Genomic DNA, 52920 nt, shown 5'->3' on the forward strand with positions numbered 1-52920 from the left:
ACAAATACGGCCGATGGTGTTGTGAATGTTGTGCCGCAGCTCATCACCGGGATAAAAAATGTCTATTATATTAAAGGGCGTGCCGGTACAGGGAAATCTGTATTCATGAAAAAAGTTGCTGCTGCATGTGCAGACCACGGATTTGATGTGGAGCTGTACTACTGCAGTTTTGATCCGAATAGTGTCGACATGGTGCTGGTGCGTGATATGGATTTCTGTATTTTTGACAGCACGGATCCGCATGAGTTTTTTCCGCAAAAAGATAGTGATATCATTGTCGATTTATATGATGAATTCGTTGCTGCGGGAACGGACGAAAAATTTGCAGCGGAAATCAATGATGTGCATATGCGTTACAAGTCTTGTATGAAAAAGGGTATACACTATTTAAAAGAAGCTGGTAAAAAGCGGCAAATAATAGAGGACCGTTACATGGCCGGAATCACCGATGAAGCTGTTGCGCGATGCGTCCAGTCGATTCAGAACATATAGCGGAATTCAAAATAGCGGTGCTTTCGCTCTGCCAAAAAAAGATTGCAATTGCTGGAAATGAATGTTTGCTTCTTTTCCAAAATTAAAAAGTATGATATGATTCTTGAGACAATGCAACGCCTTTGTTGTCTTGTGCGATAATAAAATGAAGAACCCATTCCTTGCTATGGAAACATAGTAAGGAATTTCTATTTTTGCGAAATTTACATTTTATTATTAATTGTCTAAACATTGTCACGAAATAGACTTCATTTTATCAACTTAGAATTATAAGGAGTGTTACGATGTCAAAACAGAATAATAAAGACGAATTCAAGCCATATGTACCGGCTTCCCAGAATCCGCCTCAATTCACCTGGGTTGCGATGGTTATCGGTGCGGTGCTGGCGATTGTTTTCGGTGCAGCGAATGCTTATTTAGGACTTATTGTTGGTATGACAGTATCTGCATCAATCCCGGCTGCGGTTATTTCGATGGCTGTGCTTCGAATTATTATGAAACGGACATCCATTTTAGAAAATAATATTGTCCAGACGATTACTTCGACGGGTGAGTCGCTCGCTGCAGGTGTCATATTCACATTACCTGCATTGTTTATCTGGCAGTTGGAGCCAAGTTTGATAACGATTGCCATTATTGCATTGGCAGGGGGGATATTAGGTGTTGTTCTGATGATTCCGCTTCGTCGGGCATTGATTGTCAATGAACATGAAACATTGCCATACCCGGAAGGAACCGCATGTGCCGAGGTGCTACATGCCGGTGAAGAAGGGGGTAAGGGGGCCAAGTTGGTCATGGGCGGCCTTGGCATTGGTGCAGCATTTAAGCTGTTAACGGACGCCGTCAAGGCGTTCCCTTCATCTGTTGAGTGGGAGATTTATAAATTCAAAAATGCAGCAATTGGTATGGATACAATGCCTGCATTACTCGGTGTCGGTTATATAATCGGACCTCGCATTGCTGGAATTATGTTTGCCGGTGGTGTTCTTGGCTGGCTGGGAATTATCCCGTTGATCAGTTTTATTGGCGATTTAACAACCACACCAATATACCCGGGGGAAATTCCAATTTCGGAAATGGGCTTCCACCAAATCTGGGATAATTACCTGCGTTATATCGGGGCAGGTGCAGTTGCTTTTGGCGGTATTATGGGACTGATTAAAACATTGCCAACAATTGCAGCCTCATTTAGTGGATCAATAAAAGGTTTTTCAGCAGCTGGAGAAGCAGAAGACCTGCGCACAGACAAAGATATCCCAATGTCATTAATCGTTGGATTGACTGTTGTGTTCATGGCAATACTGTTGTTCTGGCCGACGATTAATGTTGGTGTTGTTGGCGCCATCTTATTATTTGTTTTTGGTTTCTTCTTTGTTACAGTATCTTCCCGCATTGTTGGTATTGTTGGTAGTTCATCTAACCCTGTTTCCGGTATGACAATCGGGGCACTTATTTTTATTTCACTTGTGCTATCCGGCATCGGACATACTGGACAAGCAGGTGCGACAACAGCGATTATCATCGGTTCGGTTGTATGTATTGCAGCGGCAATTGCCGGGGATACGTCACAGGATTTGAAAACGGGTTATATTGTCGGTGCGACACCGAAATGGCAGCAAATTGCCCAATTATATGGTGTGTTAATCACAAGTATTATTATCGGATTTGTTTTAATCCTGCTTGATAATGCTTATGGATTTGGCTCAGCTGAGCTTCCTGCACCACAAGCTGTTCTAATGTCTATGGTTGTTGATGGCATTATGAGTGGCGATTTGCCGTGGAGCTTAATCTTTATCGGAGCAACAGCGGCATTAACTGTTGAACTGTTTGGCATTGGGTCATTACCATTTGCAGTAGGACTGTACTTGCCAATTCATTTGACATCACCAATTATGCTTGGCGGAATTATTAATGGAGTCATTAAACGCCGCACGAAAAATAAAGAAGCATATAAAGAGAAGAATGAACGCGGTATTCTCCTGGCATCAGGTTATATTGCCGGCGAAGCACTGATGGGCGTGATTGTCGCATTAGCAGTTACAGCAGGTGTTGTATTCCCTGAAGAAACAATCCTCGGTCCAGTTGCATCCTTGATTGCGATTGGTATTGTAGCGTGGCTCTTGTTCCGCACGGCTAATAAAAAACCTGTTAAATAATAGACATACTTTTAAGAGCTGTCCTTTTATAAGGATGGCTCTTATTTTTTATCGTGAACACCGGAATAATTGATGTACATCAAGGCTGCATGAAAAAAATTGTTTCATAATAGCGACAAAGGGGAGGTGGAAAGAATGTATCTTTTCATGGAAGAATATATATTCATTTTTATTGGAGCAATTATAACAATCGGTTTAACCATTATGCTGAGGGCTTTTTGGGTCATGCTTCTTCAGATCGTCCTGATTAATCTGCCATTATTCGTCCAAAACAGTGAAGCCATGGTACTTGTCTTACTGATAGCCCAGATTGCTTTAAGCGGGGAGGTGCTTTATAAGTATCTTATGGCAATTGAGATGAACTACAACCTGGTTCTTGAGAAAATACACAAAAAAGACCCTGACCTCATCAAGGAAGAACATAGAGGGAGTCGATTTTCATTCTGGAAAACAAACTGATAGGCAAGAGCGTATGTTAGTAAAAAAGTCTGCCCGGCTAATGATTCGGACAGACTTTTCTTTTCTATTTAATTTCTTTCAAAATATCGGTCACCTTCTCGACGGTGTACGAGCTGCCGCCTTTATCTTGTGTCCCTTCAACCATCATGGCAATCAAAATATCCTGATCTTCTGATGGGTAGCCGACAAACCATCCATTTTCTTTGCCTTTTTCATCCTCAGCAGTCAGTTTAAGCTCGGCTGTGCCAGTTTTTCCGGAAATTGGAAAATCTGCATCCTTTGCCTTTGTTGCTGTTCCATTCGATGCTGCAACGACATCACGGAGTGCTTCCTGAATCAGTGCAGCCTGATCACTGGTTATCAGCTCTTCTTTCCAGACCTGCTCTTGTTTTGCATCCGCTAATAACGTTGGCTTGAGCATATTGCCCCCGTTTAATACCGGGGTATAGGTCAATGCCAAATGGAGGGAGCTGGTTTCGATTTCTCCCTGGCCATAGCTTGTATTGGCAAGCAGTACCTCGTCATTAATCGAGCCGCTCGACGATACTGAAGATGCTGTTATCGGATAGTCAAATGGCAACTCTTCGCCAAAGCCAAATTGCTGCAGGCCATTAACGAGTTTCTCACTGCCCATTTCGACTCCTTTTCTGGCAAAATAAATATTATCGGAGCGGATGAGTGCATCGGTTAGATCTACCGGACCGTTTGATTCACTCACACGGCGGACCTCATAATCGCCCCAGCCTTCACCGTTGCTCCACGTCAGGCCATTTATCTCCATGCCTTCACCGGGGACAATGCTTCCGTTATTCAGACCGATTGCTGCTGTTACCGGTTTGATGGCGGAACCGGGTGCAAACGTTGCAGAAAAGCGGTTCAATGTCGGCTTTTTCGGATCATTTTGCAGTTTGTCATAATCAGACTGGGAGATGCCATATAAAAACTTGTCGGGAGCAAATCCCGGGCTGCTGACCAACGCCAGAGTCTCACCGGTTTTCGGGTTGATTGCTGCGGCAGTGCCGGTATCATCACCATAAGATTCATAGATCGCTTCCTGGGTATCTGCATCGATGGTTGTCACGATGTTTTCGCCGTTTTCGGCCTCTTTTTCAGCAATAACAGTTTCTTCACCATTATCGCTGACGGCCGTTATTTTAGCGCCTTCCTCTCCCTTAAGTCTCTCCTCAAATAATGACTCGAGACCGCGTTGTCCGATCATATCATCCGCATCATATTTATCAGAGTCCAGTTTTTCCATATCCTCTGCGGTCACTTGACTGATATAACCGGTAAGGTGGGAGGCAGCTTTGCCAAGCGGATAAACCCGGCCGGCTACTTCGCGGGTGGAAACACCGTCAACCTCGAGTAACTGGCTAACCTTGCTATCTGCTGATGGCGGCAATTTTTTGAGCGGCACATGCATATTCGGTTTCACCCAATCCTGATTCAGGCTGTTGTCAATGGTTTCAACTGAAATCCCCAGTAAGTCAGCAATTTTTTGTTTAGCCTGTTTCGGATTATTGCCTAATTTCTCTGGTACGATGCCGATTTCGTTTACCGTGTCATTAAGCGCCAGCGGCATCCGGTTGCGGTCGAGTATCTCGCCGCGCTTCGGTTCGGTTGTTTCCAGGCTTATGTCAGCACCACCCTTGATCTTGGGGAAAATAAACCCGGGATCCCATTTGACAAACCAATTTTTTTCTGAATCCTCAGATCCTTCGCTTTCTTCTCTGATGAGTGTTGCTTCATAATCAAACGATATCGGCCCGGCTATAGATTCCATCTCAACGGTAAAAGGGAATTGTGCTGTTCCTTTGTCCATAGCGGTTTCCATCTGCTCTTCGGATAATTTTTCAAATGATACCTCCAAGCCGGATATGTTTAGATCGCTGTAAATGGATTTGTAGCGGTCAACAAACTCCTCAGTTGGATATGTTTCTTCAGATTTTGAAGTAATCATCTTATACATTTCGGAAAATTCCTGATTATTCCAATGATTGACATACTTATCAAAACGTTCCTGTGGCGTTGGTTCGTTATTTGAACACGCGGCTGTTAAAAGCAGCAGAAAAAAAGAAAATAAAATCGTTATCTTTTTCATGCAATCCCCTCTATCTCCCTTTAATATTACTCTTTATTTATTATATCACGTCACATGTACAAAAACATGCACATAACCGGGTCACTTATTAAATGATTCCAGGAAAGAAAAGAGGTAAAAGTCATCGGATTTAACTTTTACCTTGCTTCCATGTGGTTTTTCAGTTCAGTTTTGATACGGTTCAACTCGCTTTCGGAAACAATATAGTACCAAATATCACTAATGTATTGGCCGCTTCCGCTTATTTCCATAGAGTCAATTGTGCTCCGGGTTTTCCGGTAATCGGAAAACAGTGTTTTCATCTGTTCAAACGTAAGGTCGGTCTTTACATTGTCCCCAACGATATCGAGAATGTTTGTGACTTTCGTGATGCTTGAGAAACTGGCACCTTTGTCGATTGCCGCCTGAATAACCCTGCGCTGGCGTTCATTCCGGCCGAGATCTCCCCGGGGATCTTCCTTGCGCATGCGAATGTAGCTTAAGGCTTCGTCACCATTCAGAGTTATTTTGCCTGCCGGAAAGTCATAACCGCCTTGTGAAAAGGCACGATCATTTGTAACGGTTACGCCTCCCAGCGCATCAATCCCCTGCTGAAAACCTTTCATGTTGACCTTGACATAGAAATGAATGGGTACATCGAGCATTTGATTTACTGTATCAACGGACAATCCTACACTGCCAAACGCATAAGCATGGTTAATTTTATCCAGGCCTTCACCAGGTATGTTAACCCGTGTATCCCGCGGAATGCTGAGCATTTTCATAGAATTCGTATTTGGGTTCATTGAAGCCAGAATCATCGTATCGGAACGACCTTTGTCATTTTCGCGTTCATCGACACCAAGGAGTAAAATATTGATCGATTTATTTTCATTGAAAGTCGACTCAAGTTCCTTTTGCCGCTGAGGATCATCATCCCTCGGCAGCGGACTGTGCATCGTTTCAGCTGTGTCACTGACTTTATCGTATATGTACACCAGACCGATGCCGGTAATTAATAATAGTAGCAGTATAATGCCGCCGACCCAGTATGGCCATTTCCGGCGTTTCTTTCTCCGTGTATTTTCAACTCGTGAGTTCAAATGAATTCTCCTCCGTTCAGATTACTGACTGAATTTGCCCGGAATTAAAAGTCTATCCCATTATTAGACGAATGAACGTCACCTGAAGTTTCATTTTTCCCGCTGCGTTATTTCGTTAATTCTGACTATATGTCATCTCAGACTTCATTTCAAGTGGAAAACATGAGTCATGAGACCTAATTCAATAAATTATTTTAAAAAATTACTTGAAAATCATTTCCGTTTTGACAAAACTATACACCCTAAAAGCACTGAGTATGTAGTATAATGGTCTTATACAAAAAAGTGAAATCTAGGTATGGGCTTAAAGTATTATTTTCATAACCATAAAAATACGACTCATTAAAAATGTGCTCAATATAGAAAACTATAGATCTCTTTTTATATGATATAATTCATGATATAAGAGGTGTATGTGTTGATAGGTGAAACAATAAAGCAATTGCGCCAGGAAAAGAAGATGTCTATATCTGAACTTGCAGACAAAGCTGGGGTTGCAAAATCCTATTTAAGCTCCATTGAACGAAACCTTCAGACAAACCCGTCCATTCAATTCGTTGAGAAAATCAGTTCTGTTTTGGGTGTTCCGGCGAATTATTTTATCCGCGAAGATCAGCTCAATGAGTCATCAGAATCTTTAGATCGGGAATGGCTGCAGATTGTCCGGGAGGCGATGGATGCTGGCGTGTCAAAAGAGCAGTTTAAAGAATATATCGAGTTCTTTAAATGGCGGAATCAGCAATAACTGATTTTAGGCCCGTGAAGCTGAAGCTTGCGGTTTTTTACTGCCATTTCCGGGCTGAATTGATTCTTTTGATGAACTCGAACTGTTAGCGGTGTGAGGGGTTTTTATGAAAAGACATGTTTACTGGCTGCTGCCAATTTTATGGATGGGTGTTATTTTTTATTCGTCGGCACAGCCATATGAAAATCAGGATGTGAAACCTTTTTTGGAGAGAGCGTTTGATTTATCCTTTCTAACGCCTTACCTTGAATGGGTTTCATTTAAATACCATCAGTCAGAAGTGAGTGTGGCTGCACTAGGCATGGAAGGATTTATTGAATTTTTTATGCGAAAGGGTGCCCATCTCGGTGTTTTCTTTGTTCTGTTCTGTCTGTTTTTTGTTGCCTTAACGAGATCAAGCCATCTGAAATTTCGGGGAGCACTGGCTGTGTCGTTTTTACTGACAGTTGCATATGCTGCTATAGATGAGTTTCATCAAAGTTTCACGGCAAACCGCACACCTTATTTTGGCGATATTCTTTTAGATGGAGCCGGTGCCCTGATTGCGGCGATTCTATTATTTGTTCTTCAGCGTTATCGGACAAAAAACAGGAACTTATGACGAATCAGTATGAAGAAATTACCGAATACGACACATTTCGACAACATTAATCTGCAAAATGTGGTATGATTCTGTTAAACTAATAAAATATGTCAAAAATAGAATAGGTTAGAGGTCGAAAAAATTAAAATGAGAAATCTAAACGGTCATAACCAATCACTTGGCGTTTTTGACCACTATTTAAAAGGCGGTTTTTAAATGGCAGAACAAGAGCGATACAAGAACCTGATGGAAAAATTAATTAAAGAAACAGAGAATGCAAAGATTCAAACGGCGGAAGAGTTGATTCAAAAGCTGGTCAGTGAATTATCAGGCGAAAAATCTTATACACCAGATCATTAAATACAAGGACTGCATTTTCTGACGGAGGTGCAGTCTTTGTATTAAGGTACCGAACAGCTGGTTTTAGAATGGACAGTGCCGCAATCGATATGCTACATTAACTGAAGTAATGACAAAGGGATGAGCCGATTGGAAAGCAGTGTTTATATTAAAAATGCTTCCATTTACACCGATGAAGATGGTGTTGTGAATGGATCTTTATTAACAGAAGGTACAAAAATAAAAGCTGTACATACTAAAGAGATAGTACCGACTGAGGAAGCAGTCGTAATTGACGGTCAGGGATTAAATCTTATTCCAGGATTTATTGACGGTCATATACACGGAGCGGCTGGAGCGGATGTCATGGATGGTACTGAAAAGGCGCTGGATACCATGGCCGGAGCACTTCCTGCTGAAGGGACAACAAGCTTTCTGGCAACGACGATTACACAAGCTTCTGAAAGTATCGATAAGGCACTTGAAAATGTGGCTGATTACCAATTAAAACCAGGTAAAGCCGACGTGATCGGGGTCCATTTGGAAGGGCCGTTTATCGAACCAAGTAAAAAAGGCGCTCAGCCGCTGGAGCATATTCTGGAACCGGATATCGGCCGGTTTAAAAAATGGCAGCAGCTGTCAGGGGATTCGATCAAAACAATTACGATGGCGCCGGAGCATGATGAGACAGGAGAATTCATCGAATATTTGCATGACTCAGGTGTGAACGTGTCGGGAGGTCATACGGATGCGGGGTTTGAAGCCATTAAAAAAGCAATCCCGCACGGACTTCGGCAGCTGACACATCTTTGCAACGCGATGAATGGAATCCACCATCGTGATATTGGAGCTGTTGGAGCGGCATTTCAGTTGGAGGATCTAAGAGCAGAACTGATTGCTGATGGGATCCATGTGTCCCCGGAGATGCTTCAGCTGATTTTTTCCAACGTTGGGAGTGAACGGTTGATCCTGATAACCGATGCAATGCGGGCAAAATGTCTGCAGGCGGGCAACTATGAGCTTGGCGGGCAGCCTGTAACGGTCACGGAAGATCGTGCTTTATTGGGAAATGGCACATTGGCCGGCAGTATATTAAAAATGTCAGAAGGCGCCCGGCAGATGCTGCAGCTAAAGGATACATCGATTCATAATGTCGTGCAGATGACATCGGAAAACCCGGCAAAACAGCTTGGAGTTTTCGATCGGAAAGGCAGTATAAAGCCAGGTAAAGATGCGGACCTGCTGTTGGTTGATGATGCTTTGAATCTAAAATATACGATATGCCGCGGGGTGGTTGCATATCAGGGGAGATGAAGTAAATGGATATTATTCGTGTGAAGGATTATGATGAACTGAGTGAAAAAGCTTGCAAAATTCTGACTAATGAGATTAAAAAATCCGGCAGCTCAGTGTTTGGGCTGGCCACGGGGTCAACTCCGGAAGGTCTGTATCAGCAGCTCATTGAGGAATACAAGAAGGGCAATATTTCGTTCGCTGATGTCACTTCATTCAATCTTGATGAATATGTCGGTCTGGCAGCAGACGATCCGAACAGTTATCGGTATTATATGGACGAAAAATTATTTAGCCATATTGATTTGCCTGACGAGCAGGCTTTTTTGCCTAATGGAATTGCGGATGACCCTGATAAAGAATGCCATGATTATGAAGCCCTTATCAAGGATGCCGGCTATATTGATTTGCAAGTGCTGGGTCTTGGATTGAACGGACATATTGGTTTTAATGAACCCGGTACACCGGTTGACAGACGCACCCATGTTGTCGATTTGGATGAGTCCACACGGGAGGCCAATGCCCGCTTTTTCAATTCCCTGGATGATGTTCCGAAAAAAGCCTTGACAATGGGAATTGGCTCGATTATGGAAAGTAAGAAGATTGTACTGCTCGTCTCAGGTGAGAAAAAAGCCGATGCGGTGAAGCGGCTCGTAAATGGTGAAGTGTCCGAGGACTTTCCGGCATCAATTCTGCAAAAGCATAATAACGTCATACTGATTGCAGACGAAGAGGCACTGTCGAAACTTTGAGACAGTGCCTCTTCAAACTTCAGCCCGAGAGATCAAACTTCAGCCCGAGACTTCAAACTTCAGCCCAAACCCAAGTCCTCGTCCTGTTATACATCAATCTCCACATATGCAATTCCTTTATCCGCAAATACCGCCTTGCCGCTGGTTAGATTTACTACCCAGTCGCGGAAATCCGCCTCTTGTCCATCAGGCACATATACAATAAATTCCACTTTTTCAAGATAATTTATTGAATCCAGGATAAAGTCCGAATTGCGCAATTCATTTTCCAATTTTCCAAGCAATGAATAGTCGACAGTGACCGAAACGCCCTGCATCAGTCTTCGCTCGACCACACCTGCAGTTTGAATCGCCTGTGATGTGGTGCTGCTGTACGCACGGATTAAACCGCCGGCACCTAGTTTAATGCCGCCGAAGTAACGTGTCACGACAACAGCGGTATCTTTCAAATCCTGCTTTTTCAGCACGTTCAAAATCGGCACACCGGCAGTTCCGCTGGGCTCCCCGTCGTCATTGGCCTTCTGGGTCTGGTTATGTTCACCGACCATATAAGCGGAACAATTATGAGTGGCGTCATGATGCTTTTTTTTAATTTCCTGAACAAATGCTTGTGCTTCCACTTCCGTTTCGACACGTTTGACATATCCGATGAACCGTGACTTTTGTATGATTATTTGATCAAAATCTTCCTTTTTTACGGTATAATAGTTAGATAACATGTTTTTTTGCCTCCCGGAAGGTATTATACTAGATAATAGGGTATGGCGACATTGGAATTTTGCGGGTAAATATTCTATGAAAGTACGAAAAAAGCCCCTATAAACGACAATATGTTTCCGAATAATTATAACATAGGCTGGTGGGATAGATGGCACAAAAACTGGAAGAAAAAGCACTGGACCATGTGATTGATGATGTAATCGGAATGGTTCAGAACAGCAAGGATGAAATTTTTAGCATCAGTGAAGAAGCTCAGAAAGAGTATGAACAGCTAAATAAAGAATTGCAAGAAACGAAAGAGCAGGTAACCAAGCACATCAGCGATGGGGAGGAACTGGAACAGAAGGTACAGTTTTCCAGAGAGCGCTTATTTGAGGTCAGCCAAGACTTTGACCACCATTCGGAAAATGAAATCCGTGAAGTCTATGAAAATACACATGCCATGCAGACAAAACTTGCCATTTCCCGTCAGGAAGAAAGAGTTCTGCATGACAAACGGGATGATCTTGAACGCCGCTTGCTGTCGCTGGATGAGACAATTCAACGGTCGGAAGGGCTGGCCAGCAAAATTACAGTCGTTCTGACTTATTTAAATGATGATTTCAGACAGGTTAATGAAATGATAGAAGAGGCAAGAGAAAAACAGGAATTCGGCCTGAAAATTATTGAAGCACAAGAAGACGAACGCCGGAAAATATCACGGGAAATTCATGATGGCCCCGCTCAGATGCTGGCGAACATCCTGCTTCGTTCGGAACTGGTTGACCGGACATTCCGGGAAGGTTCAGCAGATGAAGCGCTTTGTGAAATCAGAAGTGTTCGGAAAATGATACGGTCGTCGCTGTATGAAGTGAGGCGTATCATATATGATCTCCGCCCGATGGCATTGGATGATCTTGGGCTGATACCCACTATGAAAAAATATGCTGCTACAGTTGCTGATTATAATGATATTGAAATCGATTTTACGACACCCGGTCTGGAAAAGCGTTTGGAGCAGAAATATGAAATTGCGTTTTTCCGTTTAATGCAGGAAGCCTTGCAAAATGCGATTAAACATGCAGAGGCTTCGTTAATTGATGTAAGACTGGAAATAAATCCGGCGATGATAGAAATGCAGGTCGAGGACAATGGTAAAGGGTTTGATCCTGCATTAAAACAGGATAAATCGTTCGGGCTGATCGGCATGCGGGAACGTGTTGAAATGTTGGACGGTTCCCTGTCAGTGGATTCAACGATAGGTGAAGGTACAAGCATAACAATACAAGTGCCCTATGTGGGATCGTAAAAAATATTGTGTTTTGTAAAATTTAAAGTATACTGAAATTAAGATGACATTTGAAATGTAATAGGGTAAGCTTTCATTAAATAGAGTAATAACTCGGGAGGAAGAGTTGATGAGTAAAAAACGAACAAAAATTGTATTAATAGACGATCATAAGCTATTCCGTGAAGGTGTCAAGCGCATTCTTGAATTCGAGCCTTCCTTTGAAGTTATTGCAGAGGGCGATGATGGCAATATTGCCTCCAAGCTGGTCAGGCAGCATAAACCGGATGTTGTTCTGATGGACATTAACATGCCAAAGTTAAATGGGGTACAGGCTACAACTGATCTTGTAAGAAAATTTCCGAATACTTATGTCATCATTCTCTCGATCCACGATGATGAAAGTTATGTAACACACGCTTTGAAAACCGGTGCACAGGGTTATTTATTAAAAGAAATGGATTCAGACGCGCTAATAGAAGCGATTAAAGTCGTTCGTGAAGGCGGTTCGTACCTTCATCCGAAAGTAACGCACAATCTAGTTCAGGAGTATCGCCGTCTGGCAGATGAGAGCATGTCAGCAACTGTGTCGGAGACTGGTGTGGAGTATCACAAACCTCTTCACCTGCTGACCCGCCGTGAATGTGAAGTGCTGCAGCTGCTGGCAGATGGAAAGAGCAACCGGGGTGTCGCCGAGAGATTATACATCAGTGAAAAAACTGTCAAAAATCACGTCAGCAACATTTTGCAAAAAATGAACGTCAATGACCGTACACAGGCGGTTGTTTCAGCTATCCGCAAAGGCTGGGTTGAGGTGCAAAGCTAGCCGCATCTATGACCCGGGATAGTTTAAGGCTCTGCAGTCTTTTAGCTGCAGAGTTTTTTAATGGTGCATTTTTGCCCCAGCTGGTGTAAAATGAGGGACAAAAGTACAAGTTATGAGGAGAAGGTACGCGATGAAAATTGCTGTAATGACGGATAGTACAGCCTATATCCCCGAAAACCTGATAGAACAGAACAATATCCATATTGTCCCGCTTAGTGTGGTATTCGGAAATGATTCCTACCGTGAGGGAATTGATATGACAACCGGGGAATTTTACCAAAAGGTGAAAGAAGTGGAGGATCTGCCAAAAACCTCACAGCCGTCAATCGGAATGATAACTGAAAAATTGGAAGAACTGGCAGGCTACTATGACGCGGTTGTCTCGATTCACCTGTCAAGCGGCATCAGTGGTACATATCAGGCGGTTGTCAGCGCGGCAGAAATGGTAGAAAATATTGACGTTTACCCTTATGATTCAGAGTTAAGCTGTATGGGACAGGGTTTTTATGTGCTTGAAGCGGCAGAATTGTCTGGAGCCGGGAAATCACCGGAAGCCATTATTGAACGGCTTGATTATATAAAGCAAAGTATCCGTGCTTACTTTATGGCTGACGATTTAAGTCATCTGCAACGCGGCGGACGGCTGACAGGTGCTCAGGCACTTGTTGGGAGCCTCCTGCAGGTTAAACCGGTGCTTCATTTTGTTGATAAAAAAATCGTTCCATTTGAAAAAATCCGTACCCGTAAAAAGGCATTGAATCGAATTATGCGCATGCTCGAAGAAGATGCGAGCAATGGACAAGAACTTAAGGTCGTTTTTATTCACGCTAATCATGAATCAGCTGCTGCCGACTTGAAAAATCAATTTGATGCTGAATACCCGGGTATGGATACGATGATTAGTTATTTTGGACCTGTCATTGGTACCCACCTGGGTGAAGGTGCACTTGGTGTTTGCTGGTATACAAAATAGAATAGTCACTCCGGAATCGGTTGTCATGCCGGTTCCTTTACCTCTAAATCTATCAGGAGCGTGAAGCCATGGATCCAACTGAACTCAGCCTGCGTTATGGAGGGAAGCTCCTGCTGCGGCATGAAATCCTCATTGACGACCCCTTATTTGAAGATCTTCTGAATATGAATTGTTTAACCTCCCGATCTTCCATCCGATCGAAATGGTCCCATTATCAATGCGAGCGCTGCGGAAATCAAAAACAATCCTTGTTTGGTCAGCTACCCTGTCATCATTGCGGCACATCACATGTTTACTGCCGCAAATGCATTGAAATGGGAAGAGTGATGGCGTGTTCGTTGTTATACGAATGGACCGGTCCTGAATATATCTGGCCAAGCCATAAAAACCCCTGTACATGGACTGGCGAATTGACGATCTCTCAGCAGAAAGCAGCAGATCGTATTGTCAGAACAGTCGTGAACCGTGAAGAGGAATTATTAACTTGGGCTGTGTGCGGTGCCGGTAAAACGGAAATGCTATTTCCGGGCATAGCCAAAGCTTTAGAACTGGGACACCGTGTTTGCATTGCAACACCCAGGACGGATGTAGTGCGTGAATTACTCCCTCGGCTGCGTGGAGCATTTTCAGATATATACATTCAGGGGTTGTATGGCGGCAGTCTTGAAAAAGATGGGACAGCCCAGTTAATCATCGCAACAACACATCAGCTGCTTCGTTTTAAACATGCTTTTGACGTGATTATTATTGATGAGGTCGATGCGTTTCCTTACACACATGATGCCTCACTTCCGTTTGCCGCAACCCGTGCCAAAAAGGAAGGCAGCACCACACTTTATTTAACCGCTACACCGAGACGTGATCAGCAGCTGCAGATGGCCCGAAAGAAACTCCCGCATGTATTCGTTCCAAGGCGCTTCCACGGACATCCGCTTCCCGTACCGATTTTTCGCATGTGCTATTCATTAAAGAAAGACCTACAGAAATGTGTCCCTCCCAATGCATTTTTCAAATGGTTTACTGACAGAAAATATCAAAGCCGGCAATTGCTAATTTTTGTTCCAACGATAAAACTTGCTGAATCGATAACACATAAACTGTCTGTTGAGCTTCCTGGCTATAAGATCATGGCTGTCCATGCATCGGATTATGAGAGGGAGGAAAAAGTTCAGCAATTCAGGGAAAAACAGTTTCAAATCTTGGTGACAACGACAATTTTGGAGCGTGGGGTTACCTTTCCGTCTGTGGATGTAGCCATCCTGGATGCGGGCCATAAGGTTTTTGACGAATCCGCCCTCGTGCAAATCGCCGGAAGGGCCGGCAGAAGTCCGGACGATCCGACAGGGGAAGTGGTGTTTTTTCATGATGGCAGGACTGAAGCAATGGTGCGGGCTGTAAGGGCCATCATAAAGATGAATAAACGAGGGGGTTTTCACTGACATGAATTGTTTATGGTGTGATTCTGATATGATTCCTGAGCTTAGCTGGAAGACGTTATTTTGGTTATCCAAACCGAAAAGTCTCTGCCCATCCTGTGCGGACCGGTTAACCATTATTCAGGGTAAGCGCTGCGGCAAGTGCAGCCGGTTAAGCAATGAGGAAATTTGCTCTGACTGCAGATGGCGGAAACTTCATGCCCCGCTGGAGGATCCTCTGATATGTAATTATTCTGTTTTTGCATATAATGAAACAATGCAGGAAATGGTTTCGAAGTGGAAATACCGCGGCGATTACTCTCTTGGGAAAGTGTTTAAAAGTGATTATCAAAATGCGTTTAAACAGCACTTTTCATTTCTGGCAAAAGAAACGCTTGCTGTTCCCATTCCGTTAAGTGATGAACGTATGACTGAGCGCGGCTTCAACCAAGCAAAGATGCTAGCTGATTTTTTGCCGTTGAAATCAGAAGATATATTGACACGCAGCCACAGTGAAAAACAGTCCAAGAAAAGCCGCCGGCAACGTATTACTTCTTCCAATCCATTTCACACAACTTACGCAATCAGCACCCCCGTTCTTCTAGTCGACGATATCTATACAACCGGCATGACACTCAGACATGCAGCCTTTGTTTTAAAAAAACATGAATGTCCGGCTGTGTATGCTCTGACGTTGATCCGCGGGTAAGCTGCTGGAGGAAGCCGGGAAAGATAAAAGTGGGGAGGAGGTGTGATTCTGTTCAACTGACATTCATCGGGAAAAAGCGAACCACTGAATAAAGTGTTCAGGAAAAAAAATCGACAGAAAATCAAGTGCCGCCCGGATTGATACAGAACGTTAAAAATTATCGAGAACCCTCTATCGAGCCACTGGCGCACATTTGCTGATTGAATGAAAAAATTGCATGGACATTTTATTAATTTATTGTTTGTTTTAGCAGGAAAAATAGACGGGAATGTAGTATAATAGATACATAAGATGAAAGGAGGACACTTTTTTATGAAGTACAACATTCGTGGTGAAAACATTGAGGTGACCGGAGCAATTCGGGATTATGTCGAAAAGAAAATCGGCAAACTAGCAAGATACTTTGATACACCGCCATCATCGGATGTAAATGTAAACTTGAGTGTCTATAACGATGAACAGCGAATTGAGGTTACGGTTCCAATGCCAAATCTTCTTCTCAGAGCTGAAGAGCAGCATATCGACTTATATGCAGCCATTGATCTTGTAGTGGATAAATTGGAACGTCAAATCCGCAAGTACAAAACTAAAGTGAATCGTAAATTTAGACAAGAAGGTTCTCCGAAACACATATTTGCCGAACTTGAAAAAGAAGCACAAATGGAAAATGAAAAAACGGATTCAGACGATGTGGAAATTGTCCGCAGAAAACAATTTGATTTAAAACCAATGGACTCAGAAGAAGCAGTCTTGCAAATGGATATGCTTGGACACGCTTTCTATGTGTTCACCAATGCTGTTTCCGGCAATACCAATGTAGTATATCGCCGCAAAGATGGAAGATACGGGCTGATTGAACCAAACAGTTAATCAAATTAAGTTCAGTGAAACGTCCTTCAGCGGAGCGTTTTCTCCTGAATGTTAAGCCAGGATAGAATCGTAAAAGGCGGTCCCATTAAATGTGGGATCGCCTTTTAAATTGACCAAATCAAAATGGATACATATTGGCTTGATAAATTAATAGTTACCGGCTGAATTATTGTCGATTTTTGACGAACGACAAGCCGAAATTTAATTTTGGTTTATAAAATAGCCGGATATTTCATCATCCAAATTGAAAACATGTCGAAAATTGTATTTTGAAACAATATCTATGTCGAATGCCGGACCAAAATTCAAAAATGGCAATTAGCTTTTTTATACGGCATCGTGCTATAACTGAATTATACAAGATGAAAGGAAGTGCTTATGTGAATGACATCAAGTATGATGAACTGGTCCGGAAAGTCCGGCAGCATGAAGAAACCATTGCCCAATTGGTTGAAATCATAGCTGTTACCAATCGCCGCCTTTCAGAATTGGATAGGAAGCAGGGAGAACAATCACATACTTATTCATTTACGTAAGCTCTCCTGTTCAGTATCCTCACGTTTGCCTCTTATTTGCCTCATGGAAAGAACAGTTCATCCCCGGACTGTTCTTTTGTTTTTAGTGTTGGTTCTTTTTACTAGAAGAAAAAGGAATAATACATTTGAAAACAGCCCTGGTTTCCATGAATAACAATCTTTCAAAAACGCCTGCAGCAATTCCTGGGGATGCAGTGATTGGTCTTTGTCCGGTCGCCTGAATAAGTTGTCATACAACTTGAGATACGTTATTATAAATAATGGACTATAATAAGTAAAGAAACTTTCCAAATAAATGTTATTGAGGCTTTGCCGTCGTGAATGACGGTAGGGTCCAGATTTGCTAAATACTATGAGGAGCGTTTTACATGGCAGGGTTACTGACAAAGATTTTTGGTGACGGCAACAAGAAACAGTTAAATAAAATACAGCGAAAAGTTGATCAGATTGAAGCTTTGGAATCGGAAATGGAACGGTTATCCGATAATAATCTCAGTGGTAAATCCGAGGAATTCAAGGAACGGTATGCAAATGGTGAGTCATTGGATGATATGCTTGTGGAAGCATATGCTGTTGTCCGTGAAGGATCCAAACGTATATTGGGGTTGCGGCCATTCCCTGTTCAGCTGTCGGGGGCAATTGCTCTTCACGAAGGCAATATCGCCGAAATGAAGACAGGGGAAGGTAAGACACTTGCATCCACAATGCCTGCGTACTTAAATGCTATTTCCGGAAAAGGTGTCCACATCATCACTGTTAACGATTATTTGGCTGAGCGTGATGCGGAGGACATGGGAGAGTTGTACAATTTCCTCGGTCTCACAGTCGGTTTGAACGGCAATGGCATGACAAAAGAGGAAAAACGGGAAGCGTACAACAGTGACATTACGTATGGTACGAATAATGAATTTGGCTTTGACTACCTGCGTGACAATATGGTGCTGTATAAAGAGCAGATGGTGCAGCGTCCGCTTCATTTTGCCATCATTGACGAGGTCGACTCGATTCTGATTGATGAGGCGCGGACGCCGCTGATCATTTCAGGCTCTGCGCAGAAATCAGCATCTATGTATCAACAGGCGAATGGATTTGTGCGCACTTTGAACCGGGAAACGGATTATACGTACGATGAAAAAACAAAAGGTGTTCAACTGACGGAAGAAGGGATTAATAAAGCTGAACGGTATTTCGATATTGAAAACCTGTTTGATTTGAACCATGTCACATTAACACACCATATTAACCAAGCACTGAAAGCACATGTGTCGATGCACCGTGATACAGATTATGTGGTTCAGGAAGGTGAAGTGATCATTGTCGACCAGTTCACAGGACGTCTGATGAAAGGGCGCCGCTACAGTGACGGTCTACATCAGGCAATCGAAGCCAAAGAAGGTCTGCAAATTCAAAATGAAAGCATGACACTTGCTTCGATTACATTCCAGAATTTCTTCCGTATGTACGAAAAACTTGCCGGCATGACAGGTACGGCGAAAACAGAAGAAGAAGAATTCCGTAATATTTACAATATGGATGTCATCTCCATTCCGACGAATGAGCCGATTATTCGCGATGACAAGTCAGATATGATCTATAAATCCGTCAAAGGGAAATTCCGTGCTGTCGCGGAGGATATTAAAGAGCGTCATCAGGCCGGACAGCCTGTGCTGGTCGGTACTGTTGCAGTTGAAACCTCTGAATTAATCTCCAAAATGCTGAAAAGTGCCGGTGTCCCACATAATGTGCTGAACGCAAAAAACCACTACCGTGAAGCTGAAATTATTGAAAATGCCGGACAGAAGGGTGCGGTTACGATTGCCACGAACATGGCCGGCCGCGGCACGGATATCAAACTCGGTGACGGTGTAACGGGACTGGGCGGTCTTGCTGTTATCGGGACCGAACGCCATGAGTCACGCCGGATTGATAACCAGCTGCGCGGCCGTTCAGGACGTCAGGGAGACCCTGGCATGTCACAATTTTATTTATCAATGGAAGATGAGCTGATGCGCCGCTTCGGTTCTGAAAATATGCGTTCAATGATGGACCGTCTTGGTATGGACGACTCCCAGCCAATTGAGAGCAAAATGGTATCACGTGCTGTGGAATCAGCACAGAAACGGGTGGAAGGCAATAACTTTGACGCACGTAAGACTGTCCTGTCATATGATGACGTACTGCGTCAGCAACGCGAAATCATTTACAAACAGCGTTTTGACGTGATTGAAGCGACCGAAGATTTACGGGAGATTGTCGAGGGAATGATCAAATCGACACTGGAACGTGTTGTCGGGGCGAATACACAGGATGAACTCGATGAGAATTGGGAACTCGACTCGATCATCGAATATGTTCATGGCAATCTGCTGAGTCCTGAAGATATTTCAGTGGATGATATTAAAGGCAAAGAACCGGATGAGATCATTGACTTCATTTTTGAAAAAGTCAAAGTACGCTATGATGAAAAGGAACAGGAACTGACACCTGAACAAATGCGTGAATTTGAAAAAGTCATTGTATTGCGTACGGTTGATACCAAATGGATGGATCATATCGATCAGATGGATCAGCTGCGTCAGGGTATTCATCTGCGTGCTTACGGCCAGAATGATCCGCTGCAGGAATACCAGGCAGAGGGCTTCCAGATGTTTGAGGAAATGGTAGTCGAGATTGAAGAGGAAGTTGCCAAATATGTCATGAAAGCACAAATACGCGACAACCTGCAGCGTCAGGAAGTTGTGAAAGACACGCAAGCGGTATCCGGTGGTGACCAGGAAGAAAAGAAAAAGTCCCGCAAGCCTTATGTGAAGACTGAAACTGCCGGCCGCAATGATCCATGTCCATGTGGCAGCGGCAAAAAATACAAACATTGTCACGGTGCATAATTACACCGTATATGTGTAACACTCCCGGATCGGCGGGAGTGTTTCGCTGACATGATCAAATTATTTTTAGAGGTGAGAAAATATGGAACTTGCTGAAATCGGCAATGAACTTGAACAGATGACGAGACGAATAAATGACTTCAGGGGGTCTCTTTGACTTAGATGTCAAAAGAGAACGTATTCGAGAACTGGAACTTGAAATGGCAGACCCTGCATTCTGGGAAGACCAGGAAAAAGCACAAAAACTGATTGACGAAAACAACAGTCTGAAAAGTTATGTAGAAGGATTTGACTCGCTGGAAAGCAGCCTGGAAAACCTTGAAGTATCCTATGAACTCGTTAAAGAAGAAAACGATCGGGAATTATTCGCTGATCTTGAAAAGGATTTAACAGAACTGCAAAAAGAAATGAATAACTTTGAACTGCTGATGCTGTTGAGTGAACCATACGATCAGAACAACGCCATTCTGGAATTGCATCCGGGTGCAGGCGGCACAGAATCTCAGGACTGGGCGAGCATACTATTGCGTATGTACCAGCGCTGGGCGGAACGAAAGAACTTTACGATTGAAACGCTGGATTATCTGCCCGGTGACGAAGCAGGAGTCAAAAGTGTTACATTATGGATAAAAGGGCACAATGCATACGGTAATTTAAAAGCGGAAAAAGGCGTGCACAGGCTGGTGCGTATTTCCCCATTTGACTCTTCCGGACGCCGTCATACATCATTTGCGTCATGTGATGTCACGCCTGAAATGGATGATAACGTGGATATCGAAATAAAAAATGAAGACATTAATCTTGACACGTATCGCGCGAGTGGTGCGGGAGGCCAGCATGTCAATACGACCGATTCAGCTGTGCGCATTACACACCTGCCGACAAATATCATTGTTACCTGTCAGTCTGAACGCTCGCAAATTCAGAATCGCGAACGGGCAATGAAAATGCTCCGGTCCAAATTGTATCAACGGGAACTGGAGCGGCAGCAGCAGGAACTTGATGAAATACGCGGTGAACAGCGGGAAATCGGCTGGGGGAGTCAAATCCGCTCATATGTTTTCCATCCCTACACAATGGTGAAAGATCATCGTACAAACCTTGAAGCAGGTAATGCACAAGGCGTTATTGACGGGAACCTCGATCCATTTATCGACGCATATCTCCGTACCTTGATACAGTGAAACTTCATTCAGCGGGGCGTTCTTCCCCGCTGAATGTTAGTTGAACCGAATCGGACATTTTAGCAGTTGTATGCTACGCGAATTAATAATTCATAAATTTGACATATATTTCTTGCGCCCCTGCTTTGATTAGTATTCCGTCAGCACCAGCCGCAAAATAGCCATGTTTCTCGTTTTAAATTTTCGGTAATGGGTTATAATAACAGTGATAACCTTTCACAAAATTATGTTAGGGGGATTTAACATGAAAAAATTGTTAATGACAATGTTATTCGGCACGGCGCTTGTGCTCGGCGCATGTGGCGGCGGAGGAGATAACGGCGGTGATGGCGGTGACTCTTCCGGAAGTGACGGCGGGGAAACATCGGAATCAGCAGCAGCTGAAGAGCTTTTTCAAAGCAACTGCGCATCATGCCATGGACAAGATCTCTCAGGTGGAATGGGCCCTGATTTAACATCAGTCGGTGCTGACCACTCTGCCGATGAAATTGCCGATATTATTAAAAACGGCAAAGGGGATATGCCTCCGCAGGACCAGGTTGCAGATGAAGATGCACAAACGATTGCCTCATGGTTAGCTGAAAAGAAATAACGGAAAAAGTTTGGTCTATGTTATAAACAATAGACCAAACTTTTTTTGTGGAATTTTCTCATTATAATTCTCTTCGTGCAATTGGCAGCCGAAACTCTTGTTTTCTTTCAATGTTTCATTATTTTACATAATCCGAGCTAATGATATTAAATGTTACAAAATTGTATTCGAAGTGATTAAAATGAAATGAAAATGTAATATTATAAGCATAAAATTTGTGCTGAAAAATGTTATAATAGATAAAAATTACATATACAAACTCGTTTTAAGAAAAAGGGGTAAGTCTTTTTTAAAAAGGCTGAAAGACATAATTCGGGATTAAGCACTTAATTGCCGAAACTTCCCGGATCAGCCCGAATGAACTCACATCGCCGGAAGGAAGAGGAACCCTTTCCTCATTTCTTCCGGCACCGGTTTGTGCAAAGAATTAACAACTAAGACAGAGCAGCACTAAAGATTAAAGGTGATATTTAAATGATTAATATGAAAGATGTTTACAAGACTTATGCCAACGGTGTCACTGCCCTTAATGGGATTGATATAGGTATTGATCAGGGTGAATTTGTATATGTCGTCGGTCCAAGCGGTGCCGGGAAATCGACGTTTATCCGGCTTATCTACCGTGAAGTGAAGCCGACAAATGGAACGATTATCATTGATGATACTGATTTAAGCACCCTGAAAAAGAGGAAAGTTCCCTTCCTGCGCCGCAATGTAGGCGTAGTTTTCCAAGATTTTAAACTGCTTCCAAAACTGTCAGTCTATGAAAATATTGCATTTGCGCTTGAAGTCATTGAAGAGTCGCCCCGCAATATCCGCAAGCGTGTCATGGATGTGCTCGAACTGGTCGGTCTTAAAAATAAAGCACGTTTCATTCCGGATGAATTATCAGGGGGAGAGCAGCAGCGTGTATCAATCGCACGTGCCATCGTAAACCACCCTAAAATTGTCATTGCGGATGAACCAACCGGAAATCTGGACCCCGACACATCATGGGAAATCATGCGGATTTTTGAAGAAATAAATGCGAAGGGCACGACCCTTATCATGGCCACCCACAGCAAAGAAATTGTCAATACGGTTAAAAAACGTGTTATCGCCATTGAAGATGGCTTAATCGTCCGTGACGAACATCGAGGTGAATACGGCTATGAAGCTTAGAACTACAAAGCGCCATATCCGGGAAGGCATTAAAAACATCTTCCGGAATGGCTGGATGACAGTTGCATCAGTAGGTGCAGTGACCACGACATTGCTTTTGGTGGGGACCTTTCTTGCGTTAATGCTGAATCTTAACTATATGGCGAACGGCCTGGAAGAAGATGTTCAGATTGAAGCATTGATTGACCTTACTGCCGAAGAGGAACAAATACAGGAACTTGGAACATCCATCAAGCAAATGGAAGGGACAGATAGTGTTGTATTTACTTCCAAGGATGAACAGTTAAATCAGCTGATCGAGGATATGGGTAAAGAAGGTTCGACCTGGCAGATGTTTCAACAGGATAATCCGTTGAGCCATGCCTATATTGTAAAGGCTGCGCAGCCCAATGAAACAGAGGCCTTGGCCAATCAAATCAAACAATTGGATGGCATTCAGGAAGTAAACTACGGACAGGATGTTATTCACCAGTTATTTCAATTCAATGAGTATGCCCGGAATATTGGACTTATCCTGATTGCCGCTTTAGTCTTCACAGCGATATTCCTTATTTCAAACACGATTAAACTCACGATTATGGCGCGAAGCAGAGAGATTGGAATTATGAAGTTAGTCGGCGCAACAAATGGCTTCATTCGCTGGCCGTTTTTCATTGAAGGAATGCTGCACGGGGTGTTGGGGGCTATCATACCAATTACCGCTGTATTAACTGGTTATTACTATCTGGACAATAACTTGAAAGACCAAATCAACTATGCCTTTGTGGAACTGTTGCCATTTAACCCATTTGCCTGGCAGCTATCACTCATTATTCTGCTTATAGGGACATTCATCGGAATCTGGGGAAGTGTTATGAGTGTTCGCAAATTCCTGAAAGTATAAATACAATTGATTTTAAAAGCAGTTGCTGCTTTTAAACCCGGAGGATTGGAAACCGTTTCCTTCGGGTTAAAGCAGAGATGATAACCTCTCAACGACCTAGAAGAGCTGGGCGCTGAAAGCAAATTGTACATCGGCCGTAATAACAAATAACAACATGATTTTTCTAAAGAATCCTAAATAAATGCTAATCCTAAAAATCATTTGACTAGACGTAACAGAGAGGGGAAAACGAGAATGAAGAAATTTATTTCCTATTTATTGGTTGCATTAATGGTTCTCGGTACGGGTTTTGCAGGTTCACAAAAAGCATCCGCTCAGTCCACCGATGAACTTGAACAGAAAATCGAAAATAAAAAGAATAAACAGGAAGAAATAGAAAAAGAGCAATCCAATCTAAAGAATGACAAACAGAACACGGAAGAAAAAATCGAGAAAAACTTGGATAAACAGGATTCCGTGAACAGTGAAATTACAACAATCAATCAGAAATTGACTGATACAAGGGAAAAGATCAGCACAAAAGAAAATGAAATAACTGATACAAATGAACAGCTTGACAAGTTAAGCAATCAAATTGATGAACTCAATGCACAGATTGAAAAATTAAAAAAAGAAATTCAGGAATTGAAAGAACGGATTAAAAAACGTGAGAAACTCCTTAAAGATCGCCTGCGAGCCATTCAGTCCAACGGCGGGAGCATGAAATACATAGAAGTTATTTTTGGTGCGAAAAGTTTTAGTGATTTAATCAGCAGATCCTCGGCGGTCAATACGATTATGGACCAGGACAAAGACATTATGGAAACACATAAGCGGGAAAAACAGGAAGTCGAGGATAAACAAGCTGAAGTGAAAACAAAGAAGGGAAATGTCGAACAAAAGAAAGCTGAAGTAGAAGATAAGAAAGCATCCCTTAAAAGTCAAAAGCAGGAACTTGAATCATTGAAGTCGGAATTGGATGACCAAATGGCTGAAAAAGAAAGCCTGCTTGGCGACCTGGAAGAAAAAGAGAAAGACCTTGAGAACTATAAAGTAAGTTTGGAAGATGAACAGGAAATACTTCGCAAGCAGAAAGCAGCCAATCAAAAAGCCATCGAGCTTGCCAAGCAGGAAAAGGAAAAGCTTAAGCAGCTTGCCAGAGAAAGACAGAGAGAAAGAAAAGCAAACAATAATTCCGGCAGCAGTTCAAGCAGCAGTTCAGACAACAGCTCAGGGGGCAATTCAGATGGCGGATCAAACCATTCTGCTGCACCAGCCAGTTCAGGTAATGGAATGTTCAATTACCCGCTGTCAGCACCCGTAACGTCCGGATATGGACAGCGTTGGGGCAGTCTCCATGCGGGCATTGATTTCGGGGTTGGACCAGGAACATCAGTAGGTTCCGCTGCTTCAGGTGTTGTTATTTCAACTCATAGTGAAAGTGATGGAACGATGAATGGTTACGGAAATGTTGTATTGGTTTCCCACTCAATTAATGGGACATCTTATACAACACTTTATGCACATTTAAGCAGTATAGCTGTTTCATCCGGTCAGACAGTCAGCAGCGGTCAGATCGTTGGAACAAGTGGAAATACAGGTCAATCAACCGGACCGCATTTGCATTTTGAAATTCATAGAGGCGGCTGGAACGGATCAAAGAGTAATTCAATAAATCCATTAAGCGTTCTGAACTAAAATCAGCGCATGTCATTGCATTTTGGCTGCATAAACTATATTATTAAAGGCATCGCACATTTTCGGTGTGATGCCTTTTTATAGATGAAAAACAGATTACCAATCATCACTTCCTTTGACTTCTGAAACGAACAGACAACCAGCAAATATAAGTTGGGGTGAAATAATGAAATTGAAAAAGAGATATATAACACTTCTTTTAATTGCTGCGCTTCTTCTGGGATTTGCAGGGGCATTTCTGGGAGTAAAACTGGCACAGCCGGACCCGGCACCGCTCGGGGAACAGCAGGAGACAGCTGATACATCCGGACAAATCAGCAGTGAAGCGCCGGAAAACATGCAAAAAGTAGCTCAAACCTTTAACTTAATTAAAAAACATTACCTGGAAGATGTTAAAGACAAGCAATTAATCGAAGGCGCCATTAAAGGGATGGTCAGCTCATTGGACGACCCATACAGTTCCTATATGGATGTGGAGACGATGGAGCAGTTTAATCAACAAATTGAATCCTCATTTGAAGGGATCGGTGCTGAAGTCTCCATGGTGAACGATAAAGTAACGATAGTTTCACCGATCAAGGATTCACCCGCTGAGGAGGCAGGGCTCCGTCCGAATGATCAGATTTTGAGTGTCGATGGAGAAAGTGTCGCCGGATTGAGTTTGAACGAAGCAGTTGAAAAGATCCGCGGCGAAAAAGGTTCCGAAGTTGTCCTCGAAATTCAGCGTTCCGGTGTTTCAGAATCTTTTGATGTAACCATTGAGCGTGATGAGATTCCGGTAGAAACCGTTTATTCCGAGGTAAAGACCATCGACGGGAAGAAAACGGGCATTATCGAAATAACGTCTTTTGCTGAAAATACAGCTGAACATTTCAATAAACAGCTGAAGTCACTGGAAGAGAAAAATATCGAAGGCTTGGTCATTGATGTACGCGGCAACCCGGGCGGAGTATTGTCCGCTGTCGAGGGCGTACTGAAAAATTTCATTCCGAAAGATGTTCCGTACGTGCAAATTGAAAACCAGAACGGTAAAGCAGATAAGTCCTTTTCCAATCTGGATGAGAAAAAGCCTTATCCAATCAGCGTGCTGATTAATGAGGGAAGCGCATCCGCTTCCGAAATTTTGGCGGTGGCCATGAAGGAAGTCGGATATGATGTCGTAGGCACGAAAAGCTTCGGCAAAGGAACTGTTCAGCAGGCCGTTCCGGTCGGTGATGATGGAAGCAGGGTCAAATTAACATTCTTCAAGTGGCTATCACCTGAGGGAAACTGGATACACGAAAAGGGTGTTAAACCGACTGTTAAAGTGGAGCAGCCTGATTATTACTTTACAAATCCTATGCAGGTTGACGAGCCCCTCAAGTATGATGAGACGGGTGAAAGTGTTAAGAGCATGCAAGTGATGCTGAAAGGTTTAGGCTATGATCCAGGACGTACGGATGGCTATTTCAGTAAAAATACTGAAGCGGCTGTCGAGAACTTTCAGTCAGACAATGACCTGGAAGTGACTGGTGAAGTCAATGAAAAAACAGCAGGGGCGGTCGAAACTAATGTCGTTGACCGAATCCGTAATGGAAAAGATGACCGGCAAATGGAAAAAACGCTTGATGTTTTGTATGAATAAATGTAAGGAATAAAGATATCCGCGGGTTTTTCTCGCGGTTTTCTTTTCCTGTTATGCAGGAACTTTTCGACAAATATCGAATATAATCAAAGACGCGTTCATTCAATAAAGCCGGGAACTGGATTTATCGGACAAGTTTCAGAAGAAGATGTGACAGAAGGTGATTAATGTGGTACAAACCTGGCTCATGGAACTGGCCAATGGGATAGGGAGGTTTTTTTTAAATCCTCTTGTGTATTGGGCAATTATTCTATCAATCGTTGTCGGGTATAAACGAATAAGAAAAGAACGCAATCATTTTGGCCTGAAAATTTTTGATATCTTTTCAGAATGGAAGAATGCAGGTCGGGTAACTTTGATATATGGTATCGTATTATCCGTCATAACGATAGGGACAGGGATGGTATTCTCATATGAAACAATCATGCTGCTTGCGGCGGTGACGATTCTTCTCAGTCTCTCAATGCGCTTAACACTGCTGTCTCCTGTTTATACGATTGGAATAACATTTTTACTGTTGCTGCTGGCCCCTTTTGTGCTTGAAAGCCAGTCATTAATTGATATGGATTTATTCAGCGCTCCAAATTTTACCGGATTGAGCCTGCTGTTTGCTATATTTATTTCGGCTGAGGCGTTTTTATTAAAACGGCATAACCGAAACGGGACATTCCCGGATATGGAGCTTGGACGCCGGGGGACATGGATTGGTATACATCATCTTAAAAAGATGACACTTATTCCCTTTTTCGTCCTTATTCCGTCTGGTCCGCTTACGTCAATCGCTTCTTTCTGGCCATATTTCTCAGTAGGTGGTGAAACCTACAGTCTTATGCTTGTCCCATTTTTAATTGGGTTTGACCACACTGTCCGAAGCGAGTTGCCTGAAAAAGCAGCGGTCCGTCTAGCAAAACCTGCCCGCATGCTAAGTCTGATTGTCCTGCTGCTGGCGGCCGGAAGCATGTTTATCGGCTGGCTCGCACTGGCAGCAATTGTTGCCGGTATCATTGGTCGGGAGTATCTCAATTTTAAACACCGGACAGCCGATCAGAAGAAGACGCCATTTTTCACTCAGAATTCGCGGGGAATAAAGGTGTTGGCCGTTGTTCCGGGTACACCTGCTGACCGGCTGGGGATATTGGTAGGTGAAACGATAACTAAAGTCAACGGCAAGAAAATAGACAGGATTGAACAGTTTTATTATGCTTTGCAGGACAGCGGGGCGTTCTTTAAATTGGAAATACGCGGTGATAACGGAGAAGCCCGATTTGTTCAAAGCGCCCTTTATGAGAAAGACCACCATGAACTGGGGATTATAACAGCAGCCAGACGCTACAAGGACAGTCAGCTTGCTTAATTGAATCAGATAAATTGATATTGAGGCAGTAAGGTGCATATCGTAACTTTGCTGCCTTTTTACTGTTCTCATTAGTATTTTGGATTAAAATACCTTCAATATTATTTGCCCCGTTAAAGCAAACTAATGAACGCAATACAGTTACAGAAAAGGAAAAAATGGTATGAAGAGTTATTTGCTGACGATATGGAGCACGCTTGACCCCATTTATTACAATTTCACTAGACTTCATCATGTGGCGGATTATGAACGAAATAAAACGATATTTCGCGTCAGATTAACGAAATATAGAGGCTCGCCTGTAATCCTGGAAGATGGCACATCGATTCGTAAAAACGATGTGCTGTTGAAAATCCACTTGCATAACGTCCGTATGATTCGTGAGCTAAAGAACATCAAAAGCGAAGTTCAGCGTGCTTTATTGCTATATCATATGGTCCGGGATGATTTGCAATGTCTTTCCAGTTACATTAATGGACACTCCAGACGCCATGAAATAAAAGCCGTTATTGGAATCACAATGTTAAATAAGGGAACACGGCGGCTTGGATTTGAAGCATTTTCAATCCAAAACAGATACTACCGGTTGTTCAAACAATTGACGTGCCAGATCATTAATTATATCGCAGGCCGTCCTGACCGGAACCCGCCTTGCTACTTGTTCATGTCAACGAACCGGCTGTTGAGTCACTCGGAGCGAATGGATTAAACATGTTCGGGCTGGCTGAAAGGTATCTGGTGAAATGTTATTTCCGGTCTTGAGCCAATACGTATATTGAGACCGGTCTGCCCAAGCCCTTCACTGATATAAAAAGGTGATTTATTGTGCATGTGCAAGCCTTTTATCGTGTTTTGTTTCGCGAGTTTGCCCATTTTGACAAGATGATATGCCTTGGGGTAGCAAATCTGGCCGCCATGAAAATGTCCGGCCATTAAATAATCGAACGTATACCCTTGCATCTCGAGCACGATGTTCGGGTCATGCGTAAGAACGATATTCGTTCCCGTGTCCACATGCCGATAGGCCACAGGCAGGTCGCTGCGGTTTGTACTATAGTCATCGATTCCGATTATATTGATTGTGTGTCCGTCGACTGAAAAACTTTGATGGGCATTCCGCAGTACCTGGATATTATACTGCTCCATTAAATTAATAAGTTCTGATAAATCCCGGTCGTTGAGAACATAATCGTGATTGCCCAGTACTGCGTAAATGCCATATGCCGGTTTCATGTCGCGTAATACACGCAAAAAGGGCAGTAATTTAGGAATACTGCGTTTCCGGTCAAGAAAGTCACCGGTCAATGCGATCATATCAACGGATTCATTTCTTAGCTTGTCCGCCAGCTGGGAAGGTGTTAGTGATATATTTTCCAAATGTAAATCGGACAAATGAAGGATGGATAATACCGGGGCATGCTCGGCGGATTCCGGAATTGCGTTAATTTTATTAATCTGTATATCTTGTGTATTTTTGTAGGCTTTGTACAGGAAATAGCCGATACACAACGTTATAAGCACCATTATGGCATATATCATCGTATGACTCCTCTCCTGTCAAAATTATAGCATTTGACTAGGGCAGAATCATTGGTAATTGGTTTCAATGGAGGTAAAAACATGGAAAAGGCACTATTTTTACCATTCATGCAAATACAAACCGGGCATCATCATGTGGCAGATGCATTAATTGAGGAAATTGAATCTTGCCGAAATGATATGTCATGTGACAAAGTGGATATTTTGTCATACAGCTACGGCAGAATGGAAAAAGTTATTTCCTCCGCTTATTTAAACTGGATCAAATATTTTCCGGATCTCTATGATTGGTTGTACAGGCTTGCCGCTTATAAAAAAGCACCTATACATAACCGCCGATATCTTTATGAAGCAATGTTTATACATTTTTTTAAACGGCTGACGAACCAGCAGGATGTCCGAATCCTATTTTGTACGCATGCGCTTCCGTCAAACATAGCAAGTGTATTAAAACTGCAGAATAAATTGCCGTCTGTCACGGTCAATGTTTATACGGATTTTTTTGTTAATGATGTCTGGGGGATTGAAGGGATCGATTACCATTTTGCTCCTACATTGACGGTTAAAAATTATTTAACAGAGAAAGGTGTCAGGCCGGAAGCGATTTATGTTACGGGTATACCAACCGGTCATGAATTTCAGATAAGGGAAGGGTACACAGAGAGCAAAAAAGCTATCATAAAAGTACTGGTGACCGGCGGCAGTCTAGGGGTGGGCTCGTTGAGGAATATGCTTCCGGCACTTAAGTCGGATAAGATTCATTATTATGTTTTATGCGGCAAAAATGATACATTTTACCGTGAATTGCTCCAGAAGCGACCCGCATCAGTTACACCGATTCCGTATATCACCAACAAAACTGAAATGAATCGAATGTATGATCAGGTTGATGCGGTGCTGACAAAGCCTGGAGGGGTGACCATCAGTGAATGCCTTTTAAAACGGAAACCGGTTTTTTTGTACAACCCGCTGCCTGGACAGGAACGGATAAATGTCGAGCAAATGAAGCGGCTGGGAACGGCAATTCCGGTGGATACGGACAATAATTTGGATGTACAATTATTGCATTTTTTCATGGACAAAAATAGAAAAAAGGTGTATGAAGAGAACGTTGAAGCATATCATCACAATCTGGACCATCGGCAAATGTCAGACCTTTTGGAAGACATGCTCAATAAAAAACATTAGCGGGGCGGCTGCTAATGTTTTTATAAATGATATAAGAAAGTATAAATTTTTGGCTCTACGAATGCTTTATCAAAAATAGCCACGTCTGGCTCCAGCGCTAAAGCTGTAGCGTGACTTCCTTCACCTCCGTCCGATAAGTCAACAGCGATTCACTTACGTTCATCGTGTTTCCTTTATCTCCTGCGGTTCAGTCCAGTCCGTACGTCGCTAAACGGGCGCTTGCGCCTTTGTTTTTTATCAATTTCTCCTCGTTTTGATTGTCCCCGCTTAACTCTGTAACCGTTCCTGCATTGCTTGCAGCGCTCTTTCTGACAGACATGATACTCATGTGCGGTGTCGGGTTCGCTTGGTTTGTTAATCCCTTGTGAATGATTTTTAGCTAGGATATCGGGTAAAATGGATAATAGATAAACCAAATGGATATTAACGAATATTTGTTCGTTTAACAGTTAAAATATCGGAACAATTGTGATAGAATAGATTCATCGAATGAGAACGGAGGTTTTCGTTTTGGAAAACAAATTTGAACTGGTGGCCGATTATGAACCGCGCGGTGATCAGCCCGAAGCGATCAGAGATATCGTCGAGAAGGTGAAAGCCGGACAGCGGCACCAGACATTGCTGGGGGCAACGGGTACCGGAAAAACGTTTACGGTATCCAATGCTGTAACGGAGATTAACCGCCCGACGCTGGTGATTGCCCATAATAAAACACTTGCCGGTCAATTGTACAGCGAGTTCAAGGAATTTTTTCCGAATAATGCTGTTGAATATTTTGTCAGCTATTATGACTATTATCAGCCGGAAGCTTATGTGCCTTCGACTGATACGTTTATTGAAAAAGACGCGAGCATTAACGATGAAATCGATAAATTGCGGCACTCGGCAACGTCAGCACTGTTTGAACGCCGTGATGTGCTGATTGTTGCCAGTGTGTCATGCATTTATGGCTTGGGCTCACCGGAAGAGTATGAAAGCCAGGTACTTTCGTTAAGAATGGGGATGGAAAAGGATCGCGACCAGCTCTTGCGTGATTTGGTCGATATCCAGTATGCCCGTAATGATATAGACTTCCAGCGCGGAACGTTCCGTGTTCGCGGTGATTCGGTTGAAGTCATTCCGGCATCACGGGAAGAACACTGTATGCGTGTTGAATTTTTCGGTGATGAAATCGATCGGATCCGTGAAGTCGATGCGTTAACCGGTGAAATTGTCGGTGACCGGGAACATGTGGCCATTTTTCCGGCATCCCACTTTGTTACACGTGAAGAAAAGCTAAAAAAAGCAATTAAAAATATTGAAAAAGAGCTTGAGGAACGGCTGGCGGAACTTCGTGAACAGGATAAACTTCTGGAGGCACAGCGTCTCGAGCAGCGTACCAATTATGATATTGAAATGATGGAAGAGATGGGCTTTTGCTCGGGTATCGAAAACTATTCCCGGCATCTGACCTTCCGTGAGCCTGGTTCGACGCCATATACATTGCTGGATTTCTTTCCGGATGATTTTTTGTGTGTCATTGATGAATCACATGCGACACTGCCGCAAATCAGGGGAATGTATAATGGTGACAGGGCGCGTAAACAGGTGTTGGTTGATCATGGTTTTCGCTTGCCGTCTGCACTCGACAACCGCCCATTGAAGTTTGGAGAGTTTGAAAAAGCAACCAGCCAGCTGATTTATGTATCGGCAACACCGGGTCCATATGAACGGGAACATGCACCGGACTATACCGAACAGATTATTCGTCCGACAGGTCTCTTGGATCCGAAAGTGCATGTCAGACCAATCGATGGACAGGTTGATAATCTGATAGAGGAGATCAGCAAACGGTCGAAGCGGAATGAGCGTGTGCTGGTCACAACTCTGACGAAAAAAATGTCCGAGGATTTGACTGATTACCTGAAAGAGATTGGGATGAAAGTTGCCTACTTGCATTCGGAAATCAAGACACTGGAGCGGATTGAAATCATCCGGGATTTGCGTGTCGGCAATTACGATGTGCTCGTCGGCATTAACCTGTTGCGTGAAGGGCTGGATATACCGGAAGTATCGCTTGTCGCTATTCTGGATGCCGATAAGGAAGGTTTCCTTCGTTCCGAGCGTTCGCTCATTCAAACGATGGGACGTGCGGCACGTAACGAAAACGGGGAAGTTATCATGTACGGTGATAAAATAACGAATTCCATGCAAGTCGCCATTGATGAAACAAACCGCCGCCGTGAAAAACAAATGGCCCATAATGAACGATATAATATTACACCGACAACGATCCGCAAAGACGTTCGTGATGTGATTCAGGCAACCGTAGCCGCCGAGGACGTCGAGGATTATGAAGACAAGAAAAATAATGTTGCCAAGATGACGAAAACCGAGAAAGCAAAAATGATTGATAGTATGGAAAAAGAAATGAAAGAAGCGGCAAAAGCGCTTGATTTCGAAAAGGCCGCTGAACTTCGCGACATTGTGCTTGAATTGAAGGCAGAAGGTGCCTGATCATTCAACTCATTTTTGACACGCATACTATCAAGCAAGTGGAAGGATGACCTGTTCATGCCAAGCAAAGAAATAAAGATTCAAGGTGCTCGTGCACATAATTTACAAAATATAGATGTATCAATCCCTAAAAATAAATTTGTCGTTTTGACAGGCCTGTCAGGGTCGGGCAAATCCTCACTGGCCTTTGATACGGTCTATGCAGAGGGACAGCGCCGTTATGTGGAATCCCTGTCCGCTTACGCGCGGCAATTTCTAGGTCAGATGGATAAGCCTGATGTTGACGCCATCGAAGGACTGTCACCGTCCATATCAATCGATCAGAAAACGACAAGCAACAATCCGCGTTCGACGGTCGGTACCGTTACAGAAATTTACGATTACTTGCGTCTGCTGTATGCCCGTGTCGGACATCCGACATGTCCGCGGCATGGTATTGAAATCAGTTCACAGACAGTGCAGCAGATGGTAGATCGTATACTTGAGTACCCCGAGCGAACAAAAATGCAGATCCTTGCCCCGGTGGTTTCCGGACGCAAGGGGGAACATGCCAATACGATTGAAAAACTGAAACAGGAAGGCTACGTCCGTATCCGTGTCGACCAGGAAATGCGTGAAGTGACTGATGACATCCAGCTTGATAAAAATAAAAATCACTCGATTGAAGTGGTTGTCGACCGGATCATCGTCAAAGAAGGTGTTGCAAGCCGGCTGAGCGATTCGATTGAAACCGCACTGGGATTGGGTGACGGCAATATTATTGTTGATGTGATCGGTGATGAGGAACTTTTGTTCAGTGAAAACCATGCATGCCCGATTTGCGGTTTTTCAATCGGTGAACTGGAACCAAGACTTTTTTCATTCAACAGCCCGTTTGGTGCGTGCCCGTCATGTGATGGCCTTGGCACAAACCTTGAAGTTGATTTGGAACTCGTCATTCCGGACTGGAAGAAAACATTGAAGCAGCATGCAATCGCAGCATGGGAGCCAATCAGTTCCCAGTATTACCCGCAGCTTCTGAAAAGTGTTTGTGACCATTACGGCATTGACATGAATATTCCGGTCAAGGATATCCCGAAAAAACAGATGGACAAAATTTTATATGGAAGCGGCAAAGAAAAGATCCATTTCAGCTATCAAAATGATTTCGGCAAACTGCGTGATAATCATATTTATTTTGAAGGTGTTTTGAATAATATTGCCCGGAGATATCGGGAAACACCGTCAGATTTCACACGCGAGCAGCTGGAAAAATATATGGCCCATAAAAAATGCCCATCCTGCAACGGGCACCGTCTTAAGGAAGAAGCGCTTGCGGTGCTCGTGAACGGGAAGCATATCAGCGAAGTGACTGATTATGCGATTACAGAGGCAAAGGATTTATTTGAAAACCTTGAGTTGACTGAAAAAGAAGAAACCATTGCCCGCATGATCCTGAAAGAAATATCTGACCGCCTTGAATTTATGAACAATGTGGGGCTCAGTTATCTGACTCTGTCTCGTACTGCCGGCACATTATCGGGTGGTGAGGCGCAGCGGATCAGGCTGGCAACCCAAATCGGTTCAGCCCTGACAGGCGTTTTATATGTGCTGGACGAACCGTCAATCGGTCTGCATCAGCGTGATAACAACCGATTGATCAATACGCTCAAACAGATGCGTGATTTGGATAACACGTTGATTGTCGTCGAGCATGATGAAGATACAATGCTGGCTGCTGACCACATTATCGATATTGGACCGGGCGCCGGCGAGCATGGCGGTCAAGTTGTAGCAAGTGGTACACCGGAAAACATGATGAAAAACAAAGAATCACTCACTGGACAATACTTGGCAGGTGACAAATATGTTCCGTTGCCGGCCAAACGCCGCAAACTAAACAAACGCAAGCAGCTCAAAATTGTCGGTGCCGAGGAAAATAACCTGAAAAACATCGATGCGTCGATTCCGGTTGGACTGCTTACGGTTGTTACCGGTGTTTCCGGTTCAGGCAAGAGTACATTGATTAATGAAATTCTGCATAAGTCTTTGGCCAAGCAATTGAACCGTTCGGCCAAATTAAAGCCCGGAAAACACAAGAAGATTAACGGCATCAACAATATTGAAAAGGTCATCGACATTGACCAGTCGCCAATTGGTCGGACACCACGGTCAAATCCGGCAACCTATACAGGAGTGTTCGATAATATCCGTGAGGTTTTCGCACAGACAAATGAAGCTAAAATCCGCGGTTATAAAAAAGGGCGTTTCAGCTTCAACGTAAAAGGAGGGCGCTGTGAGGCATGCCGCGGCGACGGCATTATCAAGATTGAAATGCATTTTCTGCCGGATGTCTATGTTCCTTGTGAAGTATGTCACGGCAAACGCTATAACCGTGAAACGCTGGAAGTGAAATATAAAGGAAAAAGTATTGCAGACGTACTGGAAATGACCATTGAAGAAGCATTAGACTTTTTCAGTAATCTTCCGAAAATCAAGCGGAAGCTGCAGACGGTTTATGATGTGGGGCTCAGCTATATCAAGCTGGGGCAGCCCGCCACAACTTTATCTGGCGGGGAAGCACAGCGGGTGAAACTGGCAAGTGAACTCCACCGCCGCTCCAACGGCAAATCGTTTTATATATTGGATGAACCGACAACAGGCCTCCATACAGATGATATCAACCGGCTCATGAGTGTGCTGCAGCGGCTTGTGGATAACGGGGATTCCGTACTGATTATTGAGCACAATCTTGATGTGATCAAAACAGCAGATCATATCATTGATCTCGGCCCTGAAGGCGGTGACGCCGGCGGTGAGATTATTGCCACTGGAACACCTGAAGAAGTTGCTGATATTGAGCAATCTTATACAGGCCACTATTTGAAACCTATTTTGGAACGTGACCGCAAACGAATGGAACGGGATATGGAACAGCGCGAAAAAGTCGGGTCGAAATAAGAAAGGAAAACGGCAAGCTGCTTAGCGGTTTGCCGCTTTTTCATGATATAAGAAAGTATAAATTTTTGGCTTTATGAATGCTTTATCAAAAATTGCCACGTCCGGCTCCAGCACTAAAGCTGTAGCGTGACTTCCTTTACCTCCGTCCGATAAGTCAACAGCGATTCCAGAAGTTCAAGGAAGGCCGACTAAACCCGGGCTTTGCGCCCAACGTCGGCATACTCCCTATGAGGGGGCATGTTTCCTTTATCTCCTGCGGCCAGTGGGGCAGATCGGCTAAAACCGCCGCGATGCGCGGCAATGCCTACCCACCTGCGACGCTGAGCACAGTCCGTACGTCGCTAAACGGGCGCCCCGAGCCTTTGTTCACTATTAAGAAGCGGTCTGCTGTTTATCCCTGTACCGGAACAAGCGGATAATCACCACATAAACAGCAGGAACACACGCAAGGAGAACGATTAGCCCCTTCCAGCCCCAATTGCTCCATAGCGGCCCGAGAACGGAGCTTCCAAGGGCAACCCCAATATAATAGGACACCAGATACAAACTGGAAGCACTTCCTTTATGATGGGTTACTTCCTCGGCAACGGATGAAGCCGTCAGTGAGTGCGCCGTAAAAAACCCCAGACACGCTACACAGAGCCCGACAATAATCATCCACAAAGCGGAACCGAGTGTGATCAAAAGACCCGACACCATGACGAAAACACCGATCAGCCGGATCGTTCTCAAACTGAAATGCCCCGCAACCCAGCCTGCAAGCGGTGAACCAATGACACCCAGCCCATAGGCAAAAAACATGTACGAAACAGCTTCAAGCGACAGCGAAAACGGCGGCGCTTCAAGATAAAACGGCAAATACGTCCAAATGCCGGTGAATGAAAACTGCAGCACAATACCGAGACCGAATATGAGCAGTAAGGCCGGATTTTTCAGATGATAGCTGAACCCTTTCAAATCACTGGAAAACGGAAGCTTGCTAGGCTCAAAAAAGCGTGATTTCGGAAGCATGAACATAACCGCCGCCAAGATGACCAATCCAATCATAGCAAGAACATAGAACGCAATCTCCCATGAAAAATGATCGGTAATATATCCGGTCATAACACGTCCGATCATGCCGCCAAGTGCATTACTTGAGATATAAAGCGCTGTTGCCACATGAACACTGCGTCTGTCGATTTCCTCACTCAAATAAGCCAGTGCAGCCGCCGGAAGACCAGCGAGAGCGAATCCCTGCACAAGCCGCAATATAAGCAGAAGCAGAAAGGAATCCGAAAGCGGTATAATCAAGAACGGAATCGAAGCACCGGCAAGTGACAGTTTAATAAATACAGTGCGTCCGCTCCGGTCTGACCAAAATCCAAGCACAATCAGCCCCGCAATCAGCCCGATAATTGTCACAGAAAGCGCCAGTCCTGAAGCCGATACCGCTATCCCGAATTCTTTTACAAAAACCGGAAAAAGCGGCTGAACGGCATACAACCCGGCAAATATAAAAAAGGATGCCAATGCCAGGCTGAGCGTGATTCGCCAAAAATATAAATCCCTAATTGTATAGGCTTGCTGTTGCATCTATGTCACATCCATTAGAGTAAATCTTAATCTGTTCAAGCCAGGTCGCCGCAATGAAGCATTATTGCCTGTTACATACCGAAAACAATCAGTTCAACACAAACCGGTCGCGCCCTGCCCCCATTCCAAAAATCATCACCAAAAAGGAAACGCCGATCAACGTTATCAATGGTATCGTCCATTCGTGTGTAACATCAAACAAGTACCCGATAAACATCGGTCCGGCTGCTGCCAGGGTATAGCCAAGCGATTGAGCCATTCCGGATAGTATCGCAGCATCACGGGCATTGCGTGCACGCATTCCCAAAAAAGCCAGAGCCAGCGCAAACGTCCCGCTCAATGTAAGGCCGATCATGATGGTACTGATCACCATCACCGTAAAGGAGTTGCCCAGCAGCAACCCGCAATAGCCACCGAACGCCAACAGAGCCATTACAAGTACAATGCTTCGCTGTGATTTCAGCCTGCCGGCAACAACCGGAACCATAAAACTGGCCGGCAGCCCGATAAATTGGGCAAACGACAGCATCCACCCCGAGGTTGCCATAGACAGTCCGTTACTATGCAAAATTTCCGGAAGCCATGAAATCGTCACGTAAAACAAAAATGACTGCAGTCCCATGAAACATGCCACCTGCCAGGCAAGCGGTGATTTCCACATTTGGTTACCACCCAATTTGACATATCTCATTTCTGCTGCATCAGGTGATTCTTCTTTCCGGGAGAGATAAATCCAAACGATAATCCCCAGTACTGCCGGCGTTGCCCAGATAAGCAATGCCAGCTGCCAGCCCATATTGAGCCCCTGTGCAAATGGAATGCTTAAGCCTGAAGCTGATGCAGCAAAAATTCCCATTGATGTTGAATAAACACTGGTCATCAGCCCCACTTTCTTTGGAAATTTTTCCTTAATAACACTCGGCAGCAACACATTGCAAATCGCAATTCCGAGTCCGACAAATAACGTTCCGATAAACAGCAGGACAAATACCGAAATCGAACGGACGGCAATACCGATAAAAAGCAAAATAAGGCCGAGTAATAATGTCCGTTCATTCGAATAGCGGTTCCCCAGTTTCGGAGCGGCAGGTGACATGATCGCAAAAGCAATCAGCGGCAAGCTTGTCAGAATGCCTGCACTCCAATTTGACAGCCCGATATCATCCCGGATAATACCGATCAGTGGTCCGACAGACGTGATCGCGGGGCGAAGGTTGAATGCTACGATAACAATTCCCGCAACAAGCAGGAATTGGTGCAACTTTTTCGAATTATCAGTAATCATCCTCGAATATCCCTTCTAAAACATTGCATTTCAGAGAACTTGGCTTATCACCGCATCTGATAGCAATAAGCCTTTGCTGCCCTCGGCACATTGAAAATATGACACTTTTCTGTTTATAAGGAACTGTAAAGCCTATAGTCTAATATAGCACATAGGGTCAATTGGAGAAAAAAGGATTTATTTTGTTTCATTCGATGGAACACATACAAAATACCTAATGAAAAGCTTCTAAAACAGCACGCAACCCCAGTGTGCAGTAAAGATCGGGTTACGTGCTGTTTTTATGAGGAAATATACAAAGTCATTTAGACAACCTGCTTATCGGCAATCCTTAAAAAACTGTAAAATCCCGTTCTTCAAACTATACGAAGAGTACTATAGAAGACGGTTCATTCCTTTCTGGTATTCCTTTTCCAGTTGTTGGATAATTTCTTTCACTGTTTGGCGCTGTTTTACAGCAGTCACCCCTTGACCAGCTGACCATATATCACGCCATGCCTTGACATCGGTTACATGAGACAGATCTATCTCTTCTTTTGGTTTGAGTGTTTTCGGATCAATGCCTTGTCTGTGTAGGCTGGGAATTAGATAGTTGGCATGGATTCCACTAAAGGAGTTTGTATAAATAATATCTTCTAATGCAGAATCAATGATCATTTGTTTATATTCCGCTTGAGCATTACTCTCTTCTGTCGCTATAAACCGGGTCCCCATATAGACATAATCAGCTCCCATAAGTTGAGCAGCCGCTACATCGCTTCCCGTTGAAATGCCGCCAGACAAAATAATTTTACCACTAAAAAACTCTTTGACTGTATGAATAAAAGCAAATGGGTTTATAGTCCCACCATGGCCTCCTGCTCCTGAGCAAACTAAGACAAGGCCGTCAACACCGCCTTGCGCAGCTTTTTTAGCATGTTTAACGGTTGCCACATCGGAATAAACCAATCCGCCATAACTATGAACAATATCAATCACTTCACTCGGGTTGCCGAGTGATGTAATAACGATGGGAGGTTCATATTCTTTAATCAAACCAACATCATCATCGTAACGTTTATTTGATTTTTTATGACTAATCAAATTAACCGCCCATGATGTATTCCCAACTGACGACTTAACCTCATGTAACCACTCAGCACATTTTGACACAGGACGTGCATTTAAAAGAGGGAACGAACCAATAACCCCAGCTTTTCCCGCCTCTATGACCATTTGGGGCGTTGAAACTAAAAACATTGGAGCCACAATAATCGGTAATTTAGACATTTTCAATCACCATCGCAATCCCTTGACCTCTACCAATACAAAGACTTACAACCACATATTTTTTATTGGACCGTCTCAATTCATAATATACATCACTCAATTTTGTTCCTCCCTTTTATTTCGAATATATTATGAAAAACTAGTGTCACCCTTTAAAAGTTGCTTTGCTATTGTTCGTTTTTGCATTTCTGTCGTACCATCTGGTATGCGCTGTTCTCTTGCCCATCTCCACACCTGTTCAAGCCCCAGCTCATTGGTTAATCCCATACCACCATGAATCTGCATGCATCTATCAAGAACTGATTGTGTCATTTCGGTTGCGTGGGCTTTAACCATTGAAAGTTCTTTTAAAGGTGATTTTTTTTCATTCTCTACTTTCCACGCACAGTGCAGTACCATATTCCTTGCAGCGTATATCTCAAGTGCACAATCAGCCAACATCATTTGTACGGCCTGATGATTACCTATGCTGACACCAAATGTTTTCCGCTCATTTGCGTAGTCAATTGTTTTATCCAATGCCCATTGAGCTGTACCGACACAGTTCGCTGCTACTGATAACCGTCCAAGATTTATTCCATCAAGTGCTGTTTTATAAGCTTGATGTAAATCACCAATAATATACTTCTCATGAACTCGAGCATTTTCGAGCGTGATTATTCCTACTTCCCCACCTAATTCACCTAATAGTGATACGGCGGAATCACACACGCATGTATCCTCATCAAATGGTACAAGAAAACACGTGATGCCGCCTTTTCTTTGCTGTGCCAACTCAGGATCTGTAATGGCAAAAATCATCGCGTAATGAGAATACGGTGCATATGAGATCCATTGTTTGGTTCCATTTAAAACCCAATGCTCACCATCTTTTACAGCTTTTGTTTTTAAATTCCATATATCGGAACCAGCATCAGGTTCGGATAATCCAAAACATAACCACGTTTCTCCGCTTTGTACCCCAGGTAATATTTCATCTTTCGCCTCAGGCTTCAACCCTTTCAAAACCGGTGAAAGACCATCAGTAAATAAACCAATTGGAAAAATGTGTTGTGCTAATAGATCCTGACCAAATTTTCTATATAACGCTTCGTGAATAAGAGCCATTTTTACCGGGCCAAATTCATCACCTGTTCCTCCCAATTCTGGATCAGCGAACATATTGAAAAAACCCGCTTCGGCAGATTTTAGCCTAACCTGTCGTATTGCATCCATCGTTTGTTTAGAGTATAATCCATTTTCATCATAAAAGTATCTTCCGTTGTTTAATTGTTTATGATATGTCTTTTTAAGCGGTTCAATTTCTCGTTCAAAAAATTTTTCAATCGAGGATACAACTTCTTTTACTTCTTCCGGAATCTTAAAATCCATTATTATCAGGCTCCTTTTATGTGATGTTCTATTAATTATCTCCGCCAGTTATTAATCTTTGAAATTTACTTTTTCATTTAATTTAAATAAGATTTTCTTTTCGTATACTGGAATCTATTGTTTTGACCGGATTAATAACTGTCCTTATAAAAGCATCAACGGCTACAGCACCTTGCCCTTCAGGGAATACTAAAAGCGGATTTATATCCATTTCAAAGATATTGTTTCGATTTGCTTCGGCATATTTTGCAACTGATTCAGCTGCCTTTACGACCGCCTCTATATCTCCTTTAGGACGTCCCCTGAATCCTTTTAATAATTTTATTCCTTTAAGGGAATACAACGCTTCCAAAATTTCTTCGCGACTTGCAGGCAATAGAATGGGTACACTGTCATTTACCAAGTTGACAAGTTCGCCCCCCATACTAATAACCAAAGCCAGCCCAAATTGATCATCTCGTTTTATTCCTAAATTTAACTCAGCCACAGCACCCGGCATCATTTCTTCTACTAAAAATTGCATACCTTCACCTATCTGACCTGCCAGATCCCTATGCATTTGCAGCAGCGCTAGTCTGACTTCCTCTTCAGTTTGCAAATTCAATTTGACTGCGCCAACATCGGTTTTATGGATAAGCTTGGTGCTTATTCCTTTAATGACAAATGGTCCATTCATGTCTTTGTTTATTAGATGATTATCTTTATAAGAGACAATCTTTCCAAAAGGTATCTTTAAACCAAACGAATGAAGTTCTTGTTTCCCCTGCCATTCATCTAATACAATGGACCTGTTCTTTTGAAGTTGATCTTTGGGCACTAACAAGTTTGTTGATATTGGGAAGTTTCTCTTCTTTCTTTCGTTATATTCTGTCACAGCGGTAATCGCAATAAATGCATCTGTCATTCCTTGAAGCGGTGTAATGCCATTAGAAATTAATTTTTTGCGAAATTGGGCGGGCAATCCTTCTGGCAACACCGATATAACAAGTGCCCTCATTTGATTTTGTTTGCAAGCGTGTATGAAAGAATTAATTGCTATCAACCAAGGTTGAATATCCTCCTTATCCATATCCAGAAAATCCAAAATTAGCAATGTAGTATGGAATTGTCCTCGCATAAAGGTTGTAAAACATTTAATTAATTTTTCTTCGTCCCCCCATATGGACATATTATAGTCAAGCGGGTTTGACACATGTTCAAACGTCGTCAACTGTGATTCTAGTTGCTCCCTCTGTTCAGCATTTAAACTCGGAAGAGAAAATTCGTTTTCAGCTGCTACATCAGCCGTAATTGCTGATTCGCCTCCCGAAACTGTCAGTACGCCTAACTTTCGCCCCTTTAATGAGCCTGCGACTGAAAACAATTTTAACGTTTCCAAAAATCCAGACAATGAATCAACCCGACAAATATTTAAGCGTTTAAACAGTGCTTTATAGAGGTCATCCGATCCTGCCAATGAACTTGTATGACTCATTGTTAATTGACTCCCGATTTCCGACACACCTGTTTTAAATGCTACAACAGGAACACCTCTTTCCAAAGCGGTTTTGGCTGCCAGAATAAATTTCTCCAAATCAGCCAAACCCTCAATGTGTAAACCAATGGCCGTAACTCTTGGGTCGTCACACATAACCATCATATAATCGGCGATATCAAGCACCGTTTGATTGCCAATACTCAAAGTGTATGCAAGCGGTAACGAACGATCATTCATTGTCATGTTAAAGCTTAGATTTCCACTCTGGCTTATAATTGCCACACCTTTATCCGTCGGTTGAGAGCCATAGCGATCCGGCCATAGGGGTACTTGATCCAGGAAATTTATGATTCCATAACAATTTGGGCCTACCAATGCCATATCACCAGAAGCTTCTATAAGATCCTTATGCAATTGGTTATTGCCGATTTCAGAAAACCCGGCAGCATAACACACACAACCAAAGACTCCCATTGTTCGCAATTCCCTTATGACGTCAATGGCTCTATCTCCACGAATGGCAATAAAAGCAGCATCAGGTACCAGGGGAAGTTCGTTTATACTTTTGTAGCAGCGAACACCTTCAATTTCCACCTCTGTTTTATTGACAGCATAAATCCGCCCTTGAAACCCCATTTTTTCACAATTTTGAACACCATACCGGACAATGTTTTTATTGCCAATAAAAACAATATGTCGCGGTTTAAGCATTCGTTTTAAATTTTCCAGTTTAACCTCCATTCGTTACCACCCCCAGCATAATTAATCAACAAAACCTCCAAAAAGGAATCATTCCAACTAATCTGTATGCACTATAATTAATGCAAAATTTATGCCAATGTTTAAAACCTTTGTTTTACACTTTTTTCGCCAGTTAAACTAATTAAAATTAGTTTTGTTAAACTCACTGAACCACTATTAACTCACTTGTTCATCAAGTGGCGACATTTAACTTAAAACATATGTCAAATTCTACGACAGCTCCGATAAATAAAAGTGATTTTGAAAATTAGAACATAAGGAAGGACATGCGGGAATGAAGTGCATTACTTGTTGATGCGGAAGAATTTTACTAATATCGTTTGGAATGGCGCAAAATGAAGTTAAAAATAAATGCTGCTTTCCCCCGGCACCCCTGGGTAAGCAGCATTTTTCACTTAAAAAATATCCAATCTAACCATCACCGTTTCGCCTCAATACGCTTCTGTGTCTGCCCCAACAAATAATCGACCAGGATAGCAAGTATCGCAGCGAAAATGGCACCTCCGAATATTTTTTCCGTATCCCGTACGTTGATTCCGGATAGAATTTCCCTTCCTAATCCATCACCGCCGATAAATGGTGCAAGGGTCGCTACTCCAATCCCGATGACTAATGCAATTCGCAGTCCAGCCAGTACAAAGGGAAGCGATAAAGGAAACTTCACCCTTAACAACAGCTGCAGGCGCGTCATTCCCATACCGGTTCCAGCCTCAATGGAATTTTTATCCACTTCCTTCAAGCCGACTGCTGTGTTCCGGATAATTGGCAGAAGCGAGTACAGGAAAAGACCGATCACAACCGTTTTAAACCCAAGTCCAAATATAAGCATCAATACCGCAAGCAGGGCAAGACTCGGGATAACCTGGATCATATTGGCAAGCGCCATGATAACCGCCTCGAATTTTTTATTTTTTGTACATAGAACACCAAGGGGGACGCCGACGATTAATGCAAACAAAATCCCAAGCAGAACCATTACAATATGTTCATAGGTCATTTCCAGCAGCGCCATCCAGTTTCCGGAAAAGTAATCAGAAAAACTTAGCAGTGCATCCATGATCTATCACCTACTCCAACAAGCCTTGTTGTTCCAGATATTTCTTGGCAACGTCTTCTATTTCTTCACCATCAAGATCAACTTTTCCATTCAGATTGCCAATCGTTTCCTCATCAAAGCTTCCGATTAACGGTTCGATGGCATCGGCAATTTCCGGATACTCATCTAATACTTCATTTCTTACGACTGGTGCTGCATTATATGGCGGAAAGAAACTTTTGTCATCCTTCAAAATTTTCAAATCGTATGCAACTATACGCGGGTCGGTGGAATAAGCAAGCACAATATCCACTTCCCCTTTTTTTACTGCATCGTAAACGAGGCCGATTTCCATTGGGTTTGTATCCCCAAATTCAAATCCATACGTATCTACGAAGGCAGTATAACCATCGTTTTCGCGTTCCAGCCACGCTGTATCGAATCCGGCACTAAAATCACTCGCAATACCTTGCAAGTCGGACACTTTTTCCAGCCCGTATTCTTCGGCAATATCCTCGCGTACTGTAAACGCGTATGTGTTTGCATACCCTAATCCATCAAAAAACTTAAAATTGAAATCATCGCCGCTAAAGAAGTCTTTCGCCTGCTGTAATGTAGCAGCTGAATCTTTTGGGTTCTCAATTTCAGTAAACGACGAAATCGCTGTTCCCGTAAACTGGGTCGACATATCGATGTCCCCGCTTTGCATTCCTTCAAGCACGATTGGACTTGTCGCCATGTCCGGGGTTATCTCGACGGAAAGATCCGTCTCCTGTTCGATCAGATCTTTATACATATGGGCAAGAATTTTCGTTTCTGTGTATGTCTGTGCTCCAATCGTTATCGTTCCGCTGCCTGAACAAGCTGCGAGCGGGGCGAACAATAACATGATTAGAACCGAAACAATTCCAAATTTCTTCATTGTTTACTCCTCCATTTGCATAATGTTTTGTTCTGAACTTTCCCGTTTCACAAAAATTTTTTCCAATCGCCCAAACAAGAAGTCAACGACAAGGGCCAATACCATGGCTAAAATAGCTGCTGCCAAAATAAGCGGTTTGTCATTGACACCCATTCCGCCAATAATCAACTGTCCCAACCCGCCGGCACCGATTAATGCGGCCAGTGTAGCCCAGTTGATAATATAAACCGATGTTAATCTGATTCCAGACATAATATACGGCATTGCCAGTGGTACCTCAATTTGGATCATCCGTTGCAGGGGGCTGTAGCCCATCCCCTTTGCAGATTCGATAATTCCAGGGTCAATGGATTCAAAGGCAGCGTATGTATTGCGTAGAATGGGCATTAATGAGTATAAAAACAGCGCGATGATAGCTGGTTTTAAACCGATGCCAATCAGGGGAATGAAAATGGCCAGCATCGCCAGACTCGGGATTGTCTGGAAAATATTAGTAATGGTGAATACGAGAGATTGGATCCATTGGTAGGAAGTTTTAGTGAGAAAAATACCCAATGGAATCGCCACAAGGCACCCAAGCAAAACAGCTGCGCCGGAAATCAGCGAGTGCATCAAAAGTGCATCGAAAATATCAGAAGCACGCTCGACAAATACATAGAAATAATCACTGAAACTATGCATTGTACGCCCACCTCTCCTGGGAGTATATCTCCCGCATATGGCCGACAATACTTCCTCGCGTCAAGAGACCAGCCAGTGTATTATCCGCACTGACAACCGGAATATAGGATAGCTTGGACTCATCCAGAATGTTTACAGCATCCGACAGCAATGAATCAGGTTCTGCTCTGTGCATAAACGGCTGGACAATATCCTTTACCTGCTTCGTTTCATTATCAAATTCCCTTGTTACATCATAAATCGAAACGTAACCTTCGATTCTATTATCATCATCCACAACAACGAGCGAATCAACTTGCTTCTTTTCCATCATGTTCATCGCAACGGCAAGACCCCGGTAAGGAAGAATAGTGGCGGGCTTTCGTACCATGACATCGGCAACGGCCGGCATATCCATCGCTTTTTTCAAGCGCTTTTCCCCGATAAAATTTTTCACAAAATCATTTGCCGGGCGCCGTAAAATTTCTTCCGGACTGCCATGCTGGATAATCTGGCCATCCCGCATCAACACGATTTTGTCCGCGATTTTTAACGCCTCATCCATATCATGCGTCACGAAAACAATCGACTTCTTGATCTCTTTCTGCAGACGGATCAGTTCTTCCTGAAGCTGCTCACGACTGATAGGGTCAAGCGCACTAAATGGCTCATCCATTAAAATGATCCCCGGTTCTACAGCAAGGGCCCTGATAACCCCGATGCGCTGTTGCTGTCCACCACTTAATTCAGAAGGATAGCGCTCTTTGTACACTTTCGGATCAAGTCCGACAAGCTCGAGCAATTCATCTATACGTTCATCGATTTGCACTTGATTCCATTTTAATAAATGTGGTACAACCCCGACGTTTCGCCCAATGGTCATATGAGGGAATAAGCCGATATGCTGAATCACATATCCGATTCCCCGCCGCAGTTCAACCGTATTGATTTGCGAAATATCTTTTCCATCGATGAAAATGCTTCCCTTCGTCGGGGTGATCAGACGGTTAATCAATTTCATCGTCGTCGTTTTCCCGCAGCCGCTTGGCCCGATTAATACTGTAATTTCCCCATCTTCGCACGTCAGATTAATATCTTTTAAAACATCATTCCCCCCTTCAAACTTCTTATAAATATTTTTGAACTCGATCACGTTGACTCACCACCCTAAAATATTAAGTGAAATTCAAGCTTGCGTGATAAATTTCGACCAAACATTTATGTACACTATTTACAATAAACCTTCCCCCCTTCCGGATTGAATCTTTGAAACTGCCATGACACTTTTGGGAGAACCTCCGCCCCACACCATTTCACAGATTCTTCCAAAAAAAATAATAAATTATTATTTTTGCAAATAGGTACACTAATATAGTAATAGTTTTCGACAAATTGTCAACTATCGATAGTGTGTGTTTTACATTTATATTACAGTAATTTTACGATATTACGCTCCCATACTTATTTAAATAGCGAGTTTCTTTGCTATACACTAGCTTCAAGACTATTAGCCATATCAGTCATCTATTTGGTACCGGCACACCATAGAAAGATTATCCGACGGAAGTGGTACCCGAAAAGCTGTCATTTCTTCTATCCGTTCCTACATCATCATCCTCCCCTTCAAATTTGTTCTGAAGCACCCAACAAATGCTCACCGCCGTCAACTTCCAGTGTCGTGCCGGTCATGTAACTGCCAGCTGGTGATAATAGATACGCTGCTGATGCGGCAACCTCATCCGCTGTCCCAAATCTTGCAATCGGGAGCCTTCCCACTGATTTTTGAATTTTGTTATTGTCATACTGATTCAAGCCGGCTGTGGCAATCGTTCCCGGTGCGATCGCATTTATCGTAATTCCATACTTTCCCCACTCGTAAGCGAGTGTCTTGGTCATATTCAAGACACCTGCTCGTGCAGCGCCTGCATGCACCATCCCGGGGATTCCCGACTTCAGGCATAATACAATGTTAACGATACGTCCTGGACTCCCATGTCCGATGACCATGTGAGCAAACGCGGTACTCATCTGCCATGTACCTTGTAAATTCAAATCGATTACCGACCGAAAGCCATTCGCGGAAATGTCCAATGCAGGCGCAGCGAATTGCCCCCCTGCATTGTTTACTAAAAAATCACAACCGCCCCATCGACCCGAAACCGCTTCAAACAATTCCGCGACCTCTTGTTCGGCGCGGATATTAGCCGGAATAAAATCTGCATGTATATTTTCCGCTTGCAAATCCGATACTGCTTGTTCTAATGTTTCCTTTGTTCGTCCAACCAACATCACATGTGCTCCCAAACTGCCAAGCAAACGAGCGATGGTCAAACCGATTCCCGTACCACCCCCGGTTATGAGCGCCGATTTTCCGGCAAATAGCTGCGGAGCAAAAATATTCTCATGTTCCATTTGTTCATACACCCTTCCCAATTGTTATAGCCCCTGTCAAACCGTTCACTTTCCTGTCCAGACAGGTTCGCGCTTTTCCACGAAAGCTTGTTGTCCTTCCAGCACATCATCCGATTGCAGCATTTTTTGATAGGCCGGAAGCTTTCCGCTACGCATGATTTGGTAGCCTGCTTCTACTGATTCCTGTTCGGTGTGGCGCAACATTTCCTTGGCAGCCGCAATGGCTAATGGTGCTGCTTTCACAATTTTATCGGCAATTTTTCGTGTTTCTTGCATTAGTTCGGAACCGCTTACTACACGGTTTATCAAGCCATAATGATACGCGCGTTCGGCGGTTAAGGGACTTCCCGTATAAATCATTTCCAACGCAATCGCCCGCGGAATCCTTTTCGGCAACCGCAATATGCCACCTGCATCCGGCATCATGCCGATTGTTACTTCCGGGAATAAAAATGCCGCATGGTCCGCTGCAATGACAAGATCACACGCGAGTGCCAGTTCCAATCCGCCGCCAACCGCCATTCCATTGACCGCCCCGATGACCGGTTTATTTAAATCAAATCGTTCGGTCAAACCGGCGAACCCCCCTGGGCCGTGATCCGCATTAACTGACTCCTCCGCCTTCAAATCCCAGCCGGCTGAAAAGAACCGGTCGCCCGCACCCGTTATAATCGCTACTCGTAAAGAAGGGTCATCACGAAACTGACAAAAAGCCTGATCCAATTCGCGACTGCATAAGGTATTAATCGCATTCACTTTCGGGTGGTTCAACGTCACTTCAAACACGGGACCATCCCGTGCGATATCGATGTATTTCATTGCCAATACGCCCTCCCCGCTCCTGCTAAACTATTACGATGCTTGCTAAAATACGTTGCAAAATCCATGCCAAAATTCAGACCCGCTAACACAACCTTCTGTATATTCAGAATCATCCGGATGAGTTTTTTTATACTCATGACACCCAATAATGACTCATAAACTGAAATAGACACTTTTTTAATGTATATGGTATAATTATATTTAAATAATTTAGACTTTTTTGCTATATCATCGTTGGCAACACTCCGACCCTTTACTGTCGGGGATATAGGCAGTACCTCTACGTGATCAGCAGGGATGAAGTGTTTTTACCCTTATTTTGAATAAGAGGAGCCAATAGCATGAATCAGACTGATAATGAAAACAAAATCGAAATTACACCGGTATTGTTAAAAGACCTGTTGGATTATTCTTCTGATGAAATTTTTATCTTTAACAACAAGCGGCAAATTATTTACGTCAATAGTATCTGTGAACGGAATTACGGGCTTAAAAAAGAAGATTTGCTTGGAAAAGAAAGCACGCATTTATTTGAAAAAGCATATTGGACCCCGTCGATTTATCCGGAAGTGTATAAGAAGAAAAAACCGATATCGATTATCCAGACAACCAATACAGGCGCTGAACTGTTTACATCAGCGATCCCCGTTTTAAATGACCGGAATGAGATCGAATTGGTCATCACAACAGCTAGAGCATTAGACAACTTCAAAACACATACATACAACGAACTTGTGAAAATCGAATCACAAGAAGCGCATGGCATGATTACCCATTCCGATAAAATCAAACACATCATAAAGTTCGCGGGAAAGGTCGGCAAAACGAATTCAACCATCTTGATTCAGGGTGAATCGGGAACCGGAAAAGGGATCCTTGCCCAGTATATCCATCAGGCAAGCAGTCGAAAAGATCAATCATTTTTAACAATCAATTGCGCGGCAATCCCCGAAGAGTTATTGGAATCCGAGCTATTCGGTTACACAAAGGGCGCCTTTACCGGGGCGAACCCGTCTGGAAAAAGCGGATTACTGGAAACAGCCGATAATGGCACCATCTTCCTCGATGAAATCGGCGATATATCGATGGTCCTTCAGGCAAAACTGCTGCAAGTTATCCAGGATAAAGAGTTTATTCCGGTTGGCGGACACAAAAAGAAAAAAGTAAACATCCGCTTCATTGCAGCTACCAATCGGGATTTGGCCCAACTTATCGAAGAAGAAAAATTCCGGGAAGATTTATACTACCGGTTGAACGTAATTGACCTCACATTGCCACCACTCCGGGAACGAAAAGAAGATATTATTCCACTTATCTATTATTTTTTAAATAAATTTAACCAGGAATATGAGACAAATAAAGTGATTTCTCAAAAATGCCTCGGTGTCCTTACCGAATATTCGTGGCCGGGCAATATACGTCAATTGGAAAACCTGATGGAGCGACTGGTGATTATCAGTGATAACGTTATTGAATATCACGATCTCCCCGAAACGTTTTTTCAAAAAAAGCAGCATGCCGACACCGATCCGGACACACCATTAACAATGGATGAGGCAGTGGAACAGGCAAAACAGTACATGATCAGAAAATCGTATCAACAACATAAAAGTTCACGAAAAGTCGCAGAAGATTTACAAGTCAGCCAAACGACCGCAACAAGACTTATCCGTAAGTATTGCAGCGATTTACAGAAAGATTTATAGTTCGCCGGTAAAATAGTAAGCGGTTTCATTAAGCAACAAACGTTACCTCCCTTCATGAAACCGGTATACAAATTATAAAAATTACAGCGACCTTTATTCAAAGAACAAAGGCTCGGGGCGCCCGTTTAGTGACGTACGGACTGCGCTCAGCGCTGCGGCAGGGTCGGTGTTGCCGCGCATCGCGGCGGTTTTAGCCGATCTGCCCCACTGGCCGCCGGAGATAAAGGAAACATGCCCCCCTCATAAGGGGGTATGCCGACGTTGGGCGCAAAGCCCGGGTTTAGTCGGCCTTCCTTGGACTTCTGGAATCGCTGTTGACTTATCGGACGGAGGTGAAGGAAGTCACGCTACAGCTTTGCTGGAGCCGGACGTGGCAATTTTTGATAAAGTTTTCCTAGAGCCAAAAATTTATGCTTTCTTGCTAATTAAAAAGAAAAATATTATGGTAACTTAAAAATGGCTTTTATGCTTATTCCCGAGTCTTTTCTCTTTTCATAACCACCATTTCTAGGTATAATGTAGGAAGAGATTTGCATATAGTAATAAGACCACAGCAGGTACTGTGGTCGATTAAGCTGTTCCTTCAGTGGTTCGGCTTTTCATGAATAGACCTCTCTCTTATTCCGCTGCAGGGTTTCGAGGGGGGTCTATTTTCTGTTAATCATTTCCACGATTAACGCCAGCAATCCAATCAACAAGGTACCGAAGCCAATCAGTACCATAAACACTTCAAACATACCCAAAAGCCTCACCCCCTTTGCCGGCAAAGACGTATCAGCCGT

The 52920-nt window shown here is 43.3% G+C and carries 45 protein-coding genes and 1 pseudogene; 29 read left to right on the forward strand and 17 right to left on the reverse strand.

Annotated features, from left to right (window positions below):
- From VK097_RS07895 to VK097_RS07905, 3 genes and pseudogenes are all read left to right on the forward strand, one after another.
- A pseudogene (locus VK097_RS07895) lies at positions 1-492 on the forward strand (hypothetical protein); the annotation flags it as partial.
- A gap of 284 nt (positions 493-776) precedes the next feature.
- Entirely contained in the window at positions 777-2648 is a 1872-nt protein-coding gene (locus tag VK097_RS07900) for an OPT family oligopeptide transporter (protein ID WP_324211267.1), read from the forward strand.
- Between the two features lie 135 nt (positions 2649-2783).
- The gene (locus VK097_RS07905) at positions 2784-3107 is read left to right on the forward strand and encodes a hypothetical protein (protein WP_324211268.1); all 324 of its coding nucleotides are present in this window, start codon (positions 2784-2786) and stop codon (positions 3105-3107) included.
- A 64-nt stretch (positions 3108-3171) separates the two neighbouring features.
- Here VK097_RS07905 and VK097_RS07910 read toward each other — a convergent pair whose 3' ends face one another.
- Together VK097_RS07910 and VK097_RS07915 are read right to left on the reverse strand one after the other, a co-directional pair.
- Positions 3172-5208: a penicillin-binding transpeptidase domain-containing protein gene (locus VK097_RS07910; protein ID WP_324211269.1), complete on the reverse strand. Its 2037-nt coding sequence runs from the start codon at positions 5206-5208 to the stop codon at positions 3172-3174.
- A 137-nt stretch (positions 5209-5345) separates the two neighbouring features.
- Positions 5346-6290, reverse strand: a complete 945-nt coding sequence (locus VK097_RS07915) for an LCP family glycopolymer transferase (protein WP_324211270.1) — start codon at positions 6288-6290, stop codon at positions 5346-5348.
- A gap of 418 nt (positions 6291-6708) precedes the next feature.
- On the opposite strand from VK097_RS07915, the gene VK097_RS07920 reads away from it, so the two are divergent.
- The 5 genes from VK097_RS07920 (at position 6709) to nagB (ending at position 10002) form a co-directional block, all read left to right on the forward strand.
- Entirely contained in the window at positions 6709-7035 is a 327-nt protein-coding gene (locus VK097_RS07920; RefSeq protein ID WP_324211271.1) for a helix-turn-helix domain-containing protein, read from the forward strand.
- A 106-nt stretch (positions 7036-7141) separates the two neighbouring features.
- Positions 7142-7636, forward strand: a complete 495-nt coding sequence (locus VK097_RS07925) for a VanZ family protein (protein WP_324211272.1) — start codon at positions 7142-7144, stop codon at positions 7634-7636.
- A 198-nt stretch (positions 7637-7834) separates the two neighbouring features.
- Positions 7835-7978 (forward strand): hypothetical protein, encoded by a 144-nt coding sequence (locus tag VK097_RS07930; RefSeq protein WP_324211273.1) that lies wholly within the window; start codon positions 7835-7837, stop codon positions 7976-7978.
- Between the two features lie 120 nt (positions 7979-8098).
- A complete protein-coding gene (gene nagA / locus VK097_RS07935) occupies positions 8099-9271 on the forward strand; it encodes an N-acetylglucosamine-6-phosphate deacetylase (RefSeq protein ID WP_414672167.1) in 1173 nt (390 codons plus the stop codon).
- A gap of 5 nt (positions 9272-9276) precedes the next feature.
- A complete protein-coding gene (gene nagB / locus VK097_RS07940; protein WP_324211275.1) occupies positions 9277-10002 on the forward strand; it encodes a glucosamine-6-phosphate deaminase in 726 nt (241 codons plus the stop codon).
- Positions 10003-10088: 86 nt separating this feature from the next.
- Here nagB and VK097_RS07945 read toward each other — a convergent pair whose 3' ends face one another.
- Entirely contained in the window at positions 10089-10721 is a 633-nt protein-coding gene (locus VK097_RS07945) for a YigZ family protein (protein WP_324211276.1), read from the reverse strand.
- Positions 10722-10870: 149 nt separating this feature from the next.
- Here VK097_RS07945 and VK097_RS07950 point away from each other — a divergent pair, with 149 nt between their 5' ends.
- The 16 genes from VK097_RS07950 (at position 10871) to VK097_RS08025 (ending at position 29387) form a co-directional block, all read left to right on the forward strand.
- On the forward strand, positions 10871-12010 hold the full coding sequence (locus tag VK097_RS07950) for a sensor histidine kinase (RefSeq protein ID WP_324211277.1): 1140 nt from the start codon (positions 10871-10873) through the stop codon (positions 12008-12010).
- Between the two features lie 109 nt (positions 12011-12119).
- Positions 12120-12815 (forward strand): response regulator transcription factor, encoded by a 696-nt coding sequence (locus VK097_RS07955; protein WP_324211278.1) that lies wholly within the window; start codon positions 12120-12122, stop codon positions 12813-12815.
- Positions 12816-12945: 130 nt separating this feature from the next.
- On the forward strand, positions 12946-13788 hold the full coding sequence (locus VK097_RS07960) for a DegV family protein (RefSeq protein WP_324211279.1): 843 nt from the start codon (positions 12946-12948) through the stop codon (positions 13786-13788).
- Positions 13789-13856: 68 nt separating this feature from the next.
- Positions 13857-15227 (forward strand): ATP-dependent helicase ComFA, encoded by a 1371-nt coding sequence (locus VK097_RS07965; protein WP_324211280.1) that lies wholly within the window; start codon positions 13857-13859, stop codon positions 15225-15227.
- A 1-nt stretch (position 15228) separates the two neighbouring features.
- The gene (locus tag VK097_RS07970) at positions 15229-15912 is read left to right on the forward strand and encodes a ComFC family protein (protein ID WP_324211281.1); all 684 of its coding nucleotides are present in this window, start codon (positions 15229-15231) and stop codon (positions 15910-15912) included.
- A gap of 312 nt (positions 15913-16224) precedes the next feature.
- Entirely contained in the window at positions 16225-16782 is a 558-nt protein-coding gene (hpf, locus tag VK097_RS07975; RefSeq protein ID WP_324211282.1) for a ribosome hibernation-promoting factor, HPF/YfiA family, read from the forward strand.
- Positions 16783-17162: 380 nt separating this feature from the next.
- Complete coding sequence (locus VK097_RS07980) at positions 17163-17318, forward strand: hypothetical protein (RefSeq protein ID WP_324211283.1); 156 nt, start codon at positions 17163-17165, stop codon at positions 17316-17318.
- 368 nt (positions 17319-17686) lie between these two features.
- Positions 17687-20203, forward strand: a complete 2517-nt coding sequence (secA, locus tag VK097_RS07985; RefSeq protein ID WP_324211284.1) for a preprotein translocase subunit SecA — start codon at positions 17687-17689, stop codon at positions 20201-20203.
- Positions 20204-20285: 82 nt separating this feature from the next.
- Positions 20286-21387, forward strand: a protein-coding gene (prfB, locus tag VK097_RS07990; RefSeq protein ID WP_324211285.1) for a peptide chain release factor 2 whose coding sequence is annotated in 2 segments (ribosomal slippage) — positions 20286-20357 and positions 20359-21387 — 1101 coding nt in all. Because the reading frame shifts where the segments join, the coding sequence is not laid out codon by codon here.
- A 244-nt stretch (positions 21388-21631) separates the two neighbouring features.
- Entirely contained in the window at positions 21632-21979 is a 348-nt protein-coding gene (gene cccB, locus VK097_RS07995; RefSeq protein ID WP_324211286.1) for a cytochrome c551, read from the forward strand.
- A gap of 474 nt (positions 21980-22453) precedes the next feature.
- On the forward strand, positions 22454-23140 hold the full coding sequence (ftsE, locus tag VK097_RS08000) for a cell division ATP-binding protein FtsE (protein WP_324211287.1): 687 nt from the start codon (positions 22454-22456) through the stop codon (positions 23138-23140).
- Positions 23130-24023 (forward strand): permease-like cell division protein FtsX, encoded by an 894-nt coding sequence (gene ftsX / locus VK097_RS08005; protein WP_324211288.1) that lies wholly within the window; start codon positions 23130-23132, stop codon positions 24021-24023. Before ftsE ends, ftsX begins: the two co-directional genes overlap by 11 nt.
- Before the next feature lie 234 nt (positions 24024-24257).
- Positions 24258-25700, forward strand: a complete 1443-nt coding sequence (locus VK097_RS08010) for a murein hydrolase activator EnvC family protein (RefSeq protein ID WP_324211289.1) — start codon at positions 24258-24260, stop codon at positions 25698-25700.
- A 166-nt stretch (positions 25701-25866) separates the two neighbouring features.
- Positions 25867-27324: a S41 family peptidase gene (locus tag VK097_RS08015; RefSeq protein WP_324211290.1), complete on the forward strand. Its 1458-nt coding sequence runs from the start codon at positions 25867-25869 to the stop codon at positions 27322-27324.
- Positions 27325-27493: 169 nt separating this feature from the next.
- Positions 27494-28678, forward strand: coding sequence for a PDZ domain-containing protein (locus VK097_RS08020; protein WP_324211291.1), 1185 nt, complete (start codon positions 27494-27496; stop codon positions 28676-28678).
- Between the two features lie 163 nt (positions 28679-28841).
- Positions 28842-29387, forward strand: coding sequence for a YkoP family protein (locus VK097_RS08025; RefSeq protein WP_324211292.1), 546 nt, complete (start codon positions 28842-28844; stop codon positions 29385-29387).
- Here VK097_RS08025 and VK097_RS08030 read toward each other — a convergent pair.
- Positions 29384-30217, reverse strand: coding sequence for a metallophosphoesterase (locus tag VK097_RS08030; RefSeq protein WP_324211293.1), 834 nt, complete (start codon positions 30215-30217; stop codon positions 29384-29386). The genes VK097_RS08025 and VK097_RS08030 overlap by 4 nt on opposite strands.
- An 81-nt stretch (positions 30218-30298) precedes the next feature.
- Between VK097_RS08030 and VK097_RS08035 the strand changes: the two genes are divergently transcribed.
- From VK097_RS08035 to uvrA, 3 genes are all read left to right on the forward strand, one after another.
- Positions 30299-31405 carry an MGDG synthase family glycosyltransferase gene (locus VK097_RS08035; RefSeq protein WP_324211294.1) on the forward strand — a complete coding sequence of 369 codons (1107 nt, stop codon included), beginning with the start codon at positions 30299-30301 and terminating at the stop codon, positions 31403-31405.
- Between the two features lie 510 nt (positions 31406-31915).
- Complete coding sequence (gene uvrB, locus VK097_RS08040; RefSeq protein WP_324211295.1) at positions 31916-33901, forward strand: excinuclease ABC subunit UvrB; 1986 nt, start codon at positions 31916-31918, stop codon at positions 33899-33901.
- Between the two features lie 57 nt (positions 33902-33958).
- Entirely contained in the window at positions 33959-36841 is a 2883-nt protein-coding gene (gene uvrA / locus VK097_RS08045) for an excinuclease ABC subunit UvrA (RefSeq protein ID WP_324211296.1), read from the forward strand.
- 372 nt (positions 36842-37213) lie between these two features.
- On the opposite strand, the gene VK097_RS08050 is transcribed toward uvrA, so the two are convergent.
- From VK097_RS08050 to VK097_RS08105, 12 genes are all read right to left on the reverse strand, one after another.
- Entirely contained in the window at positions 37214-38416 is a 1203-nt protein-coding gene (locus VK097_RS08050) for an MFS transporter (protein WP_324211297.1), read from the reverse strand.
- A gap of 88 nt (positions 38417-38504) precedes the next feature.
- On the reverse strand, positions 38505-39701 hold the full coding sequence (locus VK097_RS08055; RefSeq protein ID WP_324211298.1) for a CynX/NimT family MFS transporter: 1197 nt from the start codon (positions 39699-39701) through the stop codon (positions 38505-38507).
- Positions 39702-40076: 375 nt separating this feature from the next.
- A complete protein-coding gene (locus VK097_RS08060) occupies positions 40077-40970 on the reverse strand; it encodes an NAD(P)H-dependent flavin oxidoreductase (RefSeq protein ID WP_324211299.1) in 894 nt (297 codons plus the stop codon).
- Positions 40963-41025: a hypothetical protein gene (locus tag VK097_RS15425; protein ID WP_414672168.1), complete on the reverse strand. Its 63-nt coding sequence runs from the start codon at positions 41023-41025 to the stop codon at positions 40963-40965. The genes VK097_RS08060 and VK097_RS15425 overlap by 8 nt, the downstream gene beginning before the upstream one ends.
- 74 nt (positions 41026-41099) lie before the next feature.
- Positions 41100-42341 (reverse strand): acyl-CoA dehydrogenase family protein, encoded by a 1242-nt coding sequence (locus tag VK097_RS08070; protein WP_324211301.1) that lies wholly within the window; start codon positions 42339-42341, stop codon positions 41100-41102.
- 82 nt (positions 42342-42423) lie between these two features.
- The gene (locus tag VK097_RS08075; protein ID WP_324211302.1) at positions 42424-44559 is read right to left on the reverse strand and encodes an acetate--CoA ligase family protein; all 2136 of its coding nucleotides are present in this window, start codon (positions 44557-44559) and stop codon (positions 42424-42426) included.
- 439 nt (positions 44560-44998) lie between these two features.
- Complete coding sequence (locus VK097_RS08080) at positions 44999-45637, reverse strand: ABC transporter permease (protein ID WP_324211303.1); 639 nt, start codon at positions 45635-45637, stop codon at positions 44999-45001.
- Between the two features lie 10 nt (positions 45638-45647).
- The gene (locus tag VK097_RS08085; RefSeq protein ID WP_324211304.1) at positions 45648-46538 is read right to left on the reverse strand and encodes a glycine betaine ABC transporter substrate-binding protein; all 891 of its coding nucleotides are present in this window, start codon (positions 46536-46538) and stop codon (positions 45648-45650) included.
- A 3-nt stretch (positions 46539-46541) separates the two neighbouring features.
- The gene (locus VK097_RS08090; protein ID WP_324211305.1) at positions 46542-47219 is read right to left on the reverse strand and encodes an ABC transporter permease; all 678 of its coding nucleotides are present in this window, start codon (positions 47217-47219) and stop codon (positions 46542-46544) included.
- Positions 47212-48351 (reverse strand): ABC transporter ATP-binding protein, encoded by a 1140-nt coding sequence (locus VK097_RS08095; protein ID WP_324211306.1) that lies wholly within the window; start codon positions 48349-48351, stop codon positions 47212-47214. Before VK097_RS08095 ends, VK097_RS08090 begins: the two co-directional genes overlap by 8 nt.
- Positions 48352-48821: 470 nt before the next feature.
- Entirely contained in the window at positions 48822-49610 is a 789-nt protein-coding gene (locus VK097_RS08100) for an SDR family oxidoreductase (protein WP_324211307.1), read from the reverse strand.
- Positions 49611-49655: 45 nt separating this feature from the next.
- Positions 49656-50429 carry an enoyl-CoA hydratase-related protein gene (locus VK097_RS08105; protein WP_324211308.1) on the reverse strand — a complete coding sequence of 258 codons (774 nt, stop codon included), beginning with the start codon at positions 50427-50429 and terminating at the stop codon, positions 49656-49658.
- A gap of 344 nt (positions 50430-50773) precedes the next feature.
- Here VK097_RS08105 and VK097_RS08110 point away from each other — a divergent pair, with 344 nt between their 5' ends.
- Together VK097_RS08110 and VK097_RS08115 are read left to right on the forward strand one after the other, a co-directional pair.
- The gene (locus tag VK097_RS08110; RefSeq protein WP_324211309.1) at positions 50774-52138 is read left to right on the forward strand and encodes a sigma-54 interaction domain-containing protein; all 1365 of its coding nucleotides are present in this window, start codon (positions 50774-50776) and stop codon (positions 52136-52138) included.
- Positions 52139-52307: 169 nt separating this feature from the next.
- Positions 52308-52592 carry a hypothetical protein gene (locus VK097_RS08115; RefSeq protein ID WP_324211310.1) on the forward strand — a complete coding sequence of 95 codons (285 nt, stop codon included), beginning with the start codon at positions 52308-52310 and terminating at the stop codon, positions 52590-52592.
- Positions 52593-52785: 193 nt separating this feature from the next.
- Here the strand turns inward: VK097_RS08115 and VK097_RS15430 are convergent, their stop codons facing one another.
- Positions 52786-52875: a putative holin-like toxin gene (locus VK097_RS15430; RefSeq protein ID WP_324210329.1), complete on the reverse strand. Its 90-nt coding sequence runs from the start codon at positions 52873-52875 to the stop codon at positions 52786-52788.
- Positions 52876-52920: the final 45 nt, after the last annotated feature.

The sequence above is a fragment of the Lentibacillus sp. genome (assembly GCF_035301675.1).
Taxonomy (GTDB): Bacteria; Bacillota; Bacilli; order Bacillales; family Amphibacillaceae; genus Lentibacillus.

Bases quoted from the DNA above. Each gene is read 5' to 3' on its own strand.
- VK097_RS08100 (WP_324211307.1), bottom strand. From the start codon at position 49,610: ATGGAACATGAGAATATTTTTGCTCCGCAGCTATTTGCCGGAAAATCG.
- VK097_RS08105 (WP_324211308.1), bottom strand. From the start codon at position 50,429: ATGAAATACATCGATATCGCACGGGATGGTCCCGTGTTTGAAGTGACG.
- secA (WP_324211284.1), top strand. From the start codon at position 17,687: ATGGCAGGGTTACTGACAAAGATTTTTGGTGACGGCAACAAGAAACAG.
- VK097_RS07930 (WP_324211273.1), top strand. From the start codon at position 7,835: ATGGCAGAACAAGAGCGATACAAGAACCTGATGGAAAAATTAATTAAA.
- VK097_RS07910 (WP_324211269.1), bottom strand. From the start codon at position 5,208: ATGAAAAAGATAACGATTTTATTTTCTTTTTTTCTGCTGCTTTTAACA.
- VK097_RS08025 (WP_324211292.1), top strand. From the start codon at position 28,842: ATGAAGAGTTATTTGCTGACGATATGGAGCACGCTTGACCCCATTTAT.
- VK097_RS07950 (WP_324211277.1), top strand. From the start codon at position 10,871: ATGGCACAAAAACTGGAAGAAAAAGCACTGGACCATGTGATTGATGAT.
- VK097_RS15430 (WP_324210329.1), bottom strand. From the start codon at position 52,875: ATGTTTGAAGTGTTTATGGTACTGATTGGCTTCGGTACCTTGTTGATT.
- VK097_RS07960 (WP_324211279.1), top strand. From the start codon at position 12,946: ATGAAAATTGCTGTAATGACGGATAGTACAGCCTATATCCCCGAAAAC.
- VK097_RS08050 (WP_324211297.1), bottom strand. From the start codon at position 38,416: ATGCAACAGCAAGCCTATACAATTAGGGATTTATATTTTTGGCGAATC.
- VK097_RS08035 (WP_324211294.1), top strand. From the start codon at position 30,299: ATGGAAAAGGCACTATTTTTACCATTCATGCAAATACAAACCGGGCAT.
- VK097_RS08010 (WP_324211289.1), top strand. From the start codon at position 24,258: ATGAAGAAATTTATTTCCTATTTATTGGTTGCATTAATGGTTCTCGGT.
- hpf (WP_324211282.1), top strand. From the start codon at position 16,225: ATGAAGTACAACATTCGTGGTGAAAACATTGAGGTGACCGGAGCAATT.
- ftsX (WP_324211288.1), top strand. From the start codon at position 23,130: ATGAAGCTTAGAACTACAAAGCGCCATATCCGGGAAGGCATTAAAAAC.
- VK097_RS07945 (WP_324211276.1), bottom strand. From the start codon at position 10,721: ATGTTATCTAACTATTATACCGTAAAAAAGGAAGATTTTGATCAAATA.
- ftsE (WP_324211287.1), top strand. From the start codon at position 22,454: ATGATTAATATGAAAGATGTTTACAAGACTTATGCCAACGGTGTCACT.
- VK097_RS08070 (WP_324211301.1), bottom strand. From the start codon at position 42,341: ATGGATTTTAAGATTCCGGAAGAAGTAAAAGAAGTTGTATCCTCGATT.
- VK097_RS08090 (WP_324211305.1), bottom strand. From the start codon at position 47,219: ATGCATAGTTTCAGTGATTATTTCTATGTATTTGTCGAGCGTGCTTCT.
- uvrA (WP_324211296.1), top strand. From the start codon at position 33,959: ATGCCAAGCAAAGAAATAAAGATTCAAGGTGCTCGTGCACATAATTTA.
- VK097_RS08080 (WP_324211303.1), bottom strand. From the start codon at position 45,637: ATGGATGCACTGCTAAGTTTTTCTGATTACTTTTCCGGAAACTGGATG.
- VK097_RS07970 (WP_324211281.1), top strand. From the start codon at position 15,229: ATGAATTGTTTATGGTGTGATTCTGATATGATTCCTGAGCTTAGCTGG.
- VK097_RS08060 (WP_324211299.1), bottom strand. From the start codon at position 40,970: ATGTCTAAATTACCGATTATTGTGGCTCCAATGTTTTTAGTTTCAACG.
- VK097_RS07900 (WP_324211267.1), top strand. From the start codon at position 777: ATGTCAAAACAGAATAATAAAGACGAATTCAAGCCATATGTACCGGCT.
- VK097_RS08085 (WP_324211304.1), bottom strand. From the start codon at position 46,538: ATGAAGAAATTTGGAATTGTTTCGGTTCTAATCATGTTATTGTTCGCC.
- VK097_RS08075 (WP_324211302.1), bottom strand. From the start codon at position 44,559: ATGGAGGTTAAACTGGAAAATTTAAAACGAATGCTTAAACCGCGACAT.
- nagA (WP_414672167.1), top strand. From the start codon at position 8,099: ATGAGCCGATTGGAAAGCAGTGTTTATATTAAAAATGCTTCCATTTAC.
- VK097_RS07955 (WP_324211278.1), top strand. From the start codon at position 12,120: ATGAGTAAAAAACGAACAAAAATTGTATTAATAGACGATCATAAGCTA.
- VK097_RS07905 (WP_324211268.1), top strand. From the start codon at position 2,784: ATGTATCTTTTCATGGAAGAATATATATTCATTTTTATTGGAGCAATT.
- VK097_RS08110 (WP_324211309.1), top strand. From the start codon at position 50,774: ATGAATCAGACTGATAATGAAAACAAAATCGAAATTACACCGGTATTG.
- cccB (WP_324211286.1), top strand. From the start codon at position 21,632: ATGAAAAAATTGTTAATGACAATGTTATTCGGCACGGCGCTTGTGCTC.
- VK097_RS08030 (WP_324211293.1), bottom strand. From the start codon at position 30,217: ATGATATATGCCATAATGGTGCTTATAACGTTGTGTATCGGCTATTTC.
- VK097_RS08055 (WP_324211298.1), bottom strand. From the start codon at position 39,701: ATGATTACTGATAATTCGAAAAAGTTGCACCAATTCCTGCTTGTTGCG.
- VK097_RS07925 (WP_324211272.1), top strand. From the start codon at position 7,142: ATGAAAAGACATGTTTACTGGCTGCTGCCAATTTTATGGATGGGTGTT.
- VK097_RS08015 (WP_324211290.1), top strand. From the start codon at position 25,867: ATGAAATTGAAAAAGAGATATATAACACTTCTTTTAATTGCTGCGCTT.
- VK097_RS07965 (WP_324211280.1), top strand. From the start codon at position 13,857: ATGGATCCAACTGAACTCAGCCTGCGTTATGGAGGGAAGCTCCTGCTG.
- nagB (WP_324211275.1), top strand. From the start codon at position 9,277: ATGGATATTATTCGTGTGAAGGATTATGATGAACTGAGTGAAAAAGCT.